Annotated in this window: 41 protein-coding genes and 1 pseudogene (1 of these 42 cut by a window edge); 23 read left to right on the top strand and 19 right to left on the bottom strand. The window is 29.6% G+C overall.

The annotated features are described in order from the left end of the window. The first annotated feature begins 257 nt into the window (after positions 1-257). Genes DUT90_RS09190 through DUT90_RS09160 form a run of 7 tightly spaced genes read left to right on the top strand, consistent with a single transcriptional unit; the run spans position 258 to position 5,659 of the window. Complete coding sequence (locus DUT90_RS09190) at positions 258-671, top strand: response regulator (protein WP_114426850.1); 414 nt, start codon at positions 258-260, stop codon at positions 669-671. Then, positions 672-1,211 carry a heme NO-binding domain-containing protein gene (locus DUT90_RS09185; RefSeq protein WP_114426849.1) on the top strand — a complete coding sequence of 180 codons (540 nt, stop codon included), beginning with the start codon at positions 672-674 and terminating at the stop codon, positions 1,209-1,211. Continuing rightward, positions 1,212-2,429 carry an ATP-binding protein gene (locus DUT90_RS09180; protein ID WP_114426848.1) on the top strand — a complete coding sequence of 406 codons (1,218 nt, stop codon included), beginning with the start codon at positions 1,212-1,214 and terminating at the stop codon, positions 2,427-2,429. Then, complete coding sequence (locus tag DUT90_RS09175) at positions 2,430-3,569, top strand: FIST signal transduction protein (protein WP_114426847.1); 1,140 nt, start codon at positions 2,430-2,432, stop codon at positions 3,567-3,569. It abuts the gene before it with no gap. Beyond that, positions 3,569-4,612: an ATP-binding protein gene (locus DUT90_RS09170; RefSeq protein WP_114426846.1), complete on the top strand. Its 1,044-nt coding sequence runs from the start codon at positions 3,569-3,571 to the stop codon at positions 4,610-4,612. The genes DUT90_RS09175 and DUT90_RS09170 overlap by 1 nt, the downstream gene beginning before the upstream one ends. Next, positions 4,612-4,932 carry an Hpt domain-containing protein gene (locus DUT90_RS09165; RefSeq protein WP_114426845.1) on the top strand — a complete coding sequence of 107 codons (321 nt, stop codon included), beginning with the start codon at positions 4,612-4,614 and terminating at the stop codon, positions 4,930-4,932. Before DUT90_RS09170 ends, DUT90_RS09165 begins: the two co-directional genes overlap by 1 nt. Before the next feature lie 4 nt (positions 4,933-4,936). Continuing rightward, on the top strand, positions 4,937-5,659 hold the full coding sequence (locus DUT90_RS09160; protein ID WP_114426844.1) for a LytTR family DNA-binding domain-containing protein: 723 nt from the start codon (positions 4,937-4,939) through the stop codon (positions 5,657-5,659). Positions 5,660-5,737: 78 nt separating this feature from the next. Here the strand turns inward: DUT90_RS09160 and DUT90_RS09155 are convergent, their stop codons facing one another. Further along, positions 5,738-7,801 (bottom strand): lipopolysaccharide assembly protein LapB, encoded by a 2,064-nt coding sequence (locus DUT90_RS09155; protein WP_181858175.1) that lies wholly within the window; start codon positions 7,799-7,801, stop codon positions 5,738-5,740. Positions 7,802-7,944: 143 nt separating this feature from the next. On the opposite strand from DUT90_RS09155, the gene DUT90_RS09150 reads away from it, so the two are divergent. The 7 genes from DUT90_RS09150 (at position 7,945) to DUT90_RS09120 (ending at position 16,168) form a co-directional block, all read left to right on the top strand. Further along, a complete protein-coding gene (locus DUT90_RS09150) occupies positions 7,945-8,220 on the top strand; it encodes a hypothetical protein (RefSeq protein WP_114426843.1) in 276 nt (91 codons plus the stop codon). Positions 8,221-8,226: 6 nt separating this feature from the next. After that, positions 8,227-9,471, top strand: coding sequence for an oligosaccharide flippase family protein (locus DUT90_RS09145; protein WP_181858174.1), 1,245 nt, complete (start codon positions 8,227-8,229; stop codon positions 9,469-9,471). A gap of 1,401 nt (positions 9,472-10,872) precedes the next feature. Beyond that, entirely contained in the window at positions 10,873-12,081 is a 1,209-nt protein-coding gene (locus tag DUT90_RS09140) for a glycosyltransferase (protein ID WP_114426892.1), read from the top strand. Between the two features lie 228 nt (positions 12,082-12,309). Further along, positions 12,310-12,558: a DUF6364 family protein gene (locus tag DUT90_RS09135; RefSeq protein WP_114426842.1), complete on the top strand. Its 249-nt coding sequence runs from the start codon at positions 12,310-12,312 to the stop codon at positions 12,556-12,558. After that, positions 12,555-12,968, top strand: a complete 414-nt coding sequence (locus DUT90_RS09130) for a PIN domain-containing protein (RefSeq protein WP_114426841.1) — start codon at positions 12,555-12,557, stop codon at positions 12,966-12,968. Before DUT90_RS09135 ends, DUT90_RS09130 begins: the two co-directional genes overlap by 4 nt. Positions 12,969-13,129: 161 nt before the next feature. Beyond that, entirely contained in the window at positions 13,130-14,119 is a 990-nt protein-coding gene (locus DUT90_RS09125) for a phospholipase D-like domain-containing protein (protein WP_114426840.1), read from the top strand. A gap of 162 nt (positions 14,120-14,281) precedes the next feature. Then, positions 14,282-16,168 (top strand): ATP-binding protein, encoded by a 1,887-nt coding sequence (locus DUT90_RS09120; RefSeq protein WP_114426839.1) that lies wholly within the window; start codon positions 14,282-14,284, stop codon positions 16,166-16,168. Positions 16,169-16,255: 87 nt separating this feature from the next. Here the strand turns inward: DUT90_RS09120 and DUT90_RS09115 are convergent, their stop codons facing one another. From DUT90_RS09115 to DUT90_RS09105, 3 genes are read right to left on the bottom strand one after another with little or no spacing between them, the layout of a single operon-like run. Next, the gene (locus DUT90_RS09115; protein WP_114426838.1) at positions 16,256-17,770 is read right to left on the bottom strand and encodes a glycoside hydrolase family 2 TIM barrel-domain containing protein; all 1,515 of its coding nucleotides are present in this window, start codon (positions 17,768-17,770) and stop codon (positions 16,256-16,258) included. Then, complete coding sequence (locus DUT90_RS09110) at positions 17,767-18,981, bottom strand: hypothetical protein (protein ID WP_147266206.1); 1,215 nt, start codon at positions 18,979-18,981, stop codon at positions 17,767-17,769. The genes DUT90_RS09115 and DUT90_RS09110 overlap by 4 nt, the downstream gene beginning before the upstream one ends. Further along, the gene (locus tag DUT90_RS09105) at positions 18,981-22,070 is read right to left on the bottom strand and encodes a hypothetical protein (RefSeq protein WP_114426836.1); all 3,090 of its coding nucleotides are present in this window, start codon (positions 22,068-22,070) and stop codon (positions 18,981-18,983) included. Before DUT90_RS09105 ends, DUT90_RS09110 begins: the two co-directional genes overlap by 1 nt. A 170-nt stretch (positions 22,071-22,240) precedes the next feature. Here DUT90_RS09105 and DUT90_RS09100 point away from each other — a divergent pair, with 170 nt between their 5' ends. Then, positions 22,241-23,458 (top strand): response regulator, encoded by a 1,218-nt coding sequence (locus DUT90_RS09100; protein ID WP_114426835.1) that lies wholly within the window; start codon positions 22,241-22,243, stop codon positions 23,456-23,458. Continuing rightward, positions 23,458-23,898, top strand: coding sequence for a hypothetical protein (locus tag DUT90_RS09095; protein ID WP_114426834.1), 441 nt, complete (start codon positions 23,458-23,460; stop codon positions 23,896-23,898). The genes DUT90_RS09100 and DUT90_RS09095 overlap by 1 nt, the downstream gene beginning before the upstream one ends. On the opposite strand, the gene DUT90_RS09090 is transcribed toward DUT90_RS09095, so the two are convergent. The 5 genes from DUT90_RS09090 to DUT90_RS09070 form a co-directional block, all read right to left on the bottom strand. Next, positions 23,876-24,235, bottom strand: a complete 360-nt coding sequence (locus DUT90_RS09090) for a hypothetical protein (protein ID WP_114426833.1) — start codon at positions 24,233-24,235, stop codon at positions 23,876-23,878. The genes DUT90_RS09095 and DUT90_RS09090 overlap by 23 nt on opposite strands. Continuing rightward, complete coding sequence (mnmE, locus tag DUT90_RS09085; protein WP_114426832.1) at positions 24,236-25,630, bottom strand: tRNA uridine-5-carboxymethylaminomethyl(34) synthesis GTPase MnmE; 1,395 nt, start codon at positions 25,628-25,630, stop codon at positions 24,236-24,238. Between the two features lie 83 nt (positions 25,631-25,713). Then, positions 25,714-26,256 carry a hypothetical protein gene (locus DUT90_RS09080; RefSeq protein ID WP_114426831.1) on the bottom strand — a complete coding sequence of 181 codons (543 nt, stop codon included), beginning with the start codon at positions 26,254-26,256 and terminating at the stop codon, positions 25,714-25,716. 50 nt (positions 26,257-26,306) lie between these two features. After that, entirely contained in the window at positions 26,307-27,182 is an 876-nt protein-coding gene (locus DUT90_RS09075; protein WP_114426830.1) for a mechanosensitive ion channel family protein, read from the bottom strand. A gap of 51 nt (positions 27,183-27,233) precedes the next feature. Further along, positions 27,234-27,734 (bottom strand): Dps family protein, encoded by a 501-nt coding sequence (locus DUT90_RS09070; RefSeq protein WP_114426829.1) that lies wholly within the window; start codon positions 27,732-27,734, stop codon positions 27,234-27,236. Between the two features lie 255 nt (positions 27,735-27,989). Between DUT90_RS09070 and DUT90_RS09065 the strand changes: the two genes are divergently transcribed. After that, on the top strand, positions 27,990-28,328 hold the full coding sequence (locus DUT90_RS09065) for a DUF4870 domain-containing protein (RefSeq protein WP_114426828.1): 339 nt from the start codon (positions 27,990-27,992) through the stop codon (positions 28,326-28,328). 176 nt (positions 28,329-28,504) lie between these two features. On the opposite strand, the gene DUT90_RS09060 is transcribed toward DUT90_RS09065, so the two are convergent. Together DUT90_RS09060 and DUT90_RS09055 are read right to left on the bottom strand one after the other, a co-directional pair. Continuing rightward, positions 28,505-28,936, bottom strand: coding sequence for a DUF4268 domain-containing protein (locus DUT90_RS09060; RefSeq protein ID WP_114426827.1), 432 nt, complete (start codon positions 28,934-28,936; stop codon positions 28,505-28,507). A gap of 146 nt (positions 28,937-29,082) precedes the next feature. Next, complete coding sequence (locus DUT90_RS09055; protein ID WP_114426891.1) at positions 29,083-29,664, bottom strand: tRNA-(ms[2]io[6]A)-hydroxylase; 582 nt, start codon at positions 29,662-29,664, stop codon at positions 29,083-29,085. Positions 29,665-29,763: 99 nt separating this feature from the next. Here DUT90_RS09055 and DUT90_RS09050 point away from each other — a divergent pair, with 99 nt between their 5' ends. Then, positions 29,764-31,608 carry a sodium:proton antiporter gene (locus DUT90_RS09050; RefSeq protein WP_114426826.1) on the top strand — a complete coding sequence of 615 codons (1,845 nt, stop codon included), beginning with the start codon at positions 29,764-29,766 and terminating at the stop codon, positions 31,606-31,608. Here the strand turns inward: DUT90_RS09050 and dnaX are convergent. Then, entirely contained in the window at positions 31,584-33,275 is a 1,692-nt protein-coding gene (dnaX, locus tag DUT90_RS09045; RefSeq protein ID WP_114426825.1) for a DNA polymerase III subunit gamma/tau, read from the bottom strand. The two genes, DUT90_RS09050 and dnaX, sit on opposite strands and share 25 nt — an antisense overlap. A gap of 288 nt (positions 33,276-33,563) precedes the next feature. On the opposite strand from dnaX, the gene msrA reads away from it, so the two are divergent. Beyond that, positions 33,564-34,217 carry a peptide-methionine (S)-S-oxide reductase MsrA gene (msrA, locus tag DUT90_RS09040; protein WP_114426824.1) on the top strand — a complete coding sequence of 218 codons (654 nt, stop codon included), beginning with the start codon at positions 33,564-33,566 and terminating at the stop codon, positions 34,215-34,217. Between the two features lie 3 nt (positions 34,218-34,220). On the opposite strand, the gene DUT90_RS09035 is transcribed toward msrA, so the two are convergent. The 7 genes from DUT90_RS09035 to DUT90_RS09005 form a co-directional block, all read right to left on the bottom strand. Then, positions 34,221-34,862, bottom strand: a complete 642-nt coding sequence (locus DUT90_RS09035) for an alpha/beta hydrolase (protein ID WP_114426823.1) — start codon at positions 34,860-34,862, stop codon at positions 34,221-34,223. A 9-nt stretch (positions 34,863-34,871) separates the two neighbouring features. After that, positions 34,872-36,128: a dihydroorotase family protein gene (locus DUT90_RS09030; protein WP_181858173.1), complete on the bottom strand. Its 1,257-nt coding sequence runs from the start codon at positions 36,126-36,128 to the stop codon at positions 34,872-34,874. Beyond that, on the bottom strand, positions 36,125-38,074 hold the full coding sequence (locus tag DUT90_RS09025; RefSeq protein WP_114426822.1) for a BatA domain-containing protein: 1,950 nt from the start codon (positions 38,072-38,074) through the stop codon (positions 36,125-36,127). The genes DUT90_RS09030 and DUT90_RS09025 overlap by 4 nt, the downstream gene beginning before the upstream one ends. 65 nt (positions 38,075-38,139) lie before the next feature. Then, the gene (locus DUT90_RS09020; protein ID WP_114426821.1) at positions 38,140-38,904 is read right to left on the bottom strand and encodes a TIGR02757 family protein; all 765 of its coding nucleotides are present in this window, start codon (positions 38,902-38,904) and stop codon (positions 38,140-38,142) included. 1 nt (position 38,905) lies between these two features. Then, positions 38,906-39,454, bottom strand: coding sequence for a CPBP family intramembrane glutamic endopeptidase (locus tag DUT90_RS09015; protein WP_114426820.1), 549 nt, complete (start codon positions 39,452-39,454; stop codon positions 38,906-38,908). A gap of 5 nt (positions 39,455-39,459) precedes the next feature. Further along, complete coding sequence (locus DUT90_RS09010; protein WP_147266205.1) at positions 39,460-39,669, bottom strand: hypothetical protein; 210 nt, start codon at positions 39,667-39,669, stop codon at positions 39,460-39,462. A gap of 519 nt (positions 39,670-40,188) precedes the next feature. Next, entirely contained in the window at positions 40,189-40,848 is a 660-nt protein-coding gene (locus DUT90_RS09005) for an ABC transporter ATP-binding protein (protein ID WP_114426818.1), read from the bottom strand. 666 nt (positions 40,849-41,514) lie between these two features. Between DUT90_RS09005 and sucC (DUT90_RS09000) the strand changes: the two genes are divergently transcribed. The 4 genes and pseudogenes from sucC (DUT90_RS09000) to DUT90_RS08985 all read left to right on the top strand — a co-directional run. Beyond that, the gene (sucC, locus tag DUT90_RS09000) at positions 41,515-42,708 is read left to right on the top strand and encodes an ADP-forming succinate--CoA ligase subunit beta (protein WP_114426817.1); all 1,194 of its coding nucleotides are present in this window, start codon (positions 41,515-41,517) and stop codon (positions 42,706-42,708) included. A 1,361-nt stretch (positions 42,709-44,069) separates the two neighbouring features. Beyond that, positions 44,070-45,014: a hypothetical protein gene (locus DUT90_RS08995; protein WP_114426816.1), complete on the top strand. Its 945-nt coding sequence runs from the start codon at positions 44,070-44,072 to the stop codon at positions 45,012-45,014. Positions 45,015-45,378: 364 nt separating this feature from the next. Further along, a pseudogene (gene sucC, locus DUT90_RS08990) lies at positions 45,379-45,687 on the top strand (succinate--CoA ligase subunit beta); the annotation flags it as partial. Positions 45,688-45,834: 147 nt separating this feature from the next. Then, on the top strand, positions 45,835-46,347 hold the beginning of the coding sequence (locus DUT90_RS08985) for a S8 family serine peptidase (RefSeq protein ID WP_114426815.1). 1,599 nt of this gene lie beyond the right edge of the window; only the first 513 of its 2,112 coding nucleotides appear in the window; its start codon is at positions 45,835-45,837; its stop codon lies beyond the right edge, outside the window.

The following is a 46,347-nucleotide window of genomic DNA, read 5'->3' as shown; positions in this document are numbered from 1 at the left end:
ACCGGATTTTATATCATCAAATTAAAATCAGATAAAGGAATACTTAATAAAAAAGTGATTATTGAATAACACTTGTTTTTTAGAATACAAATTAAAAACCACATCTTTTTGATGTGGTTTTTTGTATACCATGTATTTCCGTTCGTCTACACTTAAAAGTATTTCATCTATACTTTAATTTTTGTAAACCAGTAAAAAATTAAAGTATAGTAAAAATAGATTAATATCGTATATCGTAACCATAAGAATGTACTAAAATGAGCAAAAATTTAAATATCTTATTAATAGAAGATAATTTGATAGAGATTATGAAAATGAAACGGACAATTTCTTTTCTTAAACTAGATCATACATTACATGAAGCCAAAAATGGTGAAGAAGCTTTAGAAATTTTAAAAGATAAAAGTAAATATCCTGATATAATTTTATTAGATTTAAACATGCCAAAAATAAGCGGTATAGAATTTTTAAAAATAATCAAAGATAATGATGCTTTAAAACATATTCCAGTAATAATTTTAACAACATCAGATAATCAAAAAGATTTGTTTGAGTGTTATAAAATTGGAGTTTCGGGTTATATTTTAAAACCTTTAAAATATGATGATTATGTTCATAAAATTGGGGCTGTATTATCTTATTGGAGTATTAATCAACTAAAAAAAATATAAATGAAAGGAATTATTTTTACAGAGTTTTTAGACTTAGTAGAAGATAAATTTGGAATAGAAATGGTAGATACCATTATTTCGCAATCTAACTTGAAGTCAGAAGGTATATATACCGCTATTGGTACATATAATTTTTCAGAAATGTTACAATTACTTCAAAATTTAAGTAACAACACAAACATTTCTATAGATGATTTACTTTTAGTCTATGCAGAACACTTTTTTTCAGTTATAGAAACTAGTTATCCAGGATTATTAGCAACCTATAAAGATCCAATAGAGATGTTATCTTCCATAGAAAACCACATTCATGTAGAGGTTCGTAAAATCTATCCTGAAGCAAAATTACCAACCTTTATTGTAGAATCTAAAACTGAAGACTCTTTAGAAATGATTTATAAGTCTAGTAGAGCTATGCATCATTTTGGGTTAGGATTGATGAATAAAACTTTTGAACATTTCAATAGTACAGCTACAATTGTTTTAGAAAAAATAAAAGAAGATGGTACAGAGGTAAGGTTTATTATCAATAAAAATTAAATGAGTTTTAAAAAAATTGAAATTTTAGAAAGAACTTTAGAAAGAGAAAGAAAAGCTAGAAAAGCAGCAGAAAAAATTCTTGAAGAAAAATCCTTAGAGCTTTATAATACCTCTATAACGCTTAAAAAAGTAAATCAACAACTAGAAAATTTACTTAACGAAAAAACGATTCAGTTACAAGGTGTTTTTGAGAATATTAATGATGCTTATGTTGTTATGGATTTGTTTGGTAATGTTTTACGAATGAATGATGTTGCAGAAACTCTTTTTGGTTACGATATTGGAAAAGAGTCTCTTAATGTTACAGATCTTATATATCCAGAAGATTATAGTTACGCAATGTCTTCTTATAAAAAACTAAAAGAAAAAGGTAGTTTTTTAGATTATACAGCAAGAATAATTACTAAGAACAACTCAGTAAGATGGGTTCAAATAAATTCTAGCATTATTTATAACAAAAATAAAACACCTATAGGAGCCCAAGGTGTAGTTAGAGATATTACAGAGATAAAAATTTTAGAAGAACAAAAAGAAACTATTCTTAAAGAATTAAAAAATAGCAATCAAGAATTACAAGAATATGCTCATATAGTTTCTCATGATCTAAAATCGCCATTAAGAAGTATTAATGCATTGATATCTTGGATAAAATCAGACAATGAAGGTAAATTAGATGATATAACACTTCAAAATTTTGACTTAATTGATACCACTCTTGAAACTATGGAGAAATTAATTTCTAATATTTTAGAGTACTCTAGTGCAGGAGCAGATACACAAAAAAAAGAAGAAGTAGATTTAAATAAGGTTTTACAAAATTTAAAAAAAGTACTGTTTATCCCAGAGAATATAAAGATTTCTGTTTTAACTCCCCTTCCTACTATACAAGGAGATTTCACCAAATTTCAACAACTATTTCAGAATTTTATTAGCAATGCTATTAAGTTTTGTGATAAAGAAAATGGCATTGTAGAAATTGATTGTAGAGAAGAATCGAAATTTTATCAATTTTCTATAAAAGATAATGGTATTGGTATAGAGCAAAAATATCATGATAAAATCTTTGAAGTATTTCACTCTTTACAAAAAAGAGAAGACTCATCTGGTATAGGATTATCAATTGTAAAAAAAATAATTGATTTATATGAGGGAGAAATTTGGTTAGAAAGCCAATTAAATAAAGGAACAACATTTTATTTTACTATAAAAAAAAATTAGATGAAAACAGTACAACTCAAAAAAAATAACAATTCAGATTGGCAATATTTATCTAAAAATATTCCGCTAAATAATCCATTAGTGCTTGTTTTTGGTAATAGATATATGTTAGAAGATAAAGATATTTATCAAGAAGTAAGAAATCTTTTTCAAGACGGTCATATAGTATTTGGTTCATCTTCAGGAGATATTTCTTCTCTAGCAGTTAATGAAAATTCTGTAACTATTACGGCAATAGAATTTGAAAGAAGTAATTTTGTAATAAAAAGAATCAATGTCTTAGATGATACAAAACAACTAGATAGTTACATATTAGGGCAAAAACTAATAGAACAACTACCTGTAGAAAACTTAAAATACACATTTGTTCTTTCTGAAGGAAGTTTTATAAATGGAAGTCAGTTAACAAAAGGGATGAATGCTGCAACAGACAACAATTTATTAATTACAGGTGCATTGTGTGGAGATGATGCTCGGTTTGAAAAAACAATTTCATCTTATAATGAAAATCCCAAACAGGGAGAAATTGTAGCAATTGGGCTATATGGAGATTCATTGGAGGTTTCCTTTTCTATTAATGGAGGATGGACGCCTTTTGGACCAGAAAGAATAGTGACAAAATCTAAAGGTAATGTTTTATATGAGTTAGACAATCTACCCGCTTTAGATTTGTATAAAAAATACTTAGGTGAAAAATCTAAAGATTTACCTGGAGCTGCTTTATTATATCCTTTAAGTGTAAAGTCTACAAAAGAAAATCATTCTATTGTTAGAACTATTTTAAATATAAATGAAGAAGAGAATTCAATGATTTTAGCAGGAGATATTTTTGAAAATTCTAAAGTGCAGTTAATGATGACCAATGTAGATAATATTGTAAATGCAGCAGAAAATGCGGCAATAAACGCATCAGAATTAAGAGAAAGTGAGGCAGAATTAGCCATTTTGGTAAGTTGTATTGGTAGAAAATTAGTATTAGACCAAAGAGTTGAAGAAGAAGTAGAAGAAGTAATGGAAGTTGTGGGGAAATCTCCAACAATCACAGGCTTATATTCTTATGGAGAAATAGCTCCTTTTATAGGAGAAAACAATTGTCAGTTGCACAACCAAACCATGACAGTTACCTTAATTAGCGAGTAATGAATTCATTGTTAAAAAGACAAATACGAAAGTTTTTACCTGAAGAGTTGAGGTCTGAAAAAAAGTTAGAAAAATTTTTAGATGCTATAGATAGATCGTACACCACTTCAGACGAGCAATTTGCAATGTTACAAAGAGCAACAAAAATTAGTTCTGATGAACTTTTTAATGTGAATAAACAACTAACAAAAGAAACTGAATCTCAAAAACAAGTAATTAAGAAGTTAGAAGGTGTCATTGATAAATTTCAGTTTTATGATTTAGGTGATGATAGACCAACAGAAAGTTCAGATTCTTTAAAGTTAGCAGATTTTATAGACAACCAAACTAAGGAGATTATAAAAATCAATCAACAAAAAGATAAATTAGTAAAAAGTTTAGAACGTCAAAATAGAGAGTTAAATGACTATGCACAGTTAGTTTCTCATGATTTAAAATCACCACTACAAAGTATAGAAGCTCTTACAACATGGGTGATAGAAGATTATGCTGATGTTTTAGGAGAAATGGGTAAAGATAATCTCAATTTAATAAAAGAGAATGTAGAAAAAATAGATATTTTGGTAAAAGGTATTTTAGATTATTCTACTGTTGGTAAATTAGAAGATGAAACGTACGATGTAGATTTAAATATTATTATAGATAGTGTTTTTGAAAACATTGATAAAAAGAGTAATATTCATTTTATAAAATCCAATGCCCTACCAATTGTTAAAGGAAACAAATCTAAGTTAGAATTACTTTTTATACATTTAATCCAAAATGCAATTCAGTTTAATGACAAAGAAATTATTGAAATAGAAATTGGTAGTGAAGAGAAAGATGATTTTTGGGAGTTTTATGTAAAGGATAACGGAAAAGGAATCGATCAAAAATATTTTGATAAAATTTTTATTGCTTTTCAAAAATTAGAAGACAACTATAAATCTTCAGGTATTGGGTTATCAATAGTCAAAAAAATTGTAGAAATGTATAACGGAGAAATCTGGTTGAAATCAGTTGTAGACAAAGGAACCATATTTTATTTTAAACTAAAAAAGTAATGCAAGAAACCCCCAATTTAAATTACGTAAATCAATTAGCTAGAGGAGATGAAGCAATTAAAAATGAGCTGATAACGGTTATAAAAACAGAATTTCCTGAAGAAAAAGAAGACTATTACAAGAGTGTAAAAGAACAAGAGTTTAAAAAAATAGAAGAAAACGTTCATAGACTTAAACATAAAATTAGTATTTTAGGACTTGAAAAGAGTTATAAAATAGCTAATGAATTTGAACATAATCTTCGTGAACATAGCTTAGAAAAGCAACAAGATTTTGAGAAAATTTTAATAGCAATTACAAATTATATAGAAACTATATAAGTTTATGGATTGTATTATTATTGATGATGAAAAAATGGCAAGGGTCGTTTTAAAAACCCTATGTAATGAAATTAATTCGTTACATCTTGTTGAAGAATTTCCCAATGCAATAGAGGCTATGAAATTTTTAAACGATAATAAAGTTGATTTAATTTTTCTTGACATTCATATGCCCGCTTTCAGCGGACTAGATTTTATTAAAACACTAAAATCACCACCAAAAATTATTTTAACAACTTCAGATCCTCAATTTGCTATAGAAGCTTTTGAGTATGATTTTATTGTAGATTACTTATTAAAACCAATAACAGCTACTCGTTTTCAAAAAGCTATTCATAAAGCAGAAAAGTTTGAGTTAGCTTCTGCAGATCCTAGCCCTGTTGTAACAGCAAAAACACTAGTAAGTAAAGATATTGATAACGACTTTTATATTAATATAGATAGAAGGCTCATTAAAATAGATTTACCCAGTATTTACTTGGTAGAAGCAAAAGGAGATTATATTAAAATAAAAACCGAAGAAAAAGAGTATACGGTGCATTCAACCTTAAAAAAGATTGAAGAAAAATTACCAGATGCTTTATTTTTAAAAGTCCACCGTTCTTACATTATCAATCTTAAAAAGATTATAGATATAGAAGACAATAGCGTTTTAATTAAACGAGACGTTATTCCGGTTAGTCGTTCTAAAAGACCAGAACTTATGAAACGACTAGATTTACTTTAAATATAAAAACCTCACAATTTTTTTTGAAATGTGAGGTTTTATTTTTTTAATTACATAAGTAATTCTTTAGTTGAAATTTTATCTTTTAAAAATTGGTTTCTTTAAAAATTGCCATTGAAAACGTAGTCCAATTTCATTAAACGTAAAACCAGCAGCCGTTGCAGAGGCAATATTACTTCGTAAACCGTAAATATTTAAAACACTTCTTTCAGAAAACTTGTAACCAAATTGACCTTGAACTCTATAAGTACTTTGCCTTTCTCCATCTTCAATATATTGAAAACCAGTTGCTGCTGTTAACATGTAAAACCATTCTTTTGGTTTAGCAATTCCTTCATCTTTAATAATGTTTGTAAACACTTCAATTGCATTAAAACGACTCGGACTAAAATAGATCGTAGGCACTTGATCTTTAAAAGTGATGTATTGGTAATTAATACCTGCTTTTAAAGCAGGTTTCTTTAAAATATTGTAATACAAAGAGGTAAATAATAAGTTTCGGGTGTTTTCATCACTTTGAGAAGTATAATAATATTGAGTAAACCAGCCTAAATTAAAGTTTGTGTTTAGATTGTAATTTACAATCCAATTATTTTGTATAATTTCTCTATTTAATAATTCGGCATTAAAATTCTGAATATCTCTTTTATAGCCAAAGTCTAAATTTTGCAGTTTTAACGGTTTTATTTTTAGAAAAATATCTGTTATAAACTGATTGTAATCAATAACTTCAGAAGACGAAGCGGTTACTCCAAAACTACTTTGTAGTGTAATGTTGTTTTTTATTTGATAAGCGGTACCAACTAAAATGTTGTTAGCACTAGCCGCTACGTCTAAAACATCATTAGAAGTTGTTCTATAATTGTAATTGGCTAAAATCTTAAGTTTTGTTGATAATGGAAATACTGTATTTGCAGTATACGAATACGCGATGTTATCTCCATTATCAAAAGAGTAACTTACTTTTGTTTCTATACTCGGAATAAAACTTTGATCCAGTTGTTTGATGAAATTCATGGCATCTTTTTGATTCGTATAAAATTTTAAAGTATTCTCAGCACTTTTATACGCCTTGTTTATATATCCAGAAGCTTTTAAAGCATTAGCTTTTCCTAGGTTGCCATCAAAAGAAGTACTGTCTTGTTGTAAAATAAGATTGTAATCGTCTAAACTCTTTTTAAAATCACTTTTATACGTATTCAATGTTGCTCTTAAAGAAAGCATCCAGTTTTCTGGATCTTTATTATCCTTTAAAAGTGTATTGATTTCCGCCTCAGCTTCTTTGTATTTGCTGTTCCAGATTAAGGCTTGTACGTATCTTTCTTTTGTTTGATTTTGTAACGTTTTAGACGTATTTTCATCAATACTTTCTAAAGCTATTTTACTAGTGGCAAGTGCTGTTTTTTCATCACCTTTTAAATGGTAAGTTAATGCAATGCCATTTAAAGCGGTTAATTTATTTTTTGGATTTTCTCCAAGTTGTTCAAAAGTATCTTTTGCTTTGTCAATTTGCTCAGAAATCAAATACAAGTTGGCCAAGTTTTGTAGGGTTTCTTTATCGTTTGTAAAGGTTTGTAAATTTTCTAGTAGTAATTCTTCAGAACGTTGGTATTCTTTGGTCTGAATTTTAAGGTTTGCCAAACCTAGTCGCATGTATTTTTTAGAAACCAAAGCATTTGGGTTATCTGGAATAACGGTCAAAGCTTTATCAACATAAATTAAGGCATCATTATACTCTTTTAAATTCGATAAAGTATTTGCGTAACCTAATAATGCAGGAAAACTTTGAGCATCTTCTTTTACCAAGTTTTTATAATAGCTTTTCGCTTTATCAAATTGCTTACTCCACAATAAAGATTCAGCATAATTTAATTTTACTTCAAAATCGTTTGGGTAGTCTTTTAAAAGACTGGTAAATAATTGTACGGCTTTAGTAGCCCCTCCATTTAAACCAACAGCTCTACCGTAACAAAGTCTAGCTGTTTTGTTTTTAGGAAAATCTTTTAAGATTACTTTAAAAAAAGATTCAGCTTTTTGGTATTTACCAGTTTCTAAATAGGTAAAGCCTTCTTTCATGTCTTGAGAAAACAAAGAAATAGTTGTTAAAAGTATAAAAAGGGATAGTGTTTTTCTTAGCATCATGTAGTTTAATTTTCTAAAAGCAAGTTAAGCAATAGCTATAAATCATTAATCGGAACAATTCGGTCATTCGTCTACACTAGTATATTTAATGAGAGTTTCCTTATGATATTTGTAGCAGATAATAACACTAAAACAAAAAAATCATGGCTTTACAAATTACACAAAAAAAAGGAGCGTACTACTTAAAAGGGCAAATAAATGTGATGTCAAAATTAGTTCTTATTACGTATTTCAATCAACTTTTTAGAAAGGAAAATAAAATAGTAATTAACATAGAAGAAATTAATGCAATAGACAAGCAAGGCTTACAAGCATTATTTTTTATGATGGATAAAGCAGAAAAAAGCAACAAGATATTTTCTATTGTTGGTTACGGATGCAAAGATATTTACGATCAATTTAATCAAAAGGTAGCATAATATATTATGGAAATCGCTTTACAAAAAATCAGAAAAAAAATACAACCAGAGCAATTGTTTATGCTAAGCGTGCTTTTGGTAAACGGAGGCAACTACCTTTATAATTTAGTATTGGGTAGGGTATTAGGACCAGAAAAATTTGCAGACGCAGCCATATTAATTACTTTTTTATTGGTGCTTTCTTTTGTAGCGATGACCTTTCAACTGGTAACAGCAAAGTTTTCTGTAGTTTTTGAAAAATCTGTTTTTACAGCCTTTATTTCAAATACGTTTAGAAATGCATTAATAACCGGAATTGTACTAGGTATAGCAATTGTCTTTTTTGCAACAAACTTACAGCATTTCTTTAAAACAACATCGTCTAATATGTTTGTTGTTTTTGGGTTGGGAGTACCTTTTTACTTTTTAATGAGTGTAAATAGAGGTATTTTTCAAGGGAAGAAAGAACTCAAATCTTTATCGGTAACCTATCAAACAGAAATGATTAGCCGTTTAGGAATAACCTTTTTATTGCTTGCTTTTTTGCAAGTGCTAGACACTTCTTTGGTAATAGCTATTGGTATTTTTTGTTCTTTTATTTTTGGGTTGTTTCCTTTTAAAAATAAACAAATTTTTCAATTGAAATCCATAGCATTACCGATAACAGAAAAGAAATTAGTAAAAAACTTCTTCATCATTACTGCGTTTTACGAATTGACTCAGATTGTAATAAACAATAGCGATATTCTTTTGGTAAAGCATTATTTTGAAGCACATGAAGCGGGTTTATACGCGTCTTTAGCCTTAATTGGTAGAGTAGTTTATTTTATTGCGTGGATGTTTGTCATGTTGTTATTACCTTCTGTAATTCAGTTGAAAAAAGAAGGGAAATCTACCTTACCTATTTTAATAAAATATTTGGGATACATTGCTTTTATTGCCATTACAATTGTAGCAGGTTGTTATTTGTTTCCTGAAACAATTATTAAATTATTATTCGGAAATGAGTATTTGGTAATTGCTCCATTATTATGGAAATATGCCTTGGCTACGGGTATTTTTGCCATCTCAAACATATTTGCGTACTATTATTTGTCTTTAGACAAATATGTACCAGTGGTTTTGTCTGGACTTTTTGGAATGCTTCAAATTGTACTGATTTTATTCTTTCACGAGTCTTTAGCACAAGTAGTTTATGTGCAAATTTTTGCAATGATTTTATTATTGATTGTGCAGTTGAGTTACTTTTTCTATAAAGATGCAAAGCGATAAAAATAAATATGAGCTCTATACAGTTTACTGTCATTCTGAGCTTGTCGAAGACTATTTTATGTTTGTAAATAAAACTTCAATAAGCTCCGTTTTATGTTTGATTCTAAAATTATTTTATTTGGTAAAAACGGCATATTAAAAATTTGTTGTAAAATTTAAAATGAAAACTTCGTTATAATTTCAGACTGTTTGAGCGTTAGCGAGTTTCTGAAATTAAGAAGTTGAATATAAAATTTAGACAAATTTTCATCAGCCTAGATTTTTTTATTTCTTTTTTTGTCAATGAAAAAAAGAAAGTATTCATTAAACGTTCAGGGATTTTTTTATAGAGGTATTGTTAAAGAAGATCCTAATTCATAAGCAAAACTTCGACAAGCATAGTTTTACGTTTGAGTTTAAAAATATCTATTAAATTATTTTATTTGGTAAAAACGGCATATTGAAAATTTGTTGTAAAATTTAAAATGAAAACTTCGTTATAATTTCAGACTGTTTGAGCGTTAGTGAGTTTCTGAAATTAAGGAGTTGAATGTAAAATTTAGACAAATTTTCATCAGCCTAGACTTTTTTGTTTCTTTTTTTGTCAATGAAAAAAAGAAAGTATTAATTAAACGTTCAGGGATTTTTTTATAGAGGTATTGTTAAAGAAGATCTTAATTCATAAGCAAAACTTCGACAAGCTCAGTTTGACATTTGTCAGAAAACTTAATGTTACACTCGTCAGTCTGAGCCTGTCGAAGACTAGTTTATGTTAGTAAAGAAAACTTCGACAAGCTCAGTTTAACGTTTGAGTCTAAAAATATCTATTAAATTATCTTATTTGGTAAAAACGGCATATTGAAAATTTGTTGTAAAATTTAAAATGAAAACTTCGTTATAATTTCAGACTGTTTGAGCGTTAGCGAGTTTCTGAAATTAAGAAGTTGAATGTAAAATTTAGACAAATTTTCATCAGCCTAGACTTTTTTGTTTCTTTTTTTGTCAATGAAAAAAAGAAAGAATTAATTAAACGTTCAGGGATTTTTTTACAGAGGTAGCGTCAAAAAAACTAGTTCATAAAAAAACTTCAACAAGCTCAATTTGACTTTTTAGTAGATTTTGAAAAAGGTTTTGTCAGGTCGAGTAATTTTCTGACGAAGGAAGAAAATTGTATCGAGAACATATGAACGGATCTAATATTTAATATTAAGAAAAACATCTCGATACAAATTCAATTTTCCTAGCGTCAATTGAATCCACTCGATGTGACAATCCGTTTATCGAAGACTATTTCCACTCGATAAAAAGCAACATCTTAACATCTTTTCCATTCGTCTATACATATATGTGTTTAAACCCAGTAGGGGATTTTTAAACGTGTAAATGCCTGAAATTTGTGGTATCATTAAAAACAAAAACATCATGAAACTAGCAATCGTAACCGCATTTCCGCCTAGTAAAGTAACTTTAAATGAGTATGCATACCACTTGGTAAAAAGTTTTAGAACTAAAGAAACCATTACAGAAATTATTTTGTTAACCGATGAAACTCCAGAGGCAAAAGACATCAATTTTGAAGAAAATGGATGTAAAATAACCATCAAAGAATGCTGGAAGTTTAACAGTTATGCAAACATTGTAAATGTTACTAGAGCCATCAACCAGACCAAACCAGATGCAGTATTGTTCAACTTGCAGTTTATGAAGTTTGGCGATAAAAAGATAGCAGCAGCTTTAGGCTTAGCGCTGCCCTTAATTTGTAAAATCAAAAGGATCCCTACGATTGTGTTGTTACATAATATTTTAGAGCAGGTAGATTTAGAAAGTGCAGGATTTACATCTAACAAAATAGCGCAGAAAGTCTATAATTTTATTGGAACCACCTTAACAAAATTGATTTTAAAAGCAGACCTAGTGGCGGTTACCATGGATAAATATGTAGATACGTTAAAAGAAAAATACAAAGTAGATAACGTAAAAATGATTCCACACGGAACGTTTGAAATACCAGCAAATCCTTCGCAAGAATTACCAAAAGGACCTTTAAAAATAATGACTTTCGGAAAGTTTGGTACGTACAAAAAGGTAGAATCTATGATAGAGGCAGTAGTGCAAGTAAGAAAAGAGACCAATTTAGATTTAGAGATTGTAATTGCAGGAACAGACAACCCAAATGTGCCAGGATACTTAGAGAATGTACAAAACCAATACAAACACGTTTCGCAACTAACGTTTACAGGTTATGTAGAAGAAGAAGAGGTAGCGCCTTTGTTTACAGAAAGTGCCGTAGTGGTGTTTCCATATACGTCTACTACGGGAAGCTCTGGGGTTTTACACCAAGCAGGCAGTTATGGTAGAGCAGTAGTAATGCCAAATTTAGGTGATTTAGCTACGTTGATTGAAGACGAAGGGTACAGAGGCGAATTCTTTGAACCAGAAAATGTAGCAAGTTTAGCAAATGCCATTAAAGCAATTGTAACTAATGAAGCATACAGAATAGAATTAGGGGAAACCAACTACAAAGCAGCTACTGCTTTTCCAATGGGTAGAATTACAAACATGTATTTGGAAGAATTTACTAAGATTAACAACAAAAAATCTGTTGAAAAGATTGAAGTAGCTCAGGCATAACCTCCTTTTTAAAATATATACAAGCTAGTTTTTATACAAGAGTTCTATCGTTTTGATAGAACTTTTTTGTGTTTTTAGAGTTGAAAGAAAAAAATTACATTTTCAAAATCAATCTTAAAAATATTGATCTGGAAGCAGTTGGTTAAAACAATGCCACTTACTAAAGTTTACTTTTAACATTTAATGCACGTATTTTTTTATTATTTTTGTACGTATATATAATTTGTGATGGATAAAAAATTAACTTTAAAACTTAATCAGGAAATTATTGAAAGAGCCAAGGAGTATGCCTCAAATAAAAAAATGAGTTTATCTCGTATAGTAGAAGCTTATTTACAATCTTTGACTTCTAATGATGATACCGCTGAATTTGAAATTTCACCTTTTGTAAAAAGCATTTCAACAGGAACTGAAATTCCAGCTAATTTAGACTATAAGAAAGAATATTCTGACTATTTGAATGAGAAATACAAATGAGTAAAAGAATTTTTATAGATACCAACGTGATGTTGGATTTTTTAGGAGAACGAAAACCGTTTTATGAGCCAATTGCTAAAATTGCAACTTTGGCTGAAAAAGCAAAACTCACAATGGTTATATCTCCCATTTCTTTTGCCAGAGTAAATTACTTTGTAGCAAAATTTGAGAACGAGAAAATTGCAAGAGAAAAACTCAGAAAATTTAAAATTATTTGTGAAATATGCTCTCTTGATGAACAAACAATTGAAAAAGGATTAAACTCATCAATTAAGGATTTTGAGGATGCTTTACAGTATTTTAGTGCTACTGAATCAGAATGTGACATTATAATAACAAGAAATGGAAAGGATTTTAAAAAATCATTACTACCTGTAATGACAGCAGACGAGTTTTTAAAATCTCTTTAGAATATATAATGCTAACTTTTTATGAGAGTTCTATCGTTTTGATAGAACTTTTTGTATTTTTAGACTTGAAAGAAAAATTGCATCTAATAAAATCTTATAATTTATCTAAGTAAACGCTAAAGGGTTTAATATAAGAGGTGTTGTGAATCATATATGAACCAATGAAAACATTATTCGGAAATGAATTGTTAAATGAATTTGCTAGGTTACTTAACTCTGCAAAAAATAGAATATGGATTTGTTCGCCTTATGTTGGAAGTTTGAAATTTATAGAAACGATAAGTAATAATAAAATCAACAGTTCAAAAGTTGAAAAAAAATTTATTACTGATATAAAGGAAGTATCTAAACTAAATTTTAAGTTCTTTAAAAGAATAATTAAAACTGGCGAATTAAGAACTTTGACTGGTGTTCATGCAAAAATTTACATAATTGACAATAAATGTCTTGTTACATCTGCTAATCTAACCGAGACAGCTTTTTATAGAAGACACGAAATTGGAATATTTCTAAATGAAGAAGAGTCTAAAGAATCTATATCGACTTATGAAAATTTTTGGAAAAAGTCTATTAAAATAAAACGCATTGAGCTAAAAGAAACAAAAGATAAAAAGAAAGAAAAAAGCAAAGATGAAAACTATGGATTCAAACTTCCAAAAATTTGGAATATATCACAGAAAAAAAAGTTACCCCAGTTTTGGTTAAAACCTATTGGAGTTAGTGAAAATCCAATAACAGAAAATCAAAAATTTTCGGACCTGGAAGTCGAATTACATTTTGCAGTAAACCCAAAAGCAATAAGAGTAAACGACATTATTATTGCTTACGGAATTGGAGCAAAAAGAATACTGACAATATATAAAGTAAAAACAATAGGAGCTAAGTTTACTGAAAATGAACAATCTGAAGAATGGATGAAAAGATGGTCTTATTATTTAACAGGACAAAACCTAACACCAGATTTTGGGAAAGTCTGGATGAAAAAGAGTTTGTACGCTAGTAACTTAATAAGTGAATACTTAGAAAACAACCCAACTGAATTTATTACCCATAACAAGAGTAAGGGATTAGGTGCATTAAATTTTAAAAAAGATAAAATAAGATTAGAATCAGATTTTGCAAGTTTTATAATGAATAAAATCGAACAATAAAATAAAAAATACGAATGCAAAACAAAGTATAAGGTGTATTGCTAATTTTTAGCTTACTTAAGAAAGTTTTTGCGAACTTTCTAATCAGTATTACATACTTTTAAGCTTGATAAATCCGTAATAAAACTTATAAAGAAACGTTGTGAGTAAGCTAAAAAAACTATGAAACTAAAAACACTTAAATTAAAGAATTTTAGAAGTTACTCCCAAGAAACTGAAATACATATTTCTAATTTGAATGTAATAATTGGAAAAAATGATATAGGTAAATCTACAATCCTTGAAGCGCTAAATATTTTTTTTAATGGGAAACCTGATAAAAACGATTTATGCATTGAAAATGATAACAGTAAAATTGAAATTACTTGCGTTTTTACCGAATTACCTGACGAACTTATTTTAGATGATACAATCTCAACAAATCTTTCTGATGAATTCCTTTTAAACTCAGATGGTAAACTTGAAATAAAAAAAATATTTCCAGTTTCAGGTTCTGGAAGTGTTTCAGAAGAGTCAGTTATTGTTTGTGATTATCCTGATAACGAAAATCTTACAGACTTACTTTCCAAAAAAAGAACAACTCTAAAAATACAATTTGAAGAATTAGGAATCAATCCTGAAGGTGTTAATAGAAGTAAAAGTAAAGAATTAAGAAATGCTATTAGGAATCACTTTTATGAAGATGGACAAATAACCACTCAAATAACTCAAATAAAAATTGACGGAAAATTAGACAATGAGGATAATAGAAAGAAAATTTGGATTAACCTTAAAAAATATTTACCCCTATTCTCTTTATTCTTTGTTGACAAACCGTTAAATGACCAAGATTCCGACATTCAAGACCCAATGAAGGAAATCATAAAAGAGGTTCTTAAACGTGATAACATTACACCATTACTTCAACAACTTAAAGAAGCTGTTCAAGATGCATCTACTAATTTAGCTGATGAGACAATTAATAAATTAAATGATTTGGATTCGGAATTGGCAGAAACGTTACGTTCTAATTTCCCTAAGGAGCCGACTTGGAATTCAATATTCAAACTAACTTTAGAAGATGATAGAGGTGTCCCTCTAAATAAACGAGGAAGTGGTATGCGAAGACTTGTTCTATTAAGTTTCTTTAGAGCTCAAGTCGAGAATAGAAGAACAGCAAATGCGCCAAATATAATATATGCTCTAGAAGAACCCGAAACATCTCAGCATCCAGATTTTCAACTAATGATAGTTAATGCCCTGAAAGAACTTTCTGAAACTGAGAATGCACAAGTATTTTTCACAACTCATAACTCTAACTTGGCTAAAGAGATACCTAAAAGCTCGTTAAGATATGTTTATTTAGAAAATGGTCGAGTAAATGTAGAGAGTGGTCTTAATCCTGACGGAACAGACAACGAACAAATAATTGACCGAATTATTGAAACTCTTGGAGCATTACCTGACCCTAAAAATAAAGTCAAAGTTCTAATTTTTGTAGAAGGAGAGAATGATATCAATGCTTTAATAGGTTTAAGTAAGATATTAAATACAGCAGATGACAATGTAATTAATTTAGAAAACAACGAAGCTGTCGCATTTATCCCGACTGGTGGTTCACAACTAAAATTTTACATTGAGAAAAAATATTTAGACGGTTTATTACAATCACAAATTCATATTTATGACTCTGATATTCCTGCGTATGTGCAAAGTGTAGAAAACTTAAACGCAGAAGGAGTGCATACCAAAATAGGATTTAATACAGCAATAATTGAATGTTATAGAGAATTAAATATCAATATAACTTTATCTGAGATTATAGATGATGAAGATGTTCCAGAAAAAGTGGCTATGGCAGTTCATCAAGAAACTAGTAATACAGATTGGAATACAATAAATCCTGACCCAGTTAAAACTGAAGAAAAGCAAAAGAAAAAAATATCAAGAGCTAAACGTCAGTTGAATAATCTAGCAATTGAAAAAATGACAGTTGAGCGGATAAAAGAACGAGGTGGATTTGATGAAATTAAAAGTTGGTTAGATACAATAAAAGCATTTGTAGAATAAAGCCAGCTCACAACAATTTATAAACTGTATTACTAAATTTTAGCTAAATAAAACATAGCAAAATTAATACAAAACCGTTAAAACTCCCTACTCACAAATAAACTCAAAAGAAGCCTTTTTCTTTCCATCAGCATCAATAAAACCAAATTTTTTCTGAGGATTGGTACGCCAAGGTAGTTTACCCACAACACTGCTAGGTACTTCCTTAAAATCGTACAACGTCCAAGACATAAAATGAATGTTATGTTTGGTCAATACTTGTTGTATGGTTTTATGATATTCGGCTTGTGTGGTTTCAGAACTTGCAAACGGTCTCCAAAATCCACCATAAGAAGACAACCCAAATTCCTGTAAAATTAAAGGCTTGTTGGGTATATGTTTTTTCAATGCTAAAAATTGGGTTTCAAATTGTTCTACATCTTCGTAATAATGGAAAGACACATAATCTACTTTATCGCTTAAAATAGTTGCACTTTCTACATTAGACCAACCAATGGTTACAGGATGCGTTTCATCAATAGATTTTATTAAAACCAATAAATAGTCTAACCAAGAAACCACGTTTTCTTTTCCTCTAGAAGCAAAATCTAAGTTGGGTTCGTTTTTTAAATCCCAAGCTAAAATAGCGTTATGGTCTTTAAATTTGGTAACAATACCTCTGGCGTGTTTGTAGGTCAGCGTCCAATCTAAAACATCATAATTACCGTAAAAATCAAACAAAGTAACCACTACTTTCAATTGCTTTTTTAACGCTATATCTAAAACCTGTTGTAGCTTTTCTAGTTTGTCTTCTTTTAGATTCGCTTTTCCAAAATCTTCGTAAGGCACAAAAATACGTATGGTATTTAAACCAGTTTTTTTAATCAGTTCAAAGTCGTTAGCAATAATTTGGGCATCAAAATCATCTCCAAACATGTCCCAAGGTGTGTCTTGCGGATAATAGTTGATGCCTTTAATTTGCAAAGAATCAGCAGGAGTATCTTTAATTTTTTTAATAAAAGGCGTCGTGCTTTCTTTTACACTGTGGCGTATTCTCCAAAAACCATCTTCCAATAACAATATATGTTTGTAATCGGACTGTTCGGTGGTTTCCAACACCTGTTTTTTGTTCTGAAATACCTTTTTGTGTTCTACAACAGCTTTGTCTTCTAAAACAATCAATTGTCCATCTTCACTATAAAACAAAATATCTGGCTGATGAGAAAGTGTGGTTGCTGCAATGTAAGTGTTGTTTTTCGCATTATTGTTGATGGAAGCATATAGATTTTTTCTCGCATTTTTAGTGTAAAAATCTTCGATTCCCGTTTTTTTATTTTCTCTATATGCCACTTGTTTTATGTACCAAGCATCTAAATAGTTGTTTTCTACCTCATTTAATACTTGTTGACTAATGGGTCTTCCTTCGTTGCCATTGTCTTGCCAACTTAATTGTGGGGTGTAAACCGTTTCTTTATGTATTTGCGTATGCAGTAGCGTACTTCTGTCTGCTCCAGTATTTAAGTAAGAGAGAATTCCGCTAATTAGAAACACCAAAATAGCGCAGAGCAAAAGGTAAGAGCTTATTAAAATAGCACGAATCAATAGTTTGTTTGTTCTTATCATAATGCTATATTTTTATACGTTTTAACCAAACCAGCAGCTTCAATTTTTATGGTGTAGTTACCTTTTGGGTAAAAGTTTTTATTTAAAATAAAATGCGCAAAGCCTTTATTAGTTTCTCTGTAATATACCTTTACTACGTTATTTTTTTGAGATACTGTTAAGGTAACTTTTAAACCATCTGGAATCATCTGGTTCATAAAACTTTGAAAAGGGCCTACCTTTATTTTAGCATTTTCGTTAGTAAAAGCAACCTTAAAATCTTTTATAGCTTGTTGGTAGTTGATATCAATTGAGTTGCTTTCTGAAATACCATCAATAAACGCTTTAACAGACCAGTTTGCCGCTTTATCTGGGTGAATCATTTTTGCTTTGGCAACACCATTTACAGTTTGTCCGAAGGTTTTTAAGACTGCGTTTTCACGAGTGGTAATATAGAAATACACAAAAGTACCATCGCTAACAACGTTATTGTAGCTGTCTTTCAAAACAGAGGTGTAAAATGTTGTAATTTGATTTCCATCTGCGTAACTATGATTTCGGGTGAAAAAGATTTGGAAATTTTTAGGAATTGCAGGTACAATATTTACATCCAATTCCACAGAATTTTTTTCTTGATGTTGGGTAGATAACAACATTCTTCCAGACTGTAAAGGCGCATAAATGTTACGATAAGCAATTAAATTGTTTGTAGTTACTTCGGTTTTATCTTCTTTTGCTAAAAACTGAGTGTTGATAAGAACAGGAGTATTTTTTGGTAAAGGATTGTCTAAAGAATCTGTGGGAATAGCAACCAACATCGTAAAATCTTTACCACCAGCTTCTATACTTGGTGGGCCTAAATATATTTCTAATGATTCCGATTTTTCAATAGGCTTTATATGAAAATTCCCTTCTAATGCAGTGGTTTCGTTTTGAAATACTTTCCAATAAACAATACCTCTTTTTTGGGTGAAAAAGGTTGGCAGTGCAAAAGCAATGCCCTTATCTGTTGGTGTGTGGTTTACCAAAATGCTTCCGTAACTATTTGTACAATACAAACTAAAATTAGTGGTTTTGGTTTTAAATTCTAACACAATATCGTTTCCTGCAACAAATTCTTGTTGCGTAGAAAGCAAAGAAATTTGTGTTTCTGTAGTTTCTTTTTGTTGACCAAACATCAGTCCACAAAAAGTAAGGATACAAAAGAATATGATGTTTGTGTGTTTATGCATTATCTAGGGCTTCCAATAAAATTATTCAATTCAATTTTAATGTATTTGTACTTGTTGTATTTTGTTTGTTGCAACTGGCTGTAGGTATGGTTTACAATTCTATCGGTTACAATTTCATTGGCAATGTCTGAATTTGGTAAACCGTTTACAAAACAATTTTCCATGTTGGTATTTATTGTCACAATAGTATCATCTTGTAGCAAAGGATATTCAAAATGTTGTTTTCGTTCTTGTCTAATCGCATCTTTTACAAATTGATGGTCTACCCAAATTAATTCTTTAGCATCGTTATAATACGAAACTAGCAATTGCGGTATGGTAATTTGTTGCAATCCTGCATTAAAAATAGTCCCTTCAATTTGATTTTCTTTTACCGCTAAACTGCTTATTGTTGCATCTTTATATAAATCTAAATTGGCAACATTACCCGCAGCTTGTAAATTGAATTTTGTAGGTTGCTCTTCAAATTCTACAGGCGTAAATTCATCTGGGTTAAATGTATTTGGGATAGAATCTTGAGTTTTAGACCAAGCAATTCCCTCAAAATCAATTCTAAAACTTGTCGTTTCTTTTGGTAGCAATTTGTGTTTGATGTGGTATTTGGCATTGTAGGTTGCCAGTTCTTTATTATCATCATTATACAAAGTGCCTTTTAACACAACATCTGCAGGAACATTATCTATATTTTGAATCTCGCCAATAATAGCATAACTGTTGTTTCTTTTAACTAGTTTGGCTTTTAAAATTTCTAAAACAGGCTGTTTTAAAACATCTTCATGATAGGTTTGTTCCGTAGTAACTCGTCTTCTCCCTTGGTTGAAATATTTGGTAATATTTTTACTGTACAATTGATCTGGAGGTAAATCTTGTTCTATTTCTACAGGGTCTATATACCACTTGCCTTTAATCTTTTTTAGGTCTTTATAAACGGTTTTATTAATTTTCTCTAACGGAGTAATCCAATTCGTATATACTTTTACGGTAGCAAAATTTTCCGTTTGTTTGATAATTTCTGTTTGAATAGCATCTAATTTTCCATAAGAATTTAAAACACCGTCTGTAACCGATATTTCTAACATAAATTGTGCAATAGTTTTTTTACTCTTTGGATTGATAAGATTGTAACTCTTTTCAAACTCTTTAAAATCTATGGCATCGTAATATGCCATTATTGCGTTTTCTGGCGTTCTTTGGGTATCGTTTTTTAGATAAAAAAGATACATTCCGTACCCAAAAAACAGCAATACAATACAACTCCAAATATGAATAGCACCCAAAAGTTTACTCGGAAACTTTGTAAAGTTTAATTTGAATTTATAAAAATCGTTAACAGGACGATTTTTGAGTTTTAAACTTTGTAAAAAGATAGCCTGAATGTTTAATGCAAAGGCAATAATTACGGTTAAAAACGGAATGATTCCCCATAGTAACTTTAAACTTTTAGCCACATCGTCTTTAGGTAAAATGGTAGAAAGCGGAGGAACATTTAGTTTTTCCCAAACCATAATGCCGTTTTCTAAAGCAGGTAACCGTTGCCATCCGCAGAAATATAAAATAGGGTCGTAAAATTTATCGTTAGAAAAAACATACTTTAAATTGTATTTTTCTGGAGTAGTTAAAAACTGTTGCAAAGAGCCAATACCCGCAACGCCTTTAAATTTAGAGTTTTCTAATCGTTCAATAGGTCTCGTTGTCAATTCTGGTAACCTTCTGGCAGAATGATAATTGCCATCTACCGTCATAGCATTGGTTTGTGCAGACAGCCACGCCATTTGATCGCCAAAACCTAAGGTTAAAAATCGCCACTTATCATGCTGGTCTTGATTTAAAAAATTAACAATAGGCAACATTTTAATTTTTTGGGGTTGAGACGGTCTAAAATATCCCAAGCTCATGGTAAAAACAACCATTGCCAAAAACAAACTTGCAAAGAACCCTGCAAATAATTTGTGATACACTGCGCCAAATTTAGCAACCATCAGTGTTTTTAAATCGCCATTGATAAGCCTATAAATAAATTCGCCAATTATAGGTAAAGACATGATAGATGCCCATAATGTAAAACGGTCTAAGGTTAAAATATTAAAGGCATTTTCGCCTAAAATAATTTTAGGAATGGGAGTTGTTCCTCCAGTACCTAATAACGTTAACATGGCAATAGATAGCCCGAAAAACAAATACCGCTTGCTAAAATATCGGTAAAAGATATAGGGGAGTAGGAGGAGTATAATTCCCCAAGGAATAAAAAAGAAAACCAATCCAGATGAGGTGATTTCTAAAAAATTGTCTCTAGAACCATGTGGAATAGGGACTTGTGTAATGGGGTTGTTTTTAGAATTTATCCAATACGGAAAAATACAAAATACAATAAGAAAAAGCGATGAGAACCCAAATAAGAGGTTACGCTTTAGTCGTTTTAAAAAAACAGCGATAAAAATTTTAAAAGACACTTCTTTATATGAAGTTACTTGCTCTCTCGCTTTATCCATAATTACTGTTCCAATTAAAGGAAAAATGAAAAAGATCATTCCAAAAATTGGAGTAACATGATGAGAAGTAACGGTAACTGCAATAAGCGATAATGAAGTAAATAGGTATTTGTATTTCCCTGTTTTTAACCATAAATAAATTTCGGGTAGCGCATGCATTAAAATAGAAATACCAATAATACTTGGTAACTGACCAAAAACATGCAACGTCTCTAAAAACGATGAAGACAAAGAAGCAAACAAAGCGGTATAACCTGCAACAGTTCTATTGCCTGTTATTAACAAAGAAAATCGGTATGCTCCAGTAATAAAAAGAACAATACCAATTAAGGCAACTGTAAAAAGCCCAAATTTTAATCCACCAATTAAAGACAAAGCTGCAATAGATTGATGCACTAAAGGGGGGTAACTCATTACTGTAAACCCAGTGTACCATTTATAGCTCCAAGGTTCAAACCAACTATTGGCATAATGCTCTGCAAAAAACAAGTGTATTAATGCATCGTACGTGGTTTCTAGCGTAAAAAAGATAGCAGAACCATGAAATGCAACTCCAAAAAGCAAAGCAGCAATTAAAAAAGTATTGGTCTTCTGTTTCATGAACAAATTGTGTTACGTAAAGATAATCGGATTTCTAATATCGACGAAATTTATTTGTCTTTAGTAAAACGCTATTCGTCTAAACAACAAACTAGTTTTGGCTTGAAATGAAAAAATCAACATGAGTGCTAACGTACATTTGTAGTGTATTTAACACAAAAAATAACAAGATGAAAGTATTAGCCATAGACGATCAAAAATTAGTTTTAATTCCGTTAGCATTAAGATTAAAAGAATTAGGTTATCAAGTAGAAACAGCAACTTCTGTAGCTACTGGAAAAGCGTTGATTGAATCTTTTCAACCAGATTTGGTTATTGTAGATATAAATATGCCTGCTACATCTGGAATAGAAATTGTAAAATATATTAGAAACGAAAAAAAATCTGAAACTCCAATAATGATTCTTTCTGGAAACACAGACGATAATATTATAGCACAAGCTTTTGATTTGGGAGCAAATGATTATATGAAAAAGCCATTAAGCTTAAGTGAGGTTTGCGCTAGAACTAAAAGATTAATTGGGGTGCCAAATCAAATGGGTTCTAAAAAAGATTTTCAAGATGTATTGATACAAAAGAGATGTGTTGGGGTTGTAATACCTTGTTATAATGAAGAAGAGCGTTTGTTAAGCGCAGCATTTACATCTTTTATAAAGAAAAATTCTGGTTACCATTTGTGTTTTGTAAATGATGGTAGCAAAGACAATACGCTACAAGTGTTAAACGAATTAAGAAAAGGTAGGGAAGATTTTATAACGGTGTATGATTGTAAACAGAATGGAGGAAAAGCTGAAGCAGTTCGATTAGGAATGTTACACATGGCTAAAAAACAAGACTTGGATTATATTGGTTTTTTAGATGCTGATTTATCTACCGATTTAGCAGATTTTGATGCTTTGGTAAGTACTATAGAAAGTACAGATTATAAAATTGTAAGTGGCTCTAGAATCAGTAGAATGGGAGCAAATATTACTAAAGAATCGGCAAGAAAAATAATTAGCCTTTCCATTAATTATATCATTAGAAAAATACTTTCTATGGACTTTAAAGACACGCAATGTGGTGCTAAAATTTTTCATAAAGATGTTATAGAAACTTCGTTTAAAGACAAGTTTGTAACGCAGTGGATTTTTGATGTAGAAATTTTTAAAAGAATTACGCTAAAATACGGTTTAGCAAATGCTAAAAAAATGCTTTGCGAACAACCTTTAAAAAGATGGATTCATGCAGATGGTTCTAAACTTTCTATGAAAGATTCAGTTAAAATAATTGGACAACTAGGGCAAATAGCTATTCACTATAGAGCGAATAAAAAAAGTAAAAAAAATGCTACCATTAATTTTTCTAATGAAATGTTTTTTCCTCTAGAAAAAAACCTAGAAGTATAATGAAAAAAGGACTAATTATAGTTTTCGGTAAAGACGATATAGATTTTGATAACACCATTATTTTTAATGTATTAAACAAACAAAAAGTAACCATTTGTTTGGTGAATAATGGAAATTACAATAAAGTACAACAATTACTAAGTTCTTTAAAAGAAGTTTCTGATACAAATGTATTTACATTAAGTTTAAAGAAAGAGAAATCTTTATTATCAGCTGTAAAAGCAGGGGTAAGGAGTTTGGTAAATAAATATGATTTTGAAACGATTATTTATACATCACCCAAAGATATCAATCATAAAAATTACAACACTAAATTTATAGAAGCGTTTAGCAATAGTTTTCATGAAAGAAAAGACAAAAGAGTTTTGTTACGAACTTTGTATGCAATAGACGAGGTAAAAAATAAAATAAAAGGGGTTAATTCACTATTTCATTTGTAGTTAGAACTCTAAAACAGTTTTCTGTTCCAATGAACTCGGAAGCCCCCAATTCTTCTGTCCAAGTGCCTTCTAGGATATTCTTAGTAAGGCACTTATAATTTACTTTTCCTTTGTAAATAATGTCATTTTCTCCTTCGTAATAAAAATGTATGGTTAATAAATTATCTTTAAAAAAGCCAGTTCCAAATTGTTCTTGAGTATTGTTGATAATCCATTTTGCATTAATTGAATTATCGTCTCGTAAACTCAAATAAAGTATACCTTTATAGGTGTTTCCAGTATCATCTTGATTGGTGCCAATAATTTGATATTTACCAATTAAATCTTTGATAGACATTTATTTACCGATGCAAAAATTCGAGAAAATATGCCCTAAAATGTCCTTATCAACATCGTATTCTCCGGTAATATTGCCTAAATAACGCAAGCATTCACGAATATCAATAGCAAATAAATCTGTAGAAATTTCCAGATCAATACCTTCTTGTACAGAAGTAATAGCAATTAGTGCATTATTTAGTGCTTCAAAATGTCTAGAATTGGTAACTATCGTTTCATTATTACTCAAAGCACCAATGTTTACCAAAGACGTCAATTCGTTTTTTAAAGTATCTATACCAATGTTATTTTTAGCAGACAACAGAATTAAATGTTCAATTTCAGATTCAAGTTGTGTAATTTCCTTTTCATCAATCAAATCTATTTTATTTGCAATAACAAGCAAACGTTTTTCTGGAAACCTGTTTTGAATGCTTTTAATTTCGTTCTTAAATTTAGAGTTTTCAACCACAAATTTTTTTGAGTTTACCAGAAAAATAATCAATTGTGCATTTTCAGCCTTTTCATAGGCTTTTTTAATACCAATACTTTCAACAACATCTTCGGTATCTCTAATTCCGGCAGTATCTATAAATCGAAATGCAACACCGTCAATAATCAATTCATCTTCAATAGCGTCTCTTGTAGTACCTGCAATATCAGAAACTATGGCTTTTTCTTCATTTAACAAAGCATTTAGTAAAGTAGATTTTCCTACATTGGGCTCACCAATAATAGCAACAGGAATTCCATTTTTCATTGCATTTCCAAAAGAAAAAGAATCAATCAAGCGTTTTAAAACAAAAGTTATTTTAGCAACCAATTCTTTAAATTGAGTTCTGTCTGCAAATTCTACATCTTCACCAGAAAAATCGAGTTCTAATTCAATTAACGCAGCAAAATCTAAGAGTTTTGCACGCAACTCTTTTAATTTATTGGCAATTCCACCTCGCATTTGCTGTATAGCCATTTGATGACTTGCGGCCGAATTGGATGCAATAACATCTGCCACAGCTTCAGCTTGACTCAGATCCATTTTACCATTTAAAAACGCACGCATGGTAAACTCTCCATTATCTGCCATTCTACAACCATTCTGTAAAAACAACTGTATTATTTCTTGCTGTATAAAACTACTTCCATGACAAGAAATTTCGACCACATTTTCTCCAGTATAAGAATTAGGGTTTTTAAAAACAGAAACTAAAACTTCATCCAAAATGACATTATTATTTACAATATGCCCTAAATGAATGGTGTGCGATTTCTGTTTTACTAATGATTTTTCTTTTTTTACAGCTCTAAAAAAAGTATCAGCTATTTCAATTGCATTTTCCCCAGAAAGTCTTATTACAGCAATCGCTCCAACACCAGAAGGAGTAGCCAAAGCAACTATAGTATCATTTTGAATCATTATGCAAAAATACGTAAAGATTTATCAAAAAAATAAGCTCAACACAATTGTGTTGAGCTTTCTAAAAATAGTTTTCTAGTCTATTATTTTACAGTACTGTAATTAGAAATAGTAATTTCTACTTCTTCTCCATTACTCAAAGCAATCATGTATACACCATTTTCTTTTATTCTATTATTTTTAGAATTAGAGAACATCATTTTATCAGACTTTCTCCAAATTTTAGATACATACAAATCGTTTACGTCTGTATTAATGATAATTCCTGTTTTACTCATAGTAAAATCTAAATCACCACTTTTTGGTTTTTCATATGCAAATTCTACTTTTCTATCGTAAAAAATATCATCATCATTATCTATCATCAAAGTCGTTTTTACTTGTGTTGGCATAAATATAATGTCTTGATTTAATTTATATTTATCCTTAGGGTCTAACATTACAGGAGTATACTCCTTTTTAGTTTCTAATTGAATAATCTCTTCTATATCACTATCCTCTGGTGTTTCCATTTTTTTTACATCAGTAGTGATTACTGTACTAGAAATGTCTTCGTCTCCTGTTTGTGCAAAGGCAGTTGTAGATGTTATTAGTAAGGCTAATGCCGTTAATTTAAAAATTTTCATAATTTGTGTTTTTAAAAGTTAAACTTATTTTGTTTGAATTATTTTGTCTCCTAATTCTGGGATACTTTTTCTTTCGCTATATTTTTTACATTCAGTTTGTTATTAAATTCTAATGTTCTTATCGGGAATGGTATAGAAATACCTTCATTGTCAAACGCTTTCTTAATCTTTATGATAGCATCACTTTTGGCTTTTAATTTTTCTAATGCACTTTCTGAATCTACCCAAAATCTACACAAAAAATTTATAGAACTGTCTCCAAATTCGGTATAGTAAAATTCGACGCTTTTACCAATCTCTTTTTGATTAAAGTTGCTTTTTATTACTTCTTTAGTCAATTCTTCAACCCTTTCTAAGTCAGCATCATATTCTACACCACAAGTAATAGAAATTCTCATTTTTGTAGTCAAAGAATAATTTTTAAAAGGACTCTCTAAGATGGTTTTATTAGGTATAACAACCATATTATTGTCTGCTTCTTTAATAACAAAGTAGTTTAAGTTAATATCCATAACTTCACCAGAATAACCATTTGTTTCTACCCAGTTTCCTATATTTAAATTTTTTCTGAATGAAAGTACTACACCAGATATGGTATTAGATAAAGTGCCTTGTAACGCTAAACCAATAACAATACCAGATACACCAGCTGCAGACACAATAGTTTTAAGCGTATCATCAAATTTTAAAACGGTCATAGCAAAATAAAGACCAACTAAGAAAATTACTGAAGATGCTAGTCTAGAAACCAAATTTCTAACAGACTCTTGTTTTATCCTCTTTCCAATAACCTTATATACAAGAGAGTTTATTGCTCTAGACGCAAAGTAAGCTACTATTAGTACAACAGTTGCGATAGCAATGTTGGGTATGTTAGCAATAAAAATATCTTTCCAGCTTTCTAGTTTGTCTATTATTTTGTTCATTTTGTTTGTGTTTTAAATTTGTAAATTACTTAGCTAACTAATTGCTAAGTATTATTTTACAAAACTACTATTCAATTGTTCTTTAGTGTCTTTAGACCATGCATTTAACATCCAAGTGGTTTTTTCTAACTCCCTAATGTATGCACCCATTAAATCAATGGTACCTTCGTCTTTTGCATTATCAGCTCTGTCTATAACTTTACTTAATTGTTCTAAGATAATTCTATGATCTTCAATTATTTCAGCTACCATTTCTTTATCTGTTAACAAAGGTGATGATTCTTTGATCTTTGAAATCTCAATGTAATCTGACAATTTACTAATCGGATGATACTTTAAAGTAATAATTCTCTCTGCAACCTCATCAATTTTAGTTTTTGTATCGTTGTACATTTCTTCAAATTTATTGTGTAAGTCAAAGAAATTTTTTCCCAAAACATTCCAGTGGAAATTTCTTAATTTTTGATAGTATACATGGTAATCTGCTAATAACACATTTAACTCAGATACTATTGGTAATACTTTTTTGTCATCTATATTTAAATAATCCATAATTTTTGTTTGTTTTAATGTTCACTACAAAAGTAAGTTCAAAGTAAAGGTTGTCTTAGCTCATATAATTTTGATGTTTGCTCATATACCCTTTTTAGGTAAAATTTAGTTTTTTTTATAAAAAATGACGTAAAAATGGCTTTTTACGCTATTTTTTTACTGTTTTTAGTAATTTTTGGTAAAATTTCAATTTCTTTTTTGTGTAACAAAATCAAATTTTAGCGTCATATAAAAAGACAACATAAAAACCAAAATATGAAAGAAGACAGACAGCTATTAGTAATTACACATTTAAGTCAGTTATTAGATTTTGTAACAGGAATAGGTGGATTAATTGTACCACTAATATTATGGGGTACTAAAAAAGACGAAATTATAGACATGGACAGACATGGAAAAGCCATTCTTAACTTTAGAATATCTATGTTACTATACATTCTGCTATGTTTGCCTTTTATTTTTCTTTTTGGTTTAGGAATCATCGGGTTAGTGGTTATCGGAATTTTCTATTTTATTTTCCCAATAATTAGTGCCATAAAAGCAAGTAATTACATAAGTCCAAACTATCCTTTAAGTATTCGATTTATAAAGTAATAACTCACTTCAGTATTATTATTAGAAGGAGTAGAAAATAACACAATTTTTTTGGCGTTCCCTTTCAGGTCAGGCTTTCTGCACTCGCTTTTTTGTTTTTAAGAACAAAAAGAGCTCAAACAAATGCTTCAACCCTTAACGCAGTCCTACTTGCCAGATTTTTGTTGTATAAAAAACTAAATATTTTTTATAATATCTTCGTATTCATAGTAGAAAAGTTCAAAAGTAGTCATGGTTTCAACAAAAAATTCGTAGCAATCTCTCCAAGTATTTTTGTTATAAACGCTAAACTTACCTTCAAAAGGCACATAGATTCTGTGTATTTGTTTACTATTATCAAGCTCAAATGAACTGTCAAAAATAACCTCAGAAAGTTCATTTTCTAATAAGGTTTTTAGAGAGAGTAACTGGTCATAATATAATAAATTGGCAATTTCGTCAGGTGTTTCAATATCAAAACACACCAAAGCTATTTTTCTTTCGGCCACAAACTTAAAAGAAAGCCCTTTTACTTTAGTATTGTACAATAACCATTTTCTAGGAAACGATTTTCCAAAACTAGTCCAGAATTCTTTTCGCAATAAAGCAGCTTCTTCTTTAGAAAACATAGTATGATTTTGTGAAAGGTAAAGTTAAAATGTTTGAAGTTTGTAAAGTTTCAAAATAATAAAGTTAAAAGAGCTAAATTCCATCAACCATCAACCATCAACCATCAACCATCAACCATCAACCATCAACCATCAACCATCAATTATTACCCATGAATTTTAGCCAAGTTACCACGTTCGCGCATCATATTAGCTTCAAAAGCTAATAAGTCATTCCATTTTTTATCTACAATTTCTCTATCTTGATATTCACGCGCAAATTGTAAAAAAGTGGTGTAGTGGTTGGCTTCAGAAATCATTAAGTTTTTGTAAAACTTAGCCAATTCTTCATCTTCCATATTTTCAGAAAACACTTTAAAGCGCTCACAACTTCTGGCTTCTATTAAAGCAGCTACCAATAAGCGCTGAATTAACGCATTTGTTCTATCTTTTGTTTTCGGAAAAAATTTTTGCAACCTAACCGCATAATCATTCTTTTGTTCTCTACCCAACACCATACCTCGTTTAACCATAAGCAAATGCACCATTTTAAAATGCTGCATCTCTTCTATAGCAATATTGCTCATTTCTTTAACTAATTCTGTCTCTTCAGAATAGTTTATTATAATAGAAACAGCGTTAGAAGCAGCCTTTTGCTCTAAAAATGCATGATCTGTTAAAATTTGTTGTAAATTATCTTTTGCAATTTCTGCCCAAGAGGTTGTTGTTTCAAATTGTAAGCCTAACATAAGATTTTGCGTTTGTTTTGCAAATTTAAACATTATTTGATGTAAAGAAACTTGCTACTAGTATGTTTTTTCATAAATTAGATTTTTTAAAAAAATAGAATGTTAGAATTAGCAGGAATTATAATATTAGGAATATTGGCGCAATGGGTAGCATGGAAATTTAAAATTCCTGCTATTTTGCCACTTATATTAATTGGTCTATTAGTAGGGCCAATTGCAGCCGAATTTTTAAGTGAAGATGGTTCTAAATGGATAGAGCCTATTTGGAACGGTGAAAAAGGTTTGTTTCCTGGAGAAGGCTTGTATTATTTTGTTTCTCTAGCCATAAGTATAGTACTTTTTGAAGGTGGTTTAACTCTAAAAAGAAGCGAGATTAAAAATGTAGGTCCTGTTATTACCAAATTAATAACATTGGGTTCTGCCATTACTTTTTTTGGAGCGGGTTTAGTAGCGCATTTTATTTTTAAATTGGGTTGGGAGTTATCTTTTCTTTTTGCAGGATTAATTATTGTTACTGGTCCCACAGTTATTACGCCAATTTTAAGAAATATTCCTTTAAAAAAAGATATATCTACTGTATTAAAGTGGGAAGGTATTTTAATAGACCCTATAGGAGCTTTGGTAGCTGTATTGGTATTTGAATTTATAAGTGTTGGTGGTGGTGGTGGTTTTACAAAAACAGCACTCATAGAGTTCGGTAAAATTTTACTTTTCGGTACAACTTTTGGCTTTACGTTTGCGCATGCTTTAGCCTATGCTATTAATAAGAAGTTAATTCCTCATTATCTATTAAATGTAGTTTCTTTATCTACTGTTTTACTAGTGTTCGTAGAATCAGAATTATTTGCTCATGAGTCTGGATTGTTAGCTGTTGTAGTTATGGGTATGGTGTTGGGTAACGGAAAGTTAAGCAACCTTAAAGAACTATTGTATTTTAAAGAATCATTGAGTGTTTTATTAATCTCTATTCTCTTTATATTGTTAGCAGCAAATATAGATATAGAAGATTTAATGTTGCTGTACACTTGGAAAACAGCAGCATTGTTTGCTGTAGTTGTTTTTGTGATAAGACCCATAGCTGTATTTGCAAGTACTAGAAATTCTAAGCTAAAGTTTAATGAAAAACTATTTATCAGTTGGGTGGGTCCTCGTGGAATTGTAGCTGCTGGTATTGCTTCGCTTTTTGGTAGTAAACTCTTAAAACAAGGAGTAGAAGGTGCAGAGTATATTACTCCACTAGTGTTTATGATTGTTTTGGGCACAGTGCTCTTAAACGCTACTACAGCAAGATTATTTGCAAGATTGGTAGGCGTTTTCTTAAAAAGTTCTGATGCTATTTTATTTGTAGGAGCTTCTGATCCCGCACGTTTAATTGCAGAGTATTTGCGTGATAAAGGTAAAAGAATAATACTTATAGATTCTAATAAAACATTTGTACAGCAAGCATTAGATAGTGATCTAGAAGCGATAAGGGCAGATGTTTATGATGACGAATTAACAGATAACATAGAGCTGAATGATGTTGGGTATCTAATAGCGATGACAGGTAGTGATGCTGTAAACAATCATGTTTTAAAGAATTTTTCTAAAGATTTTGGAGAACATGGGGCTTATAAACTAGCGTCGTCTGTGCAATTATTAGAATCTACAGATGAAGATAGAGAATGGTTTTTTACACCAAAAGATGATTACATTAACTTAAGTGAAGCTTATAGAGAAAATCCTAATATAAATGAAGTGAAGATTGAAAATGAAGAAGAATACAATAACATTTTAGAACTTTTATCTAGAGAAGAAAAATCTGTACCGTTGTTTGTTGAAAAGGGAGAAGGTATTTATTTAATTTCTGAATTCGAAAAAATTGGAGCAGGTAAAGAAGAGTTAATGCTATCTTATTTAGGAAAAAATATTGGAGAGACTTACAAATCTAATTCAAAAGTCTGACGAAGTTTTTCCAACAACGGATTCTTTTCTTTCATTTTGTTAAACTTTTCTTGCGGTGTGTAAGCAAACTTTTTCTCTACGGTTTCATTTAGATTCACAATAATATCTATTCCATAATTGTTTAATTGCTCTCTAAGATACTTTACTAGTTTAGGCCTGCCTTTATGAAATTGATCTTTCATCAATTTATTGGGTACAGTAAATAAAATATTAAATTTTCCTTCTAGCTTAGGAATATCTGTGGCTACTATAGAAGCCATACTTCTTTCTCCTTTTTTTTGGAGAATAGTAGCATACTCTTTCCATAATGTTTGTAGCTTTTCTTCAGAAAAGACATCTTTAGGGTGGTTGTCAAAATTTTCCTCTACATCCGTTTTTTTAACTTCTTTTTTCTGATAGATACTCTTTAGAGATAAAGAAGAGGTACGTCTTTTAACCGATTTTAAAATTGGTTTTTCTAATTTTGGTTTTGTTATTTCCGGAGTTTTTTGAGATTTTGTTACGGTCTCTCTTTGCTTAACTACTGTGTTCTCTTTTTTTATTGCAGGAGAAAGAGCCTGAAAAAAAGTAGCTGGTATTATGTAGTTAGCTGACTTTTTTTTTTCTCCATCAAAAGTGATAGAGGCAATCTGCATTAGAGTAAGCTCAACCAACAATCGTTGATTTTTACTTGTTCTATAGTTTAAATCACAATTGTTAGCTTTCTCAATTGCTTGTAGCAAAAAAGGTATGCTAGCCTTAGTAGCTTGGGCTAAGTATTTCTTTTTTGCATTGTCACCAACTTCAAGTAAATCTATAGTTGCTTTGTCTTTTGCAACCAAAATATCTCTAAAATGACTTGCTAAACCATTTATAAAATGATGCCCTTCAAATCCTTTTCCTAAAATAATATTAAATCCATTTAAAACTTCAGGTATTTTATTGTCTAGCAATAAATCTGTCATATTAAAATACGTATCGTAGTCTAATACATTTAAATTTTCTGTAACTGCTTCTCGAGTCAAGTTGTTTCCAGAAAAACTTACAACTCTATCAAATATAGACAAAGCGTCTCGCATTGCGCCATCTGCTTTTTGAGCAATAACGTGTATTGCATCATCTTCTGCAGTAATATTTTCTTTTTCACAAATTACTTTTAAGTAATTTTTTGCGTCTAAAACACCAATTCGTTTAAAATCAAAGATTTGACAACGAGATAAAATAGTAGGTATAATTTTATGCTTTTCTGTAGTAGCCAAAATAAAAATAGCGTGTGCAGGTGGTTCTTCTAATGTTTTTAAAAACGCATTAAAAGCCGCTTGAGAAAGCATGTGTACCTCATCTATAATATATACTTTGTATTTTCCGGTTTGAGGAGGTATACGAACCTGATCGGTTAAACTTCTTATATCATCAACAGAGTTATTAGAGGCAGCATCCAATTCAAAAATATTAAATGCAAAATCTTCATCTTCTGCATGGGTTGCATCTTGTTGATTAATTTTTTTTGCTAATATTCTAGCACAAGAAGTTTTACCAACTCCACGCGGACCTGTAAATAATAAAGCCTGGGCTAAATGGTTGTTTTTTATAGCATTTTCTAACGTATTTGTGATAGCTTGTTGCCCAACAACATCCTCAAAATTTTGAGGTCTATATTTACGTGCTGATACTATAAAATGCTCCATAGATGTGTTAAAGTATAAGACAAAAATAAGATTCTGTTAAGATTTCTGCAACCTCAATTCTTAAGAAATTACTAAAGTTGTAAACATCTTGTAAATTAGATGCAAATCATACGTCTAAAGTAATATCAAAATAAATATTTTTGTTTCTCTCTTTTGAGAAAAGCAGTTTAATTGAAGCTGTGGGGTTGTAAATACCTAGATATTTATTCAATTAAAAGTTCTAGAGATTGTACTGAGTTTTAAATGATTCTTAGTACAATCTTTTTTTAACAAATATGAAATTAATATATGAAGTTTTTTAAACACTTAGCTGCATTCGGATTTTTTTTAGTATTGGTCTCTTGTTTTGGTTTTACAAAAAAGGAAGAAATTAAAATAAACTCAAAATATGCCCCAAGTCAAGATACAGAAGTAGCCTACTTTGCTAGTGGTTGTTTCTGGTGTGTAGAAGCAATTTTTGAAAGTGTAAAAGGGGTAGAAGAAGCTGTTTCTGGTTATGCAGGCGGAAATACTAAAAACCCAACATACCAAAGTATAGGAACAGGAAAAACAGGGCATGCAGAAACTGTAGCTGTGTATTACAACCCTAAAATTGTAAATTTTAAAACGTTAGTAAAGGTATTTTTTGGGTCACATAATCCTACAACAGTTAATGGCCAGCATCCAGATTATGGAACGCAGTACAGATCTATCGCATTTTATAAAACAGAAGTTGAAAAGCAAATTGTACAAAATGCTATAAAAAAGTTAAATGAAGAGGTTTATGAAGGTAAAATAGTTACAGAAGTACGTAAAATAGAAACTTTTTATAAAGCAGAAGATTACCATCAAGATTTTGAAAAAAGAAATCCTAATCAAGGCTATGTTAGGGCTGTTTCAGTGCCAAGATTAAATCGTTTTAAAAAGAAATTTCCCGAATTATTAAAGGTAGAAAAACATTAATTGTTATAAACGTTCTTCTAACCAATTTTTAAAACTATAAAAATTTTGTGGAGCAACTCCATGACCTACAGGATACTCTGAATAAACACTGTTTAAATTTAGATTATCTAAAAACGGTTTTGAGTTTCTAGCCCACTCAACTGGTAAAACTTGGTCTACACTACCATGAGAACTATAATATTCTGTTTCAATATTTTTAGCCATAGAGTTTGGTAGCAAATCTGTATTAATATAGCCGCTTAATGCAATTACGTATTGTACTTTATTTGGGTAGAAAAAACTAAGAGAATAACTTAAAATTGCCCCTTGACTAAATCCTAATAAAAATGTTTTTTTAGCGTCTGTATTATATTTTATTTTTATATCATCAATAAAGCTAGCTATTTTATCTATAGCATTTTTTGCTTCTTTTAGATCTGAGAATTTACCGTTTATATCATCAAAATTAATAGAATACCAAGCGTAACTACCAAACCCCATACTTAAAGGAGCTTGTACACTAATAATTAAAAAGTTGTCTGGTAATTCTTCAGCAAAAGAAAACAAATCTTGTTCATTACTTCCATAGCCATGAAGTAAAATTAATAAAGGCGGATTTTTAATTTGTATTTTAGGTTGTCTTACTAGGTAATGTAAATCACTCATTTGTGTAGCTTATTGATTTAAAACAAGTTGGTTGTTAGCGAATATTCCGTAAGCTTTCCCTTTTAAAGTTTTACCTAAAAAAGCACTATTTTTTGAAGTAGATAAAATATTTTCTAACGTAAATTCATACTCTCCATCAGTTGTAAATAAAGAAACATCAGCAATATTCCCTTCAGAGATAGAAGTATTCTCTAAGCCGAAAATTTCTTTTGGATTTGTGGTGATTTGTGCAATAAATTCTTCAATTTCAAAAATTGAATTTAAAACAGAAAATGCACTCTCTAGACCAATTGCACCGTCTTTAGCTTGACTAAATTCTACTTTTTTATGTTCAATATCAATAGGATTATGATCACTTGTAATAATATCAATAACGCCAGATTTTACAGCTTTCTGTAAAGATTTTACATCACCCTTGGTTCTTAACGGAGGGTTTAATTTAAAGTTGCTATCAAAACCATGCAAATTATCATCAGATAAGAAAAGATTATTAATGGATACACTACAAGTTACTTGCAAACCTTTCTTTTTTGCCTCCTTAATTAAGCTTACAGATTTTGCCGTAGAAATGGTTGGTATGTGCAGTTTACCTCCTGTATATTCTAGTAAAAATAAATCTCTAGCAATTTGTAAGTGTTCAGCTAAATCTGGTATTCCTTTTAAGCCCAATTTTGTGCTATTAATGCCTTCATTTGCAATTCCTTCACCAGCAATAGCCTTGTTTTTAGGAAAACTCATAACCAAACCTCCAAAGTTTTGAGCATATAAAAGCGCAATTTTCATTAGATTGTCGTTTGCAATTGGCCTTTTATAGTCTGCAAATGCTAAGGCCCCAGATTGATACATATCATACAATTCTGCCATTTCTATACCTTCACTTTTTTGGGTTAAGGCCGCAATAGGATAAAGATTTGTAGCATGACCCTTGGCTTTGTTTTTTAGAAATTCTACTGAAGATTTAGTGTCGATAACCGGATTTGTATTTGCATTTACAGCGATACTCGTAAAACCAGATTTTGCAGCTACACGTAAGCCCTTATCTATAGTTTCTCTTTCCTCAAATCCTGGTTCCCCTAAAGAAACACTAGTGTCAAACCAACCCAAAGAAACATGAAGGTTATTAAAAGTAACGATAGTAGCATCTTGTTGAATAATTGTGTCTTCAATTTTTGTGATCATACCATCTACTATTAAGATATCTTTTCTTTTTAGATGATGTGGGCTTGAGGCATCTACAATTTTTGCCGATTTTATAAGCGTAGTCATGTTTTGTAGAATTTTAAGATTAAAATTTCTAGCAGCAAAGATACAATTGCCAATGATAAAAACCATTTCCAAAGCCAATGAACTTCATTTTTTTTGTTCAGTTGATTAAAAAAAGAAGAGATGGAATCTGAAATGTTAATGTTCTTATTTGTATTTCTTATTGCTGCAACATCCATAAAATTTAAGTTGCTCTCAGATTTTGGATAGTTAAACGCAATTGTTTCTAGGGTATCTTTATTTTTTAAAATATAGTAAAATCCATTTTTCTTAAGTTGATTATCTGTAATCAAACTTGTTTTTTTCTGATATTGTCTTTGCAAGGGAATAAACTTGTTTTTTGTATTGGCAATAGATAAAACATCGTCTTTGTTCATTTTAACTTCAACATCAATAGTGTTTTTAGTATTTGTTCTGTAAAAAATAGTAGAACTATTAAAGCTAGATTGTGCAAAATTATAGAAAATAGGAACAATTAAAGGAGAGTTTGTAAAATTACTGTTTTCTTTATCTAAATTGCTGGCAACCAAAAATAGTTTTCCGTTAGAAATAGAGAACTCTTGTATAAAGGGAAGGTTGTTTTCGAAAGTTAAAATTTGATAACCTAAACTTGTGTCAAAACTTAAATATGAGTTGACTGTTGGGTATTGAAAATTTGTAACCTTTTTAACAAATACATTTTTAAGTAAAGGATGATTAAAATTGATTTCTGTAATTTTTAAATTGTTTTTCAATTGATTTTTTACAACCCCAATATTTAATTTGGTTAAGAAATTATTGTAAGAATTTGTATCAATTTTACTACTAGGAATTAGTACAAGATTTCCTCCGTTTTTCGCAAACTCATATAATCGGTTCGATAAAATTTTGGGGATGCTTTTTAGTTCAGAAAGTACAATTAAATTTTGATTTGAGATGCTATTGTAACTCGTATTTTGAAGACTAGAGAAGGAGTAGTTAAATTCTTCTTTTGGGTAAATTTTTTTTAAATACTCAGCATTGTTTCCAATAATCAAAACATTTATTTTTTTAGGTTTTTTAAGGGTGAAGAAAAAAGAGTTGTCAAATATGAAAGTATCGCTAAAAGTTATACTAATTTTTCCGTTAAATTCAGATTGGTTTTGTAATTTAAATTCAATAATTTGATTGCTGTCTTTTTGTATAGAAAAAGATTGTTTACTAATCAATTTGGTTTTGTTGTGTAATGCTATAGGAATATTGTATTTAGCATCACCTTGGTTTTTAATGACAGCTTTTACAGTGGTTGTGTTGTTTTTTTTATCACTTACAAAAACACTATCAATAGAAATATTGTTTTTTATCGAAGGTTTGAGTTGAATAATAGAAAATGGAGGTGTTACATTTGTAAACTCTAAGTGTTTTTTATTTTGAAAATCAGATATATAAATGTTGTTTATTAAAGTTTTAGTTTTATGTGGTATAGGTTCTGATATTTTCAAGTATATACTCTTAAAATCTATAGATTTTGAAGTGTTTTTGATATCTAAAAGTACTTCTTTTAATTCTTCTTTAGATAAATTTTTGTAAAAATTTGTATTTGTTTGTAGCGTGTAAGTATTACTAGCTGAAGCTGAATTGATAATTTCTTGAGCTGCAACTTGAAGTAGTTTTCCTTTTTCTCCTGTTGCACCAGTGCTTAAAGAATTGTCTAAGTAAATAAAGTTATGTTGTTTTTTTGAAAATTCTTTATTACTAAAATATGGTTGTGAAAAAGCAAAAAGTATCGATGAAAATAATAGTAATCTACAGGTTAAAATTAACCATTTTTTTATGCGAGAACTTCGTCTATTTTGTTGTACTATTTGTTGTAAAAAAGCAACATTAGTAAATGCTACTTTTACAAATTTTTGTAGTTGAAAAAGATGTACTAAAATTGGAATAATTAGTAGAAAAAAAAGATAAAATATTTCTGGATTTTTAAATTGCATTCACTTAAATTAAGGTTGTAAGTTATTACAAAAAAAGGAATTTTTAAACGGTTGTTAACTTCTAATCAAAACTTTTCAAATACACCTAAACCAAATAAAGCAAAATCATATTTTACAGGATCTTCTTTATCTAGTTTTCTTAGTTTTAAATCCAATTCATGTAGTGCTTTCCAATCGTTTTGTTTTCTCTTTAAAAGTTTTAATTTTCTTGCAACATTTCCAGAATGTACATCTAATGGACATGACAAATTAGAGGAAGAATGACTTTTCCAAAGACCAAAGTCAACTCCATTACCATCGTTCCTAACCATCCATCTTAGAAACATGTTTATTCTTTTAGCGGCAGAGTTTTTTAATGGATCTGAGATGTGCTTTTGTGTTCTTTGTTGGTGTGGTATTTCAAAAAACACCTGTTTTAAATAATGAATTGCATTTTGGTAATTGTCTTTGTTGTTTTTTACAAGTAAAACATTTTCTAGTCCATTGTGTGTACTGTAAATGTGTTGTAAGGACATGATAAATTGCTGTAAGTCTTTGCTGTTAAAAGTTCTATGAACAAAATTATCAAGTGTTTTTAAATCTTTTTTTTGATGGTTTAAAACAAAATCAAAAGGAGCGTTATCTAGTAATTCCATCATTTGTAAAGCATTCTTAATTATCATTTTTCTATTTCCCCAAGAAATAGTAGCGGTTAAAAATCCTGCAATTTCTATGTCTTCTTTTAAAGAAAATAAATGAGGTATTCGGATAGGGTCAGATTCAATAAACTTTGGGTTATTGTATATAATAACCTTTTCATCTAAAAATTCCTTAAGCTCTTTACTATTCATCTTAAAAATTCTCTAAAAAACTTAATGTAATTAAAATTCCGTTATAAGCAGCGTGTAAACAAATAGACCAAAGTAGTCCAAAACGGACTCTAATAAAACCTAAATAAACACCCAAAAGTATTTGAGGTAAAACTAGTAAAGGAGAAAGTAGTATTACGTTTGTGGATATCTCAAAATTAGTAATGTGTATAAAGCCAAATAGAATTGTTAAAGTGTAAAATAAAATTTTAAATGCAATTTTACTTTTACATAGGGTAAGGGGAGCTCTAAACAATACTTCCTCTAATATAGGAGCTAAAATAGCACCTAATAAAAGTATTTTTAAGTTACTCATTCCTTTAAACATTTTGTCTAGTTTATGAGCATCTGCATCTATAAGGTTAACATATTCAAGAAAAACAAATAGCGGAGAAATGATAAATCCTGTAATAATACTTATTGCTAAAAGCTTCCCAAAAACGTTTAATCTATATGAAAAATCAGTATTGGGGTCTTTGTGGATACTGGGTTGTTTTAAGAAGCCTAGTATTTTTTTAAGTGTTTCTAACATATAATTTATAATATAATACCAAATTTTAATCCTAAACTCATTTTTATTGTATCGCTATAAGTACCATCCAAAAAATCTAATGAAAATATATTATCTTCATAATATGTTCTGTGTAAATCAGGATTAAATTCAATGCTAATATCTTTAAATCTTTTTAATCTTATTCCTAATCCAGCGTAAAAATCAAAATAAAATACGTTGTTTAGGGGTGCCAATAGTTCATATTTTATATTTAAAATGGTCACTTTTTTCTTAGAAAAAACTATTATTTATAATAAAGTTTTTATCTGTATTGGTTTGATTTTTTTCAAAATAGATGATTTGATCATTAAATCGATTTTTTTTTGAATTATTTCAAATCCTAAATATTCATTTAAATGTACATTTCTAATGAGGTTAATATTAATATTATTAACCACAAGGTTTCTAGCCTGTACATAGCTCTTTTTCTTTAATACAGTATTTAATAGAAAATTATATGATAATTTTCTGTTGAAATAAAAATCTTTTTATAAGGAATCCTTTAAAATGGTCAATTTTATTTGTTTTTTAGAGCGTATAGATCTAATAGAAGCTTGTAATGTATTTCCTAAAGCCGTATCCTTTTTAAAAACAACTTTTACTTTTTTGGTTTGCAGATATTTTAACTGTTGTTCTTTTGGTGTTTAAAAATGGTGGCACATGAACTCAATAAAGTTACCAGTAGTAAAGATAGAGCAATTTTTTTCGTACAATTACTCAATTTTACCATCTATCATGTTTAGCTTTCTATCTGCCATATTCGCTAAATCTTCATTATGCGTTACCAAAACAAATGTTTGCCCAAATTCATCACGTAGTTTAAAAAATAATTCATGTAAGTTTTTAGCAGATTCACTATCTAGATTGCCACTAGGTTCATCAGCCAAAATTACAGAGGGGTTGTTTATCAATGCTCTAGCAACCGCAACACGTTGTTGCTCTCCTCCAGAAAGTTGGCTTGGTTTGTGGTGAATACGATGAGATAATCCCAAAAAACTCAAAAGTTCTTTTGCTTTTTTTTCTGCTTCAATCTTTGGTTTTTTTCCAATGAAAGCAGGAATACAGACGTTTTCTAGCGCAGAGAATTCGGGTAATAATTGGTGAAATTGAAAGATAAAACCGATATGGTTATTTCTAAATACAGAAAGCTTATTATCGGGCAATTTTTTTAAAGAAGTATTGTTTATTGTTAGTTCAAAATCATCTTGTGTATTGGGTTTGTCCAATGTACCTAATATTTGAAGTAAGGTTGTTTTTCCTGCTCCAGAAGGGCCAACAATAGCAACAACTTCACCTTTATTAATGGTTAAGTCAACCCCTTTTAGAACTTCTACATCACCATAATATTTATGGATGTTTTTACCAAAAATCATATCAAATTTCTTTAAAACGAAGTTATAAAAAGAAATCAGAAAAACGATTAAAGATTTCTGATTTATAATAAATTAAATCTGAGACCATTTTATGATTCGAAAAGATTTTTAGCTTATTGTAATTTACAAAGTTGTGTCAAGTATCGAGTTTTTGAAAGTGCTTTTGAGCACGGTATTTTGGATTGATATAAAATGTGTTACGTTTTTTTACTAGTCTAACTTTTGCAAAGTAATTGTTAATTAACCTATTATATATTTTGATGAAATTTTATCAAATCGAATGAGTTTTACGATTAAAATCAGTAAAATTTGTATCGATAATAAATTTTAAGTTCTAAAGTATTTCTAGTTACGTTTTTTTGTATCCAATAATCACTTTAATTGACAGTTTGTAACCATTTCAGATATAATACACCATAGTTCTATTAGTGTTTTAAGGTGTTTTGTCTATAGATTATTTTGAAGATATTTATAGAAATTATGAATATCCTAAAATAGGATAAGTTGTAAGAAAGCCTTTTTAAATTTTAAAGGGTTTAAGAATTAGTTTGTTAAAAAAGTCTTAAAGAATATTTTTTATGACTCTAATGGGGTTTTTTAAAGAAAACCTTGCTAAATTTTACATCTGAATTTGTATTTTTGTCAACGTTTTTAAAAGATTTATAGATGAACTTACACGAATATCAAGGAAAAGAAATTTTAAGCAGTTTTGGAGTTAGAATTCAAAGAGGAATTGTTGCAAGTACTCCTGCAGAAGCAGTAGATGCTGCAAAAAAACTAACAGAAGAAACAGGTACGGGATGGCATGTTATAAAAGCTCAGGTTCATGCAGGTGGAAGAGGAAAAGGAGGAGGAGTTAAACTTGCTAAGAATTTAGAACAAGTAGAAAGTATTGCAGATGATATTCTAGGTATGATGTTGATTACACCACAAACTTCAGCAGAAGGTAAGTTGGTAAATCAAGTTTTAATTGCTGAGGATGTATACTATCCGGGAGATGAAGAGCCAGATGAATTTTATATGTCTGTATTATTAAACAGAGCTACAGGTAAAAATATGATCATGTATTCTACAGAAGGTGGAATGGATATTGAGACTGTTGCAGAAGAAACACCACATTTAATTTTTACAGAAGAGATAGATCCTTTATTGGGTATCATGCCTTTTCAAGCACGTAAAGTAGCTTTTAACTTAGGTTTATCTGGAGTAGCATTTAAAGAAATGACAAAATTTGTTACTGCTTTATATACTGCCTATATAAAATCAGATTCATCTATGTTTGAAATTAATCCGGTATTAAAAACTTCTGATGCTAAAATAATGGCTGTTGATGCTAAAGTTTCTTTAGACGAAAATGCATTATACAGACATAAAGATTATGCAGCAATGCGTGATATCAGAGAAGAAAATCCAATTGAAGTTGAAGCTAAAGCTGCTGGTTTAAACTACGTAGATTTAGATGGAAATGTTGGTTGTATGGTAAACGGAGCTGGTTTGGCAATGGGTACTATGGATTTAATTAAAGAATCTGGAGGTGAGCCTGCTAACTTTTTAGATGTTGGTGGTACTGCAGATGCACAAAGAGTTGAAACAGCTTTTGGTATTATTTTAAAAGACCCAGCTGTAAAAGCAATCTTAGTAAACATTTTTGGTGGAATTGTACGTTGTGATAGAGTCGCACAAGGTGTAGTTGATGCTTATAAAAGCATGGGAGATAAAATAAACGTACCAATTATTTGTCGTTTACAGGGTACTAATGCTAAAGAAGCTAAAGAATTGATCGATAATTCTGGAATGGAAATTATTTCTGCAACAGAATTTCAAGAAGCAGCAGATAAGGTAAGTGAAGTTCTAAGTTAGAATTTTTACAATTATGATATTTATAAGCCTCGTGAAAACGAGGCTTTTTTTTGGTCGAAATCAAAAAAAAATTAACAAAACATATAGTGTTAATACTCTTTTTTTAGAAAAATTAATGTATTAGCTTCTTAGATTAATAAATATAAAATTCACAAATAATGAATATTATTAGAAATTATTTAACGTGAGTTAGACTTAACTTATTCCAATATTAGGAAACACATTTTGCGTATTAGGAATCATATTTTTTATTTTAATAGACGGTTTTTTAGTTATAAAACCATATGCTATTAGTTTAGGTACTGAATTTGAGAAAAAATTATATACAAATCTATGTTTTAGTGTGCTCAATGTAACATACATTTTTTAAAATATCATTTACCGATTTAATTGTAGCCCTTTTTTTTTAATAAAACCCTGTCCATAAATCTATTGCTTTTTTCTTCATATTCTTTCTAGCTTTTACTATGAAATAGATTTCATCTAAAAATAATCTATTGAATAAATCTTTACCAAGATAATCTTTATCTTAGTAAATTTTACCAAATACTTTATCATTGATAAGATTTATTTTTAAATGGTTTTCTATCATTTACATTTCCTATAGTAAGCATAAATTCAACTATTTTCCTTTATCATTGCAAATAATGATATAATTTAAAACTATAAAACTAACCTAATATTCTATAACTTTTTGAGCCAGAACACTAAATACTTTACGTAGCTTTTCTCTTTTGTAATGACAAGATTTTAGAGTAGTTGAATAGAGGAATTAAATACCTGTATAATCTTCAGGACAGTGCATTTTCATATAAACCCCAATGGGTTGAACTACTTTCTTTTGCAATTTAACGGATTGGTTATAAGAAACAGAATTAGGAATTCATTCAGGGTATGTTTGCAAAGATTATTTATATAAAAGTGTTTCAAATTTCTGTATGATTTTAAATGAAAAATAACTAAAATTGTTATTACTTCTCCGTCTGACACTCTACGATTTCTTTTACGAATTTTCTTTTTATTTGGTCAGCTACATTATTTTTAGTTACCGAAATATTCCGATGATTTTATTGACAGTAATCATAAGATAAAAATCCATTATTCACTTGTTATTCAAAATATTAAGTTAACGGTTTTTTTTGTTTTTTTGTAAATAAAATAACCGTTTTCTTAACTCGAATTCACATAATTATTTAAAATTCAGACAAAATCCTATGTTCTTTAAGTGCTTTGTGTGGGTTTTGTTATTTTTTTTTCTAATAAAATATAATATTGATAAAACTTACAGGACACTACAGGACACTAAATTTTACATGTGCTTATATTTTTGACGAAATAATATATACTAAATTAACTCAAACATGAAAAATTTTAACATTAAAATTGGAGCTTTAGCAGTAGTAATGACTCTAGGAATTTTTACTTCTTGCCAACAAGAAGAAGATATCTTTATAACTGATAATGAAGCTTCGTTGAAAGAAGAAAGCAAACCTCTAGAAAGACAAGGAAGTGATTGTCAAACCAATTTACTAAATTTTGTATATCCTAATGTTTTTTCTGATAAAAATTCTGGTATCAGTAATGTTGTTGATGATAGAAGTTGTAGTTACGATTATGGTCAGTCGGGTAATTTTGGAGTTTATCAATTAAATAGTGCAAATACGAATGGAAGTTTACAAACTAGAATTGAACGAACTACAGGGACTATAGGTTATTCTAATGGAGCGTCTCTAACTGTAAGTGGTACTGTAAAAATACTTAATTCAGGTATTAAAAATATGTCTAGCTCTCCTTATCCTCCGTCTGATATGAGAGACGAAAATGGAACTTATATTGCCCAAGTAAAAGGAAAACATACAGGTGGAGGTGGATCACCTGATCCAGCTATTATGTTGTTTATTGCTAAACCTGCAAGGTATAACAGAGGATCTGTTAATAATGGAGGTGCAGTTTGGATTGATTCAAGTGGTTTTCCAGGGATGTATCATATTTATGCTGAGCTTATTAACAAACGTGGAGGCTCTGGAACCAATGGAAGAAGATTAATATATATTACTAGTGTTTATAGGGATGTAGAATTTAGTTTTAATGTTACTTCTAGGTTTACTTCTAATAATAATCATTATATAGATTATAATATCAATGGTTCTTCTAATTCACATAAAATATCTAGACAGAGTGTAAATGGCAACCTTGCAAATCCAACAGATACAAAAATAAGAATGGGAGCTTACAGATGTAAAGGAGGATATGCTGATATTAGATGGAAAAACAACTTATGGACTAACAAACGTAAAAATATGTAGTAATAAGAGCTTTTAATTAGTTGCATTTAAATTATAACAAAAACTAATTATATTCTAAAAAAAAACCACTCACTCGAGTGGTTTTAGATTTTACTCCTTTAAATAGAGGGTAAATGTATTTAAACATAGAGTTTTTGAGTGTAAAATTTTATTGATCTAAAATTTAGAGAAAATATTTATTTTAAAAAATTTCACTTAAGTTTCTAAAAAAAAATACTTGGTTAATGGAAAATCAAAAGATCATGTATTATGTATACAGAGTATCACTCATCTTAAGTTTTTAGTGTATTGCAAAGAAATTTAAAGGAAGAACATCTAGAAAATTTAACAGGTAACACTGAGTTATATTTTTGGACAATAGATTTTAAATGTTGGTGGTACTGCTGATGCACAAAGAGTTGAAACAGCTTTTGGTATTATTTTAAAAGACCCAGCTGTAAAAGCAATCTTAGTAAATATTTTTGGTGGAATTGTACGTTGTGATAGAGTAGCACAAGGTGTTGTAGATGCTTACAAAAGTATGGGAGATAAGATAAACGTGCCTATTATTTGTCGTTTACAAGGTACTAATGCTAAAGAAGCAAAAGAGTTGATAGATAACTCTGGAATGGAAATTATTTCTGCAACTGAATTTCAAGAAGCTGCAGACAAAGTTAGTGAGGTTCTAAGTTAGAATTTTACTTTTATAATATTTAAAAGCCTCGTTAAAACGAGGCTTTTTTTATAGATTTTACTTAAAAAAATATAGTGTTAATACTCTTTTTTCAGAAAAATTAATGTTTTAGCTTCGGGTCTTAATAAATATAAAAATTTAATAATAATGAATACTCTTAAAAATTGCTTCTCCCTAACTGTATTACTCTTTTTTATTAGTCTCTCAATTTCATCTCAAGATAATACCTATTCGTTATTAGTTGCGTTAAAAAAAGGTACTTCTCCAGAAGCAATGATTAAATTCAAAGCTTTGAACAATCGTTTTAACTCGATATCTATGAGGTCATTGGGTTCTTCGGATAAAAGTACAGAAGAACAAAGCATATTAACTTCTAGGGTAATCCGCTTAAAATTTTTAACCACTACAGATAAAATAGTTGTTAAAAGTGAATATGAAAAAAGTAACTTATTCAAGTTTGTTGAATTAGACCATGCTAGTAAAGGAAATATCGTACCTAATGATCCTTTTTTCTCTGAAAATCAATACTACCATCTTAATAATGGTTACGATGGTGTAGTAGGTGTAGAAGGTAAGGCGGATGCCGATATGGATACAGATTTGGCTTGGGATATTACCACAGGAAACGAAAATGTAGTACTAGGAGTTTTTGATAGTGGT

It is taken from the genome of Polaribacter sp. WD7, assembly GCF_003335085.1.
In the GTDB taxonomy this organism is placed as follows: Bacteria; Bacteroidota; Bacteroidia; order Flavobacteriales; family Flavobacteriaceae; genus Polaribacter.
This window is presented reverse-complemented; position numbering and strand designations above follow the sequence as displayed.

Excerpts from the sequence above, each read along its gene's own strand:
- DUT90_RS09155 (WP_181858175.1), bottom strand. The coding sequence starts at position 7,801 with ATGATGCTAAGAAAAACACTATCCCTTTTTATACTTTTAACAACTATT.
- sucC (WP_114426817.1), top strand. The coding sequence starts at position 41,515 with ATGAACTTACACGAATATCAAGGAAAAGAAATTTTAAGCAGTTTTGGA.
- DUT90_RS09125 (WP_114426840.1), top strand. The coding sequence starts at position 13,130 with ATGAAAACATTATTCGGAAATGAATTGTTAAATGAATTTGCTAGGTTA.
- DUT90_RS09035 (WP_114426823.1), bottom strand. The coding sequence starts at position 34,862 with ATGAGTGATTTACATTACCTAGTAAGACAACCTAAAATACAAATTAAA.
- DUT90_RS09130 (WP_114426841.1), top strand. The coding sequence starts at position 12,555 with ATGAGTAAAAGAATTTTTATAGATACCAACGTGATGTTGGATTTTTTA.
- DUT90_RS09095 (WP_114426834.1), top strand. The coding sequence starts at position 23,458 with ATGAAAAAAGGACTAATTATAGTTTTCGGTAAAGACGATATAGATTTT.
- mnmE (WP_114426832.1), bottom strand. The coding sequence starts at position 25,630 with ATGATTCAAAATGATACTATAGTTGCTTTGGCTACTCCTTCTGGTGTT.
- DUT90_RS09015 (WP_114426820.1), bottom strand. The coding sequence starts at position 39,454 with ATGTTAGAAACACTTAAAAAAATACTAGGCTTCTTAAAACAACCCAGT.
- DUT90_RS09055 (WP_114426891.1), bottom strand. The coding sequence starts at position 29,664 with ATGTTAGGCTTACAATTTGAAACAACAACCTCTTGGGCAGAAATTGCA.
- msrA (WP_114426824.1), top strand. The coding sequence starts at position 33,564 with ATGAAGTTTTTTAAACACTTAGCTGCATTCGGATTTTTTTTAGTATTG.
- DUT90_RS09075 (WP_114426830.1), bottom strand. The coding sequence starts at position 27,182 with ATGAACAAAATAATAGACAAACTAGAAAGCTGGAAAGATATTTTTATT.
- DUT90_RS09060 (WP_114426827.1), bottom strand. The coding sequence starts at position 28,936 with ATGTTTTCTAAAGAAGAAGCTGCTTTATTGCGAAAAGAATTCTGGACT.
- DUT90_RS09180 (WP_114426848.1), top strand. The coding sequence starts at position 1,212 with ATGAGTTTTAAAAAAATTGAAATTTTAGAAAGAACTTTAGAAAGAGAA.
- DUT90_RS09175 (WP_114426847.1), top strand. The coding sequence starts at position 2,430 with ATGAAAACAGTACAACTCAAAAAAAATAACAATTCAGATTGGCAATAT.
- DUT90_RS09030 (WP_181858173.1), bottom strand. The coding sequence starts at position 36,128 with ATGACTACGCTTATAAAATCGGCAAAAATTGTAGATGCCTCAAGCCCA.
- DUT90_RS09150 (WP_114426843.1), top strand. The coding sequence starts at position 7,945 with ATGGCTTTACAAATTACACAAAAAAAAGGAGCGTACTACTTAAAAGGG.
- DUT90_RS09020 (WP_114426821.1), bottom strand. The coding sequence starts at position 38,904 with ATGAATAGTAAAGAGCTTAAGGAATTTTTAGATGAAAAGGTTATTATA.
- DUT90_RS09065 (WP_114426828.1), top strand. The coding sequence starts at position 27,990 with ATGAAAGAAGACAGACAGCTATTAGTAATTACACATTTAAGTCAGTTA.
- DUT90_RS09005 (WP_114426818.1), bottom strand. The coding sequence starts at position 40,848 with ATGATTTTTGGTAAAAACATCCATAAATATTATGGTGATGTAGAAGTT.
- DUT90_RS09165 (WP_114426845.1), top strand. The coding sequence starts at position 4,612 with ATGCAAGAAACCCCCAATTTAAATTACGTAAATCAATTAGCTAGAGGA.
- DUT90_RS09080 (WP_114426831.1), bottom strand. The coding sequence starts at position 26,256 with ATGAAAATTTTTAAATTAACGGCATTAGCCTTACTAATAACATCTACA.
- DUT90_RS09160 (WP_114426844.1), top strand. The coding sequence starts at position 4,937 with ATGGATTGTATTATTATTGATGATGAAAAAATGGCAAGGGTCGTTTTA.
- DUT90_RS09100 (WP_114426835.1), top strand. The coding sequence starts at position 22,241 with ATGAAAGTATTAGCCATAGACGATCAAAAATTAGTTTTAATTCCGTTA.
- DUT90_RS09115 (WP_114426838.1), bottom strand. The coding sequence starts at position 17,770 with ATGATAAGAACAAACAAACTATTGATTCGTGCTATTTTAATAAGCTCT.
- DUT90_RS09105 (WP_114426836.1), bottom strand. The coding sequence starts at position 22,070 with ATGAAACAGAAGACCAATACTTTTTTAATTGCTGCTTTGCTTTTTGGA.
- DUT90_RS09140 (WP_114426892.1), top strand. The coding sequence starts at position 10,873 with ATGAAACTAGCAATCGTAACCGCATTTCCGCCTAGTAAAGTAACTTTA.
- DUT90_RS09120 (WP_114426839.1), top strand. The coding sequence starts at position 14,282 with ATGAAACTAAAAACACTTAAATTAAAGAATTTTAGAAGTTACTCCCAA.
- DUT90_RS09190 (WP_114426850.1), top strand. The coding sequence starts at position 258 with ATGAGCAAAAATTTAAATATCTTATTAATAGAAGATAATTTGATAGAG.
- DUT90_RS09090 (WP_114426833.1), bottom strand. The coding sequence starts at position 24,235 with ATGTCTATCAAAGATTTAATTGGTAAATATCAAATTATTGGCACCAAT.
- DUT90_RS09070 (WP_114426829.1), bottom strand. The coding sequence starts at position 27,734 with ATGGATTATTTAAATATAGATGACAAAAAAGTATTACCAATAGTATCT.
- dnaX (WP_114426825.1), bottom strand. The coding sequence starts at position 33,275 with ATGGAGCATTTTATAGTATCAGCACGTAAATATAGACCTCAAAATTTT.
- DUT90_RS09050 (WP_114426826.1), top strand. The coding sequence starts at position 29,764 with ATGTTAGAATTAGCAGGAATTATAATATTAGGAATATTGGCGCAATGG.
- DUT90_RS09170 (WP_114426846.1), top strand. The coding sequence starts at position 3,569 with ATGAATTCATTGTTAAAAAGACAAATACGAAAGTTTTTACCTGAAGAG.
- DUT90_RS09110 (WP_147266206.1), bottom strand. The coding sequence starts at position 18,981 with ATGCATAAACACACAAACATCATATTCTTTTGTATCCTTACTTTTTGT.
- DUT90_RS09145 (WP_181858174.1), top strand. The coding sequence starts at position 8,227 with ATGGAAATCGCTTTACAAAAAATCAGAAAAAAAATACAACCAGAGCAA.
- DUT90_RS09185 (WP_114426849.1), top strand. The coding sequence starts at position 672 with ATGAAAGGAATTATTTTTACAGAGTTTTTAGACTTAGTAGAAGATAAA.
- DUT90_RS09025 (WP_114426822.1), bottom strand. The coding sequence starts at position 38,074 with ATGCAATTTAAAAATCCAGAAATATTTTATCTTTTTTTTCTACTAATT.
- DUT90_RS09135 (WP_114426842.1), top strand. The coding sequence starts at position 12,310 with ATGGATAAAAAATTAACTTTAAAACTTAATCAGGAAATTATTGAAAGA.
- DUT90_RS08995 (WP_114426816.1), top strand. The coding sequence starts at position 44,070 with ATGAAAAATTTTAACATTAAAATTGGAGCTTTAGCAGTAGTAATGACT.